Here is a 57108-nt window from a genome sequence, read left to right on the forward strand (position 1 = left end):
CCTTCAACCCGGTCTCGCTCGCCATCGGCGCCGAGGCGTCGTTCGTGGCCAGGACGGTGGACTCCGACCGCAAGCACCTCACGTCGGTGCTGCGCGAGGCCGCCGCGCACCCCGGCACCGCGCTGGTGGAGATCTACCAGAACTGCAATATCTTCAACGACGGCGCCTTCGAGGTCCTCAAGGACAAGCAGCAGGCCGAGGACGCGGTGATCCGCCTGGAGCACGGGCAGCCGATCCGCTTCGGCGCCGAGCGTTCGAAGGGCGTCGTGCGCGACGCGGAGACGGGTGACCTCAAGGTCGTCGCGGTCACGCCGGAGAACGAGGCCGACATCCTGGTCCACGACGCGCACTCCACGTCGCCGACCACGGCCTTCGCGCTCTCCCGGCTCGCCGATCCCGACACGCTGCACCACACCCCGATCGGCGTCCTGCGCAGCGTCGAACGCCCGGTCTACGACACGCTCATGGCCGACCAGCTCGACAGCGCCATCGAACAGAACGGCAAGGGCGACCTCGCCACGCTCCTCGCGGGCAAGGACACCTGGACGGTCGTCGGCTAGTACGGCCGCCGCTTTCCCCCCGGGGCCCGGTTCTGCTCGTCAGGACCGGGCCCCGTCGTATGCCCGGCGCGCCTTCTGCACGTCGTCCATGCGCCGCTCCGTCCACGACGCGAGGGCCCTGACCTGCTCGGCGGCCTCGCGGCCGAGCTCCGTGAGGGAGTAGTCGACGCGGGGCGGGATGACCGGCTTCGCGTCGCGGTGCACCAGGCCGTCGCGCTCCAGGATCTGCAGGGTCTGGGCCAGCATCTTCTCGCTGACGCGGCCGATCTGGCGGCGCAGCTCACTGAACCGGTACGAGCGCTCCTCCAGGGCGATCAGGACGAGGACGCCCCAGCGGCTCGTGACGTGCTCCAGAACGAGACGGTGCGGGCACATCTCCTCGCGCACGGCCCAGTCACTTACATCCATGCCAGTACCTTACTTCAAAGTGGGTACTTACGGAAAGTTAGCGCTGTCTCTAGGGTGGGTGGCAGATCGACCGTAACGAGTCGTAATAAGCCGTAATCGTCATAAGCCTTAATCGTCGCAACTAGTCACAACGGAGATTCCTCCCATGAGCATCGTCGTCACCGGAGCCACCGGAAACCTCGGCCGCCTCGTCGTCCAGGGGCTGCTCGACGCCCGCGTCCCGGCCGCGGAGATCGCGGCCGTCGTACGCGACAAGGAGCGGGCCGCCGACCTCGCCGAGCGCGGCGTGGAGCTGCGGATCGCCGACTACAACGCCCCCGAGACCCTGCGCGGCGCCTTCGCCGCCGGCGACCGCGTTCTGCTCATCTCCGGCAGCGAGGTCGGGCGCCGGGTGCCGCAGCACCGCGCGGTCGTCGACGCGGCGCGCGAGGCGGGCGTCGCGCTCCTCGCGTACACCGGAATCCTCGGCGGCCCCGACGCCGACTTCGACCTGGCGGCCGAGCACAAGGTGACCGAGCAGCTGATCCTCGACTCCGGCCTGCCCCACACCTTCCTGCGCAACGGCTGGTACCACGAGAACTACACCGAGCACCTCGCCCCGGTCCTTGAGCACGGCGCCGTCGTCGGCTCCGCGGGCGAGGGCCGGGTCGCCTCCGCCTCGCGCGCCGACTACGCCGCGGCCGCCGTCGCCGTGCTGACCGGCGAGGGCCACGAGGGCCGGGTCTACGAGCTGAGCGGCGACGTCGCGTGGAGCCTCGCGGAGTACGCCGCCGAGGTCGCGAAGCAGAGCGGCAAGGACATCTCGTACGTGAACGTCCCCGCCGAGCAGCACCTCTCCGTGCTGACCGGCGCGGGCGTGCCGGAGCCGATGGCGGCGCTCCTCGTCGACGTCGATGCGGCTATCGGGCGGGGGCGCCTCGCGGGGACGAGCGGGGAGCTGGCCCGGCTGATCGGGCGGCCCACCTCGGGGATCGGCGAGGCGGTGGCGGCGGCACTGCGGGGCTGAGAGCCTGTGTCATATCCCCGGTCGGATCAGTGGGCGTCGTCTGGTGCGTGCGATCGCAAGGCGCCGGGAAGTCCTCGGTGGGGGTCCCCCCGGGCCCTTCAGGCCTGGGGGAGGAGCTACTAGGGCTTTTCGGCAACGCGGCGATCGTGCGTGCCAGACGACGACCACCCGGCCGGGGATATGACACAGGCTCTGAGTGCCACTGCTCCCCCGGGGCGTCGGGCGGCGAGCGGCGGGCAGCTCAAGAATTCGCGGGCTTCGTGAATTCGCGCACTTCGTGAATTCGGGGGCCTCGTGCGTCATGAGTGTCACTGCGATACAGGCATGACAGGTGCGGGGTTCCGGCGCTACCTTCGGTGCGGCAGCGCGGGCTGCCTCGTAGCTAGGAGGGGCCGTGGACAGCGGAGCAGGCGGGAAGTCCGGGAGTGAGCAGCGCGTCGGGTTGCTGAACGGCTTCGCGGCGTACGGCATGTGGGGGCTCATCCCGCTCTTCTGGCCCCTCCTCAAACCGGCCGGCGCCGCCGAGATCCTCGCCCACCGGATGGTCTGGTCCCTCGTCGTGGTCGGCATCGCGTTGCTCTGCGTACGGCGCTGGGGCTGGGCCCGGGAGCTGCTGCGCCAGCCGCGCAGGCTGGGCCTGGTGGTGGTCGCCGCCTCGGTCATCACCCTCAACTGGGGCGTCTACATCTGGGCCGTGAACTCCGGCCACGTCGTCGAGGCCTCCCTCGGCTACTTCATCAATCCGCTGGTCACCATCGCCCTGGGCGTCCTGCTGCTCGGCGAACGGCTGCGGCCCGTGCAGTGGGCGGCGGTCGGCATCGGCGTCACGGCCGTGCTCGTGCTCGCCTTCGGGTACGGCAGGCCGCCGTGGATCTCGATCTGCCTCGCCTTCACCTTCGCGGCGTACGGCCTGGTGAAGAAGAAGGTCAACCTCGGCGGCCTGGAGTCGCTCGCCGCCGAGACCGCCGTGCAGTTCGTGCCCGCCCTCGGCTACCTGGTGTGGATCGCCACGCAGGGCGACATCGTCTTCGGCACGCGGGGAGCCGGGCATGCGGCGCTGCTCGCAGCCACGGGTGTGGTGACCGCCGCGCCGCTGGTCTGCTTCGGCGCCGCGGCGATCCGCGTGCCGCTCTCCACCCTGGGGCTGCTCCAGTACATGGCGCCGATGTTCCAGTTCGTCCTCGGCATCCTGTACTTCCACGAGGCGATGCCGCCCGAGCGGTGGGCGGGCTTCGCCCTCGTATGGCTGGCGCTCACGCTTCTGACCTGGGACGCGTTGCGTACGGCCCGGCGGAACGCGGTGCGGGTCGCCGCGGCAAGGGAGGCGGCCGCCGCCTCCACCGCCGCCGTTCCGGGCGCGCGGGAGCCCGCGGCCTGACGGCTCACGCGCCCAACTCGCCCCTGGTGAGCCGGGGGTGAGCCGGGGGTGAGCCGGAATCCGTGCGTCCTCATCACCTGACCGATACAACTGGTCACCATGACCACTCTGCACTGGAAGCTCGTCATCGACGCCTCGGACCCGCACGCCCAGGCCGTCTTCTGGGCCGGGACGCTGGGGTACGAGGTCGAGGACAACAGCGCGCTGATCGACCGGCTCCTCGGCGTCGGCGCGGCGCCGGAGGCCGCGACCGTCGAGTTCCGCGGCCGCCGCGCCTGGCGCGACCTCATCGCCGTCCGACACCCCGACGACCCGTACGACGAGCAGAGCGGCACGGGCCTGGGCCGCCGCATCCTCTTCCAGCGCGTGCCCGAGCCGAAGTCGGGCAAGAACCGGCTGCACCTCGACGTGCACACGGCACCGGGCCGCCGCGCCGACGAGGTGGCCCGCCTCGAAGCGCTGGGTGCCGCCGTGGAGCGGCACGTCGCGGAGCCCGGCGGCGAGTGGGTGATCATGAAGGACCCCGAGGGCAACGAGTTCTGCGTCCACTAGGCAGGCGTGGCCGCTATGCGGAACCCCCTGTCCGTTTTGCGGTCTTGACGTCTCATCCGGCTCCCGAGCACCATCAGGCAACTCCGAACTCACGCCCCACACACGTGAGTTCGTACGCCATCCATGGAACACGGAAACCGGAGCTCCCCCCACATGAACCTCTCCGTACCCGGACGTACCGCCGCGGCCGCAGCCATAGCCGTCGCCGGACTCCTCGCCACCCACGCGACATCGACCGCGGCGCCCGCCCCTCAGGCCGCCGCCGCACCCGACATATCCGTCGAAAACGTCAAGGCCCACCTCGCCGACCTGCAGTCCATAGCGGACGCCAACGGCGGCAACCGCGCGCACGGCAGCGCCGGATACAAGGCCTCCATCGACCACATCAAGGGCAAGCTCGACGCCGCCGGATTCACCACCTCCGTACAGAAGTTCACGGCGAGCGGCGAGACCGGCTACAACCTGATCGCCGACTGGCCGGGCGGTGACGACGGCAAGGTCGTCATGGCGGGCGCCCACCTCGACAGCGTCTCCGAGGGCCCCGGCATCAACGACAACGGCTCCGGCTCCGCCGCCGTCCTGGAGACCGCGCTCACCGTGGCCCGCGAGCAGTACAAGCCCACCAAGCACCTGCGGTTCGCCTGGTGGGGCGCCGAGGAGGTCGGCCTGGTCGGCTCCTCGCACTACGTCGACAGCCTGGCCGGCGGCGACCGTTCGAAGATCAGCGGCTATCTGAACTTCGACATGATCAGCTCCCCGAACGCCGGCTACTTCGTCTACGACGACGACCCCACGATCGAGAAGACGTTCAAGGACTACTACGCGGGCCTGAACGTGACGACGGAGCCGGACGACGAGGGCGACGGCCGCTCCGACCACGCGCCGTTCCAGCAGGCGGGCATCCCCGTCGGCGGCATCTTCACCGGCGCCGAGACCACCAAGTCGGCCGCGCAGGCGCAGAAGTGGGGCGGCACGGCGGGCGAGGCGTTCGACAAGTGCTACCACTCGTCCTGCGACGGGGCGTCGAACATCGACGGGACGGCGCTCGACCGCAACAGCGACGCGATCGCGTACGCGGTGTGGGGGCTCTCCTCCTAGTCGGCACCCCCTGCGGCCCCTGAGCGGAGCTCTCCGAGCAGGGGCCCGCGGTAACCCCTGGACGGCATTGCTTGCGCGTGCATATAGTGCGCGTGCAAGTAATCGCCGTTGGCAGGCGACTCGGCAAGCGATTCCAGGGGGATCCCATGATCCGCAAGTTCCTCTTCGTACTCGGCAGCGCCCGTCCCGAGGGCAACACCGAGATCCTGGCCCGCGCGGCCGCCGAGCAGCTCCCGCCGGACGTCGAGCAGCGCTGGCTGGACCTGGCCGGTCTGCCGCTGCCCGACTTCGCCGACCTGCGCCACGACGAGACCCGGCCGCGGGCCCGCACCCGCCCCGCCGACGGCAACGAGGCGCTGCTCCTCGACGCCACCCTGGAGGCCACGGACATCGTCATCGTGTCGCCGCTGTACTGGTACTCGCTGTCGGCCACCGTCAAGCGCTACCTCGACTACTGGGACGCGTGGCTGGAGACCCCGGAGATCTCCTTCAAGGAGACGCTGAAGGGCCGGACCCTGTGGGGTGTGACCGCCCTCGCGCACCGCGAGGAGGAGGTGGCGGACCCGCTGATCGGCACCTTGCGCAACACGGCCGCCTTCTTCCCCATGCGGTTCGGCGGCGTCCTGCTCGGCAACGGCACGAGGCCCGGCCACGTCCTCAAGGACACCGAGGCACTGGCGCGCGCCAAGACGTTCTTCGCGCAGGACCCGCCGCTCGCCCGCTTCCCGTACGACAAGGAGGCGTAGTCACGGGGCGAACCGCACGCCAGGGTGACTCTCACGCCACGGCGACCGTCACGCCATGATGTCCTTCGCCCCGAACCGCGCCCACGCCGCCGAGCCGAACACGGCCGCGTACAGGCCCTGCATCTCCAGGTTCTTGATGATGTCCGACCAGTAGACGGGCTCGCGCATCAGGTCGGCGAAGGACAGCCAGTAGTGCGAGAAGAAGTACGGGTGCAGGCCGTGCAGCTGCGGGATCTGGTCGAGGATCTGGACCGTGATCAGCAGGCCGACGGTCGTCGCCATCGCCGCGATGCCGCTGCTGGTGAGCGTCGACACGAACAGGCCGAGCGCCGCCACGCCGACCAGTGACACGGCGACGACGAGCGCGATCAGCAGGGCCCGCAGCAGCCCTTCGCCGAAGCTCATGCGGGTGCCGGAGATCGTGGTGACCTCGCCGAGCGGGAAGAGCAGCGCGCCGGTCGCGAGCGCGGACGCGGCCACGACCAGGGTCGCGACCAGGCAGAACGTCAGCGTGGTCGCGTACTTGACGAGAAGCAGCCGGGTCCGCCCCGCGGGCGCGACGAGCAGGTAGCGCAGCGTGCCCGCGCTCGCCTCCCCCGCGACGGCGTCACCCGCGATGACGCCGATCGCCATCGGCAGGAAGAACGGCAGCGTCGCGGCGAGCGCGGTGAAGACCAGGAACAGGCCGTTGTTGGTGATCTGCGCGATGAAGGCGGGCCCGCCTTCGCCGCCGCCCCCGCCGATCGTGGAGCCGTCGCTGGTCTCGATCCTGACGGCGACACCGACGAGGATCGGCACGGCGGCGAGCACCCCGAGCAGCGCGAGGGTCCGCCAGCGACGGAAGGTGATCGTGAGCTCGCTGCGGAACAGGCCCAGGGTCCAGATCCGCCGCGGCTCCCGCACGCCCTCGGCCGCCGCCGTCCCGGTCACCTCCACCGCCTCAGCCCGCGACATCGAAGCCCTCCCCCGTCAGCGCCACGAACGCGTCCTCAAGCGAGGCCCGTTCGAGCCCGAAGCCGCGTACGCGGACGTCCGCGGCGACCAGTGCGGCGTTCAGCCCGGCCAGTTCCACGTCCTGGCCCGTCGCGTCCGGGCCCGGCGGTTCGCCCGTCACCCTGTCCTCCGTCACGACGAGATCCGTCACGCCCTGCTCCTTGAGGACGCGGGCGGCGTCGCCCGTGTCCGGTGTCGTCACGACGAGCCTGCCGCGCGCGCCCGCCGCGAGGTCGGCGACCGGGCCCTGGGTGATCAGGCGGCCCCGGGTCATCACGGCGGCGTGCGTGCAGACCTGCTCGATCTCGTCGAGGAGGTGCGAGGAGAGGAAGACCGTCGTGCCCTCCGCCGCCAGCTCCCGCACCAGCGTGCGGATCTCCCGCATGCCCTGCGGGTCCAGGCCGTTCGTCGGCTCGTCCAGGACGAGGAGCCTGCGCGGCTGGAGCAGCGCGGCGGCGAGCCCGAGCCGCTGCTTCATGCCGAGGGAGTACGCCTTCGCCTTCTTGCCCGCGGCCGCGGTGAGCCCGACCCGGTCCAGGGCCGCCTCGGCGCGCGCCCGGCGGGTCCGCGGATCGGCGTTCGGGTCCGCGGAGTCGTACCGCAGCAGGTTGTCGCGGCCCGACAGGAAGCCGTAGAGGGCGGGGCCCTCGATCAGCGCGCCCACGTGCGGCAGGACGGTGCGGGCGGCGCGCGGCATGGTGCGGCCGAGCACCCGGGCGTGGCCGGAGGTCGGCTCGATGAGGCCCATCAGCATGCGGATGGTGGTCGTCTTGCCCGAGCCGTTCGGCCCGAGGAAGCCGAAGACGCTGCCTTCGGGGACGGTGAGGTCGAGCCGGTCGACGGCGAGGTGCTTGCCGTAGCGCTTGGTGAGCGCGTGCGTCTCGATGACGTGCGCGCTCGGGTCGTCCCCCGTCCAAGCGGAAGCCTCTTCCGCCGAAGTGCCGCTGGTGCCCGGCACGCTGCCCTCCCGTCGTTCCACGAGACGGATGGAAGGCACCCTGTCGGCACCTTCCATCCGCCGTACGCCCAGTGACCCCGGGTCTAGTGGCCCCAGGCCATCCGCAGCACCGTCAGTGCGCCTCGTTCGCCGCCTTGACCAGCGCGTCCTTGGTGACCGCGCCCACGTAGACCTTGCCGTCGTCGGTGATGAGGGCGTTGATCAGGCGGGTCGAGAAGACCGTGCCGGAGCCGAACTCGCCGTTGACCTGGTCGCCCAGCGAGTCGAGCAGCTTCTGCGCGTCCGGCGGGACGTCGCCCGAGCCGGCCGTCGGCAGCCCCCGGCCGCCCGGCAGCTTCAGCTCGGCGATGGAGTTCCAGCCCTTGCCGATGATCTTCGGGCCGTTGAGGTCCCCCTCGGCGAACTCCTTGCCGTGCTTGCCGCCCTTCCCGAAGCCGCGGCCCCGCTCGGCGTGCTCGTCGGCCTCGGTCACCTTCGTGCCCTTGGGCGGCGTGAAGTCGAACGTGGACGCGGACGGCTTGCCGAAGTCGACCTTCGTGAAGCCCGCGTCGACGACGGCCGCGCCGCCGGATGCCGGGGTCAGCGTGAACTTGAGCGGCGTGCCGGTCTTCTCGTCCACGGCAACCGTGATCCGGCCGACCGTCGAGCCGGCCTGCTTCGGCTTGATCACCAGGCGGTACGCGTCGCGGCCCGCGACCTGCGCGGTGCCGTCGACCTGCACGGACGTGGTGCCGTCCGCCGCCTTCAGGGCCTGCTCGGCGAATTCCTTGGGGGTGGTGGGCAGCTCCTTGGGTATCTCCCGGCCGCCCTTGGTGCGCTCGTCCCGGGAGGCGCCCGCGTCCTTCGCGTGGTAGGCCTCGTTCGACGCGCTGTCGTACGCCCACACGTCGTCGCCGTTGTGGATCATGCTGTACTCGGCGGCGTCCTCCAGGACGGACACCTTCTGCTTGTCGGGGCCTTCGGCCGCGACGCGCAGCGTGTGCGTGCCGGACGCCAGCTCCATCAGCTTGCTCCTGGGGTCGGCGGCCGAGCCACCGCGGTCGCCGTCCTCGCCGCGGTCCCCACCGCCGGCGCCCGCGCCGAAGCCGCCCGCCATGCCGCCGATCGACGGAAGGCCCAGGTCAGTGCTGATTTTGACGTTGCCGGACAGCTGCTGGGTGTCCGACGCGGCGATCTTCTCGATGAGCTCCTGCGCGGTGACCTTCGGCAGGTCCGGGTCGCCCGACGTGGCGAGCGCCGGTACGAGCCCGATGGTCGCCGCCGCCACCCCCGCCACCGCGATCGGGACCGCGTAACGGGCCGCCTTGCGGCGGGCGGCGCGCGGTTCGCCGGTCTCGCCGGTGTCCTTCTCCGGTTCGTACGGTGCCATTGTCTGCCTTACCTCCGTGGTCGGCGGCGGCCTTCCCTGTACGTGCCCTCGTCCACCCTGTGCCGCCATTCTCACCCGAATTGGTCAGGAGTGGTGGTTCTCTTCCGGGATCCATCCGACCAAATCGGCCGACCAGAAGCGTCAGACCCCGGGCGCAACTCCATGTACTGCCCTGGGATGACATGGAGGGGCCATTTCTCCCCCGACCAGTAGGGGACGGGCACGCCGACCGGCGGGTCCGGCACGGACCCGGGAGCGGGAGGCGTCAGCCCGCCCGGTGCACCACCAGGTCGCAGAGCTCGATCAGGGACGCCTTCGCGTCGCCGTCCGGCAGCGGGCCCAGCGCGGCCCGCGCGCTCTCCGCGTAGCACACGGTGTCCCGGCGGGCGTGCTCCAGCGCGGGGTGCTCGCGCAGCCGGGTCAGCACCTCGGCGTGCCGTGAGTCGTCGGTGAGGTCGGAGTCGAGCAGCTCGCACAGGGCGATGTCCTCGGCGAGGCCGAGCCGCGCGGCCCGCTCGCGAAGGCGCAGCACCGGCAGGGTGGGGATGCCCTCGCGCAGGTCCGTGCCCGGCGTCTTGCCCGACTCGTGCGAGTCGGACGCGATGTCGAGCACGTCGTCGGCGAGCTGGAAGGCGACGCCGAGCCGCTCGCCGTACTGCGTGAGCACGCTCACGACGGATTCGTCGGCGCCCGACATCATCGCGCCGAACCGGCAGGCCACGGCGACCAGCGAGCCGGTCTTGCCGCGGAGCACGTCGAGGTAGTGGTCGACCGGGTCGCGCCCCTCGGAGGGGCCCGCGGTCTCCAAAATCTGGCCGGTGACCAGGCGCTCGAAGGCCTCCGCCTGGATGCGGACGGCCTCCGGGCCGAGGTCGGCCAGGATGTAGGAGGCGCGGGCGAAGAGGAAGTCGCCGGTCAGGACGGCGACGGAGTTCCCCCAGCGCTGGTTGGCGCTCTCGACGCCGCGGCGCACCTCGGCGTCGTCCATCACGTCGTCGTGGTACAGCGTCGCGAGGTGCGTCAGCTCGACGACCACGGCGGACGGCACGATCCCCGGCGCGTACGGGTCGCCGAACTGGGCGGCGAGCATCACGAGCAGCGGGCGGAAACGCTTGCCCCCGGCACGGACGAGGTGCTGGGCGGCCTCGGTGATGAAGGGCACCTCGCTCTTGGTGGCCTCGAGCAGTCCCTCCTCGACAGCCGTCAACCCGACCTGGACATCGGCTTCGAGAGCCTGGTCCCGCACGCTCAGCCCGAAAGGCCCGACGACGGTCACGAGAGGTTCTCCTGTCTGCTGACGATCACATGGCCAACTCGGTCGATCATTGGATCTCGGTCGATGACACGGGTTTGTCGATGTGTCGCTGCCATCACTCAAGTCAGCGTATCCGGTCCACTTTCGATCACGGCGAGCACCTGCCCGCCCGTCGCACGCCGCCGCGCTGGTGAGGGCCTGGTGAGAGCCTGGCGCGGGCCTCTGTCACCGCCTCCGCGGGCCAGGCCGCGCGGCGGACAGGGCGCACCGGTATGTTCGTGATCAGTGTGATCGGCCCATAAGCCCGGGAAGACCGATCTGTGCCACAAGACCATCCCACGCCGGAGGACCGCCCCACGCCGGAAGACCGCCCCGCGCCGGAAGAACCGTAACGACCGGGAGACCCGTCCACTGAGGTTGCACTCATGCAGATCCGCGACTCCTTCCCGTACGAGACGACCCGCGAGGACATCCGCGTACCCCTCGCCGACGGGACCAAGCTCTACGCGCGCGTGTGGCGCCCGGTCACCGACGAGCCCGTACCTGTGCTCCTGGAGTACCTCCCCTACCGCCTCAGCGACTGGACGGCGCCGTGCGACTGGCAGCGCCACCCCTGGTACGCGGGCCACGGCTACGCCTCCGTGCGCGTCGACGTCCGCGGCCACGGCAACAGCGAGGGGCTGCCCACCGACGAGTACTCGGCGCAGGAGCTGGCCGACGGCATCGAGGTGGTCCACTGGCTGGCCGCGCAGGACTGGTCGAACGGCAAGGTCGGCATGTTCGGCATCTCCTGGGGCGGCTTCAACTCCCTCCAGATCGCGGCACTCGGCCCCGAGCCGCTCAAGGCCGTCGTCACGGTCTGCTCGGCCGACGACCGCTACGACAACGACGTGCACTACATGGGCGGCTCCGTCCTCGCGGTCGACATGCACGCGTGGGCGGCGACGATGCTGGCGTTCGTCTCGCGCCCGCCCGACCCGTACTTCGTCGGCGACGCGTGGCGCGAGATGTGGCTGACGCGCCTGGCCGCCGTCGAGCCCCTCATCCACACCTGGCTGGACCACCAGACCCGCGACGACTACTGGCGCCACGGCAGCGCCTGCGAGGACTACTCCGCGATCGGCGCGGCCGTCCTCGCGGTCGGCGGCTGGCACGACCCGTACCGCGACACGGTGCTGCGCCTGGTCGAGCACCTCCCCGACGACCGGGTACGCGGCCTGATCGGCCCCTGGTCGCACCAGTACCCGGACCGCGGCCTGCCGCCGGGCCCGGCGATCGGCTTCCTCCAGGAGACTCTGCGCTGGTGGGACCACCACCTCAAGGGCGTCGACACCGGGGTGATGGCCGAGCCGAAGCTCCGCTCCTGGATCAGCGACTCGCACCCGCCGGCGACGGTCCACCCGGAGCTGAGCGGCGGCTGGGTGGGCGACCCGTCCTGGCCGTCCCCCCACGTCACGCCCGTCGCGTACGCCCTCCAGGGCACCCCCGTCGTCGTCGGCTCGCCCCAGCACACGGGCCTTGACGCGGGCCGCTTCTGCCCCTTCGGCAACGACGCGGACCTGCCGCCGGACCAGCGGGCCGAGGACGCGAAGTCGGCGTGCTTCGAGTTCGAGGTGCCTTCGCGGGTACGGGTACTGGGGCGCCCCAGGGTGACGCTGCGGCTGCGGATGGACGTGCCGTACGGCCAGGCGGTCGCCCGCGTCTGCGACGTCGCACCGGACGGCTCCTCCACCCTGGTCACCCGGGGCGTGCTCAACCTCTCCGCCCGCAACGGCAGGGACCGCGCGGACGCCTGGCCGCTCGGCGCCACCGAGGACGTCACCTTCGAGCTCAACGGCATCGGCCACACCTTCCCGGCGGGCCACCGCATCCGCCTCGCGGTCTCCTCCGCGTACTGGCCGTGGATCTGGCCGCAGGCGGACTCGGTGGGCTTCGCCCTCGACCCGGTGGGCAGCTCGCTCGAACTGCCGGTGCACGAGGGCGACTTGGACCCCTCGGTCACCTTCGAGCCACCGGAGCAGTCGGAGCCGCTGGGCGCGGCCCACCCCGCCACCCTGGACGAGCAGCGGCCCGAGCGCCTGGTCGTACGCGATGTCGCCAAGGGCGAGTGGCGTCTTGAGGTCGACCCGCGCCACGGCGGCACGCGCGTGTACCCCGACGGCCTGGAGTTCACCGAGGACGCGCTGGAGACGTACACGATCCAGGAGGACGACCCGCTGAGCGCCCGCACCCGCTCGGACTGGACGATCCGCCTGCACCGGCCCGAACTCGGCTGGGACGTGACGGTCGAGACGCGCTCGGAGATCACCTGCGACGCCGCGGACTTCATCACCTCGGACGAGGTGGTGTGCCGGGAGGGCGCCGAGGTCGTCTTCCACCGGACCTGGGAGAAGCGGATCCGGCGGACGGCGGGCTAGGGCCTGTCTTTCGGATCTGTCCAGGGTCGCGGGGCCTGGTACGCACATCTGCGGCGTTGTCGTCGGTTGCCAACGCTCCGCGTTGCCGCCCTCCTCCGCCTTGCAGCTGCACGCACCAGACCCCGCTCAAGCCCCACCCAAGGCAAGGTCACCCAAGTCCGGCCTGATCCGAAAGACAGACCCTAGGTCCTGCCCAGGAGGCGTTCGAGGACCACGGCCACGCCGTCGTCCTCGTTCGAGAGGGCCAACTCGTCGGACACCGCCTTGAGTTCGTCGTGCGCGTTGGCCATGGCCACGCCGTGCGCCGCCCACAGGAACATGGGGATGTCATTGGGCATGTCCCCGAAGGCGATCGTGTCCGCGGCCGTCAGGCCGAGCCGTTCGGCGGCCAGCGCGAGCCCGGTCGCCTTGGTCACCCCGCACGGCTGGAGCTCGACCGTGCCGGGCCCCGACATGGTCACCGTCGCGAGCGAGCCCACCGCGTCCCGCGCCACCGCCGCCAACTCGTCGTCCGCCAGCGAAGGATGGCGCAACAGCACCTTGCTGATGGGCTCCTCCCACAGCACGTCACGGGCGGGCACCCGGACCGCGGGGAGGGTGGGGTGCGGCATCTCGTACCCCGGCTCGATGAGCGTGAGACCGTCCACGCCGTCCTGGTCCACCGCCGCGTAGACCTGCCCGACCTCGGCCTCGATCTTGCCGAGCGCGGTCTCGCCGAGCTCGCGCTCCAGCGTCACCGACCACGCCATCCGGTCCGCCCCCGCGTCGTACAGCTGGGCCCCCTGGCCGCAGACGGCGAGGCCGTCGTAGCCGAGCGCGTCGAAGAGGGGCCGCACCCGCGGCGCGGGGCGGCCGGTCACTACGAGGTGCCGGGCACCCTGCTCCCCCACGGCGGCCAGTGCCCGCCTTGACCGGTCCGAGACCGTGTCGTCGCCGCGCAGCAGCGTCCCGTCCAGGTCAGTGGCGATGAGTGCATATGCGAGGGGAGCGGCCATGATCCAGAGAATACGGATCCTGGGCCCGGCCGGAAGCTGCTTGGCAAGGTGCGCATACGGGCGAGTGAGACCGAGGGGACGGGGGCCTCCCCGGTTCACCGGAAAGTGGAAGATTAGATTCCGGCATGCCTCATTCCGACTACGCGCGTCACCGGATGGAAGCGGCCAAGTGCCGGACGCGAGCGGGGCGATGGGATGGCCGCCGGTCCAGCAAGGCCGTTCGGGCATGACGAACCATTTGGGCATGACGAACCTTTTGGACACTGCCGCAACGGAGGCCTCCACACGTAACGTGTGGCACACCCCTATGGAAAGCGAGGCAGGTACGCATGTCCGAGCAGACCCCGCTCGACCCGGCCGCCGGTGACTCCACCGACCTCCCCGGAGGCGGCGCCGCCGACCTCCCCGAAGGCGATCCCTTCGGCCTGCCCGAGGGCGACCCCTTCGGACCGCACAATCTTCCCTACGGCGTGTTCTCCCTGGCCGGCGAGGCGGACGACCGGCGCAGGGTCGGGGTACGGCTCGGCAGCCACGTCCTGGACGCCGGCGCCGCGGCCGCCGCACTCGGCTCCCCCTACGTCTCGCTGCTCGCCCGCCCCACCCTGAACGCGCTGCTCGCCGCGGGCCGCCGGACCTGGTCCGACGTGCGCCGCGCCCTCACGGCATGGGTGACGGTCCCGTCCCACCGGGACGCGGTACGCCCCCTGCTCCACCCCCTCTCCGACGTGCGGCTGCACCTGCCCTTCGAGGTCGCGGACTACGTCGACTTCTACGCGTCCGAGCACCACGCGAGCAATCTGGGCCAGATGTTCCGGCCGGACGCACCGTCCCCGCTGACCCCCAACTGGAAGCACCTGCCCATCGGTTACCACGGCCGGTCCGGCACGGTCGTGGTCTCGGGGACGGACATCGTCCGCCCGGCGGGCCAGCGCAAGGCGCCCGCCGACACGGCTCCCGTCTTCGGTCCCTCCGTCCGGCTCGACATCGAGGCGGAGGTGGGCTTCGTGGTCGGCGCCCCCTCGGCGCACGGGAAGCCCGTGCCCCTGGCCGACTTCCGCGAGCACGTCTTCGGGCTGACGCTCCTCAACGACTGGTCGGCGCGCGACATCCAAGCCTGGGAGTACGTCCCGCTCGGACCGTTCCTCGGCAAGTCCTTCGCCACCTCCGTCTCCGCGTGGATCACCCCGCTCGAAGCGCTGGACTCGGCGCGGATCGCGCCCCCGGAGCGCACCCACCAGCTCCTGCCGTACCTGGACGACTCCGCGGAGTCCGTGGCCGACGAGCCCGGCGGCTACGACCTGCGCATCACGGTCACCCTCAACGGCGAGGTCATCTCCGAACCGCCGTTCTCCACCGTCTACTGGACGGCCGCGCAGCAGCTGGCGCACATGACGGTCAACGGCGCCTCACTGCGCACCGGCGACCTGTACGGCTCGGGCACGGTCAGCGGCCCCGAGCCCGGCCAGTACGGCTCCCTCATCGAGATCACCTGGAACGGCCGCGACCCCCTCGAACTCCCCGACGGCAAGCGGACGTTCCTGGAGGACGGCGACGAGGTCACGCTCTCGGCCTGGGCCCCCGGCCCGCACGGCACCAAGGTGGGGCTCGGCGAGGTGACGGGCCGGATCGCGGCAGCGCGCTGACCCACCGACGAGGGACCTCGGCCGCCCGCTTGTGTCATGCACTTGGTTCAAGCGGGCGGCCGAGGTGAACTCGTACGGAAGCGCTGGACCCCGTGTGACCTCGGCGGGGGCCCTCGAATGAGTCAAGGTGCCGACACTCGTTCACACGTGCGTGCAGACCTTTACGGGTTCCTGCCCGATACGCTGGTCGGACCGGTGAGACTCCACCCCATGGGAGCACTGATGCGTGTCGAACCCGAGGCTTCCGGGCCTACGTGGCCGGTCCCGCCCAAGGGTGGCTGGACCGCCGACGACCTGGACCGGCTTCCGAATCTGCCTCCGCACACGGAGCTGATCGACGGGAGCCTTGTCTTCGTGAGTCCGCAAACAATTTTTCACTCGCGAGCGGTCAGTTTCTTGGAGCGGCACCTGGAGGAGGCCGCCTCCGCCGGCCTCGAAGTCCTGCGCGGATTCACCATCGATATCGACTCGCAGAACAGACCTGAGCCGGACGTCATTGTCGTGCCCGCCGAGGAGATCCTCGACCCCGGCCAGACACGCGTCCCCGCAGAAACCGTCGTGCTGGCCGTCGAGGTCGTCTCCCCCGACTCCGAGGCCCGGGACAGGGAGGCCAAGCCGCTCAAGTACGCCAAGGCAGGCATCCGGCACTACTGGCGCATGGAGAACGACAAGGGCCGCCCGGTGGTCTACGTCTTCGAACTCGAACCCGCGACGCGCATCTACGCGCCGACCGGCATCTTCCACGACGCCCTCAAGGTGAGCGTTCCTTTCACCATCGAACTCGACCTCACCGCCATCACCGCTCGGCGCTCGGCGCGCGAGACCCCGTAGAGCTGTCCTGGCCGGCCCCCACCCCCGGGAGCCGGCCGTGGCACGTCGGACCTACCAGTCCGGCTCCTCATCCCCCCAGTCCGGCTCCACCTCATCGCTGAGCGGCACCTCCGACCCGCCCGGAGCCTCACCCGACGTCCCGTCCCCGGCAGGCGCCCCGCCCAGGAACTCCGCGACGACCCCGACCACGCCCTCGCCGTACGTCGCTCGCTTCTTCTCGCCCACACCGCTGATGCCCGCCAGGTCCGCCACGGACGTGGGCCGCAGCGTCGCGATCTCCCGCAGCGTCGCGTCGTGGAAGATCACGTACGCGGGGACGCCCTGCTCCTTCGCCTGGGCGGCGCGCCAGGCACGCAGCGCCTCGAAGAGCGGCACCGCCTCCTGGGGCAGCTCGGCGACCGCCGCCGCGGACTTCGCCTTGCGCTCGCCCTTGGACGCCCGCGCCGCAGGCGCCCGCTTCGGCTCCTTGCGCAGTCGCACCTCACGCTCCCGGCCGAGGACGGCGCCACTGGCCTCGGTGAGCACCAGCGTGCCGTACTCCCCCTCGACCGCGATCAGGCCCTGCGCGAGCAACTGCCGCACCACGCCCCGCCACTCGCCCTCCGCCAGTTCCTCGCCGATGCCGAAGACGGAGAGCTGGTCGTGGTCGAACTGGATGACCTTCGCGGTCTTCTTGCCCAGCAGGATGTCGATGATCTGGCCCGCGCCGAACTTCTGGCCGCGCTCGCGCTGGAGGCGTACGACCGTGGAGAGGACCTTCTGCGCCGCCACCGTGCCGTCCCACGTCTCGGGCGGGGTGAGGCAGGTGTCGCAGTTCCCGCAGGACTCCGGCGCCGTCGTCTCCTGGCCGAAGTACGTCAGGAGCTGGGCGCGGCGGCACTGCGCGGTCTCGCACAGCGCCAGCATCGAGTCCAGATGCGCGGCGGCCCGGCGCCGGAACGCCTCGTCGCCCTCGCTGCCCTGGATCATCTTGCGCTGCTGGACGACGTCCTGGAGGCCATACGCCATCCAGGCCGTCGAGGGCAGGCCGTCGCGGCCCGCGCGGCCCGTCTCCTGGTAGTACCCCTCGACCGACTTGGGCAGGTCGAGGTGGGCGACGAAGCGGACGTCCGGCTTGTCGATGCCCATGCCGAAGGCGATCGTGGCGCAGACGACGAGGCCCTCCTCGCGCAGGAAGCGGGACTGGTGGGCCGCTCGCACGCCCGCGTCGAGGCCCGCGTGGTACGGGACGGCCTCGATGCCGTTCTTGCAGAGGAATTCGGCGGTCTTCTCCACCGAATTGCGCGAGAGGCAGTAGACGATGCCCGCGTCGCCCGCGTGCTCCTCCTTCAGGAAGGACAGGAGCTGCTTCTTCGGCTCGGCCTTCGGCACGATGCGGTACTGGATGTTGGGCCGGTCGAAGCTGGCCACGAAGTGCTTGGCGTCGGGCATGCCGAGCCGCTGCGTGATCTCCCGGTGCGTGGCGTGCGTGGCCGTGGCCGTCAGGGCGAGCCGCGGCACGTCCGGCCAGCGCTCCCCGAGGAGCGAGAGCGCCAGGTAGTCGGGGCGGAAGTCGTGGCCCCACTGGGCGACGCAGTGCGCCTCGTCGATGGCGAAGACGGAGATCTTGGCTCGCGAGAGGAGGTCCAGGGTGGCGTCCAGGCGCAGCCGCTCAGGAGCGAGATAGAGCACGTCGAGCTCGCCCGCGACGAACTCCGCCTCCATCACGCGCCGCTCGTCGAAGTCCTGCGTGGAGTTGATGAACCCGGCCCGCACGCCGAGCGCCCGCAGCGCGTCCACCTGGTCCTGCATGAGCGCGATGAGCGGGGAGACCACGACGCCCGTGCCCGGCCTGACCAGGGCCGGGATCTGGTAGCAGAGGGACTTGCCGCCGCCGGTCGGCATGAGGACGACGGCGTCCCCGCCGCCCACCACGTGGTCGATGATCGCTTCCTGCTCGCCGCGGAAGGAGTCGTACCCGAAGACGCGGTGGAGCGTGCGCAGGGCGTCGCTCTCCGTCACGCCGCCGGCCGTCGCGCCCGGCACCGATACCGGCGCCGTCACCTCACTCATACTGTCGGTCCCATCCATCGCCCTGTCCCCCGCCGTACGTCCTGCCTCGACCACTGCCTCCACGATAGGGCTCTCCACCGACACCCCGGACAGTTATCCACAGGCCGCCGCCCGGCACCCCTTCTCGGGATGCCGGGCGGCGACGCTTGTTCGAACGGTCGGGCTACCGGACGAAGACACCCGCCTGGCCCGCCAGATCCAGGAAGTACTGCGGGGCCACGCCCAGGACCAGCGTCACCGCGACGCCCACACCGATCGCCGTCATCGTCAGCGGCGAGGGCACGGCGACCGTGGGTCCGTCCGCCTTCGGCTCGCTGAAGAACATGAGGACGATCACGCGGATGTAGAAGAACGCGGCGACCGCCGACGAAAGCACACCGACCACGACCAGCCCGCCCGCGCCGCCCTCCGCCGCCGCCTTGAAGACCGCGAACTTGCCCGCGAACCCGGACGTCAGCGGGATACCGGCGAAGGCGAGCAGGAAGACCGCGAAGACCGCGGCGACCAGCGGGGATCTCCGGCCGAGCCCCGCCCACTTGGACAGGTGCGTCGCCTCGCCGCCCGCGTCCCGCACCAGCGTGACGACGGCGAAGGCGCCGATGGTCACGAAGGAGTAGGCACCCAGGTAGAAGAGGACGGACGAGACGCCGTCCGGGGTCGTCGCGATGACACCGGCGAGGATGAAGCCCGCGTGCGCGATCGACGAGTAGGCGAGGAGCCGCTTGATGTCGGTCTGGGTGATCGCGATGATCGCGCCGCCCAGCATCGTGATGATCGCGACGCCCCACATGACCGGCCGCCAGTCCCAGCGCAGGCCCGGAAGCACCACGTAGAGGAGACGGAGGAGCGCGCCGAACGCGGCCACCTTCGTCGCCGCCGCCATGAAGCCGGTGACCGGTGTCGGCGCGCCCTGGTACACATCCGGGGTCCACATGTGGAAGGGCACCGCGCCGACCTTGAAGAGCAGCCCCATCACCACCATCGCGACGCCGATCAGGAGCAGCGCGTCGTTGCCCATGGTGTCGGCGAGCGCCGGGTCCACGGTCTTGACGTTGCCCTCGACGACGTTCGCGACCGTCGCGTACGACACCGAACCCGCGTACCCGTAGAGGAGCGCGATGCCGAAGAGCGTGAACGCCGAGGCGAAGGCGCCGAGCAGGAAGTACTTGACGGCGGCTTCCTGCGACATCAGGCGCTTGCGGCGGGCGAGTGCGCAGAGCAGGTAGAGCGGGAGCGAGAAGACTTCCAGCGCGATGAAGAGCGTCAGGAGGTCGTTGGCCGCGGGGAAGACGAGCATGCCGCCGATGGCGAACAGCGCCAGCGGGAACACCTCGGTGGTGGTGAACCCGGCCTTGGTGGCGGCCTGTTCGGCCTCACTGCCCGGTACGGCGCCTGCCTGCGCGGCGAACGAGTCGACGCGGTTGCCGTGCGCCACCGGGTCGAGCCTGCGCTCCGCGAAGGTGAAGATCGCGACGATGCCGGTGAGCAGGATCGTGCCCTGGAGGAAGAGCGCGGGGCCATCGACCGCGATCGCGCCCATCGCCGCGACCTGCGCCTTGGTGGTGCCGAAGCCCCGGGCCGCGAGTCCGACGACCGCGGCGAAGGCGGCGGCCAGGGAGACCACGGAGACGAAGAGCTGCACGTAGTAACGGGACTTGCGGGGGACGAAGGCTTCGATGAGCACTCCGAGGACGGCGGCGCCGATGACGATCAGTACCGGCGACAGCTGCCCGTACTCGATGTTGGGCGCGTCGATCTTGTCGATCGGGTCCGCCGCCGCCATTGTCCACAGGCTGTGGACGGCTGATGCGCTCACTTGGCCGCCTCCACATCGGGCTGGGGGTCCTTCTTCTGTACGTCGGACATCGTGTGCTCGACCGCCGGGTTCACCAGGTCGGTGAGCGGCTTCGGGTAGACCCCGAGGCCGATCAGGAGCGCGATCAGCGGGGCCACCACGACCAGTTCACGCACCCGGAGGTCGGGCATGGCCGAGACCTCCGCCTTCACGGGGCCCGTCATGGTCCGCTGGTAGAGGACGAGCGTGTACAGCGCGGCGAGCACGATGCCCACGGTCGCGATGATGCCCACCACCGGGTAGCGCGCGAACGCGCCGACCAGGACGAGGAATTCACTCACGAAGGGCGCGAGCCCGGGGAGCGACAGGGTGGCCAGGCCGCCGATCAGGAAGGTGCCCGCGAGCACCGGGGCGACCTTCTGGACCCCGCCGTAGTCGGCGATGAGCCGCGAGCCGCGCCGCGAGATCAGGAATCCGGCGACCAGCATCAGCGCGGCGGTCGAGATGCCGTGGTTGACCATGTAGAGCGTGGCGCCGGACTGACCCTGCGAGGTCATCGCGAAGATGCCGAGGACGATGAAGCCGAAGTGCGAGATCGACGCGTACGCCACCAGGCGCTTGATGTCGCGTTGGCCGACCGCGAGCAGCGCTCCGTAGATGATGCTGATCAGGGCGAGTACGAGGATGACCGGCGTCGCCCACTTGCTCGCCTCGGGGAAGAGCCCGAGGCAGAACCGCAGCATCGCGAACGTGCCGACCTTGTCCACGACGGCCGTGATCAGCACGGCCACCGGGGCGGTGGACTCCCCCATCGCGTTCGGCAGCCAGGTGTGCAGCGGCCACAGCGGCGCCTTCACCGCGAAGGCGAAGAAGAAGCCGAGGAACAGCCACCGCTCGGTGCTGGTCGCCATGGTCAGCGTGCCGTTGGCGCGGGCCTCGGTGATCTCCTGGAGGGAGAAGCTGCCCGCCACCACATAGAGCCCGATCACGGCGGCCAGCATGATGAGGCCGCCGACGAGGTTGTAGAGGAGGAACTTCACGGCCGCGTAGGAGCGCTGGGCCGAGGCGTTCTCGTCGGTGCCCGCGTGGGCACGGTCTCCGAAGCCGCCGATGAGGAAGTACATCGGGATGAGCATGGCTTCGAAGAAGATGTAGAAGACGAAGACGTCGGTGGCCTCGAAAGAGATGATCACCATCGCCTCGACGGCGAGGATGAGGGCGAAGAAGCCTTGAGTGGGCCGCCAGCGCGAGGACTTCGTTTCGAGGGGATCGGCGTCGTGCCAGCCCGCCAGGATGATGAAGGGCATCAGGAGGGCGGTGAGCGCGACGAGCGCCACGGCGATGCCGTCGACCCCGAGCTCGTACCGCACTCCGAAGTCCGCGATCCAGGCGTGCGACTCGGTCAGTTGGTAGCGGTCCCCGTCCGGGTCGAACCGTACGAGCACGGTCACCGCGAGGCCGAGCGTGGCGAGCGAGACGAGCAGCGCCAGCCACTTGGCGGCGGTCCGCCGGGCGGCCGGGACGGCTGCCGTGGCGATCGCGCCGGCCGCGGGCAGGACCGCCGTCGCTGTCAGGAGGGGAAAGGACATCGGTATCAGACCGCCCTCATCAGCAGGGTCGCGGCGATGAGTACCGCAGCGCCGCCGAACATCGAGACCGCGTAGGAGCGGGCGTAGCCGTTCTGCAGTTTGCGCAGCCGGCCCGAGAGGCCGCCGACCGAGGCCGCCGTGCCGTTGACGACCCCGTCGACCAGGGTGTGGTCGACGTAGACCAGGGACCGCGTGAGGTGCTCGCCGCCGCGGACCAGGACGACGTGGTTGAAGTCGTCCTGGAGGAGGTCGCGGCGGGCGGCCCTGGTGACCAGCGAGCCGCGCGGGGCGGTGACCGGGACGGGCCGGCGGCCGTACTGGACGTAGGCGAGGGCGACGCCGATGACGAGGACCACCATGGTGGCGCCCGTGACCGTGGCAGCGCTCAGTGGCGAGTCACCGTGGTCGTGCTTGGTGACCGGCTCGAGCCAGTGCATGAAGCGGTCGCCGATGCTGAAGAAGCCGCCGGCGAACACCGACCCGAAGGCGAGCACGATCATCGGGATGGTCATGGACTTCGGGGACTCGTGCGGGTGCGGTTCCTCGTGCGCGCCGCGGTGCTCCGCCGCGGGCTCGACGTCCGGCTGGTCCGGGGAGGCCGTCGGCCGGTTGCGCCAACGCTCCTCGCCGAAGAAGGTCATGATCATCACGCGTGTCATGTAGTACGCGGTGATGGCCGCGCCCAGGAGCGCCACCGAGCCGAGGATCCAGCCCTCCGTGCCGCCCTTGGCGAACGCCGCCTCGATGATCTTGTCCTTGGAGAAGAAGCCGGACAGGCCGGGGAAGCCGATGATCGCGAGGTAGCCGAGGCCGAAGGTGACGAAGGTGACCGGCATGTACTTCCTGAGGCCGCCGTACTTCCTCATGTCGACCTCGTCGTTCATGCCGTGCATGACCGAACCGGCGCCGAGGAAGAGCCCGGCCTTGAAGAAGCCGTGCGTCACGAGGTGCATGATCGCGAAGACGTAGCCGATGGGGCCGAGGCCGGCGGCCAGGATCATGTACCCGATCTGGGACATCGTCGAGCCCGCCAGGGCCTTCTTGATGTCGTCCTTCGCGCAACCGACGATCGCACCGAAGAGGAGCGTGACGGCGCCCACGACGGTGACGGCGAGCTGCGCGTCCGGGGCGGCGTTGAAGATCGCGCCGGAGCGGACGATCAGGTACACGCCCGCGGTCACCATGGTCGCCGCGTGGATCAGGGCCGAGACCGGGGTCGGGCCCTCCATCGCGTCACCGAGCCAGGACTGCAGCGGCACCTGCGCGGACTTGCCGCACGCGGCGAGCAGCAGCATCAGGCCGATGGCGGTGAGCTTGCCCTCCGACGTCTCACCGGTGGCCCCCAGGACGGGACCGAAGGCGAAGGTCCCGAAGGTGGTGAACATCAGCATGATGGCGATCGAGAGGCCCATGTCGCCGACCCGGTTGACCAGGAAGGCCTTCTTCGCGGCGGTGGCCGCGCTGGGCTTGTGCTGCCAGAAGCCGATCAGGAGGTACGAGGCGAGACCGACGCCCTCCCACCCGACGTACAGGAGCAGGTAGTTGTCGGCGAGGACGAGAAGGAGCATCGCCGCGAGGAACAGGTTCAGATAGCCGAAGAAGCGGCGGCGCCGCTCGTCGTGCTCCATGTACCCGACCGAGTAGATGTGGATCAGGGTGCCCACACCGGAGATCAGCAGCACGAACGTCATCGACAGCTGGTCGAGCTGGAAGGCGACGTCCGCCTGGAACCCCTCGACGGGGACCCAGCTGAACAGGTGCTGCGACAGCGAGCGCTCCTCGGCGCCCTTGCCCAGCATGTCGGTGAAGAGCACGACGGCGATGACGAAGGAGGCGGCCGCGAGCAGCGTGCCGAGCCAGTGGCCCACGCGGTCCAGTGCCCGCCCGCCGCACAGCAGTACGGCCGCTCCGAGCAGAGGCGCCGCGACGAGCAGCGCAATAAGGTTCTCCATATTCACGGTTCCTGCGACCCCTTACAGCTTCATCAGGCTGGCGTCGTCGACCGAGGCCGAGTGGCGGGAACGGAACAGCGACACGATGATCGCGAGTCCGACCACGACCTCCGCGGCGGCGACGACCATCGTGAAGAACGCGATGATCTGGCCGTCGAGATTGCCGTGCATCCGGGAGAAGGCGACGAACGCGAGGTTGCAGGCGTTGAGCATGAGCTCGATGCACATGAACACCACGATCGCGTTGCGCCTGATGAGCACGCCGGTCGCACCGATCGTGAACAACAGCGCCGCGAGGTACAGGTAGTTGACGGGGTTCACTTCGACGCCTCCTCGGTCCGCCCGGCATCGGTCCGGCGCAGGTCGGTCCGCTCCAGGCGGTCGGCGGAGCGCTGCTCCAGCGCCCGCAGGTCGTCCAGCGCCTCGGTCGACACGTCACGGATCTGGCCGCGCTCGCGGAGCGTCTGGTTGACCGTGAGCTCGGACGGGGTGCCGTCGGGGAGCAGGCCCGCGATGTCCACGGCGTTGTGCCGGGCGTACACACCGGGGGCGGGCAGCGGCGGCAGGTGCTTGCCCTCGCGCACGCGCTCCTCGGACCGCTCGCGCTGGGTCTTGGCACGCTCCGTGCGCTCGCGGTGGGTGAGCACCATCGCGCCGATGGTGGCCGTGATGAGCAGGGCGCCGGTGATCTCGAAGGCGAAGACGTACTTCGTGAAGATCAGCCGGGCGAGCCCCTCCACGTTGCCGCTGGAGTTCGCCTTGCCGAGGCCGTTGAACTCGTTCATCGACGCGTTCCCGATGCCCGCGAAGAGCAGCACCGCGAAGCCGAGCCCGCAGAGCAGGGCCAGCCAGCGCTGTCCCTTGATGGTCTCCGTCAGGGAGTCGGCGGCGGTGACGCCGACGAGCATGACCACGAAGAGGAAGAGCATCATGATCGCGCCGGTGTAGACGACGATCTGGACGATGCCCAGGAAGTACGCGCCGTTGGCCAGGTAGAACACCGCGAGGATGATCATGGTCCCGGCCAGGCAGAGCGCGCTGTGCACGGCCTTCTTCATGAGGATGGTGCACAGGGCGCCGATCACCGCGACCGTGCCGAGCACCCAGAACTGGAAGGCCTCGCCGGTGGAGGTCGAGTAGGCGGCGAGCTGCGTCATCGGCCGATCACCTGCTCCGACGCCGGCTCACCGTCACCGAAGTCCGAGGCGGCCTCCTGAGGCGTCTCGCCCTTGGAGTAGGCGACCTGGGGCACCGTCCCGGGCGCCGCCTCCGTCACCAGGCCACGGTAGTAGTCCTGCTCGTCCGTGCCGGGGAAGATCGAGTGCGGGCTGTCGACCATGCCCTCCTCAAGACCGGCGAGCAGCTGCTCCTTGGTGTAGATGAGGTTCTCGCGGCTGGTGTCGGCCAGCTCGAACTCGTTCGTCATCGTCAGCGCGCGCGTGGGGCACGCCTCGATGCACAGTCCGCACAGGATGCAGCGGGCGTAGTTGATCTGGTAGACGCGGCCGTACCGCTCGCCGGGCGAGTAGCGCTCCTCGTCGGTGTTGTCCGCGCCCTCCACGTAGATGGCGTCCGCGGGACAGGCCCAGGCGCAGAGCTCACAGCCGACGCACTTCTCCAGGCCGTCCGGATGGCGGTTCAGCTGGTGCCTGCCGTGGAAGCGCGGAGCAGTGGTCTTCTGCTGCTCCGGATACTGCTCGGTCAGCCGCTTCTTGAACATGGCCTTGAAGGTCACGCCGAAGCCCGCGACGGGGTTCTGGAACCCCTGCTTCGATTGGTTCGATTCGGGTGACTCCTGTGACTCCTGGTTCGACTCAGCCATCGGACGCCTCCTTTCCATCACTTCGGGTTCCGTCACTTTGAGTATCCGGTCCACCACTGACAATCAGCTCCCGCTCGTGGCGCGAGCGCCGTCGCGGGACGGGTGGCAGGCTCTGTCCGGGCAGTGGCGGCACGGGGAATCCGCCCGCCATCGGGTCGAAGGCGACCGGCTTCTCCTCGTCGGCGGCGCTCTCCTTCTCGCGCTTGTCGCGGAAGACGTCCACGACCACGGAGAGCAACAGCAGCGCGATGATCCCGCCGCCGCCGTAGAGCGCGATGGAGGTGAACTCGTAGTCCTCGTTCCGCATCGCCCTGATCGTGGCGACGAGCATCAGCCAGACGACCGAGACCGGGATCAGGACCTTCCAGCCGAGCTTCATCAGCTGGTCGTAGCGGACGCGGGGCAGCGAGCCGCGCAGCCAGATGAAGAAGAAAAGCAGCAGCTGCACCTTGATCACGAACCAGAGCATCGGCCACCAGCCGTGGTTCGCGCCCTCCCAGAAGGTGCTGACCGGGTACGGGGCCCGCCAGCCGCCCAGGAAGAGCGTGGTCGAGACCGCCGAGACGGTGACCATGTTGACGTACTCGGCGAGCATGAACATCGCGAACTTGATGGAGGAGTACTCGGTGTTGAAGCCACCGACGAGGTCGCCCTCGGACTCCGGCATGTCGAACGGCGCGCGGTTGGTCTCGCCGACCATCGTCACGATGTAGATGATGAACGAGACGGGCAGCAGCAGGATGTACCAGCGGTCCGCCTGCGCCTCCACGATCGCCGAGGTCGACATCGACCCGGAGTAGAGGAAGACCGAGGCGAAGGCCGCGCCCATCGCGATCTCGTAGGAGATCATCTGCGCGCAGGAGCGCAGACCGCCGAGGAGCGGATACGTCGATCCGGAACTCCAGCCCGCGAGGACGATGCCGTAGATGCCGACGGAGGCGACCGCGAGGATGTAGAGCATCGCGATCGGCAGGTCGGTGAGCTGCATCGTGGTGCGGTGGCCGAAGATCGAGACTTCGTTGCCCGCGGGCCCGAAGGGGATCACCGCGATCGCCATGAAGGCCGGGATCGCGGCGACGACGGGGGCAAGGATGTAGACCACCTTGTCCGCACGCTTGACGATCACGTCTTCCTTGAGCATCAGCTTGACGCCGTCCGCGAGGGACTGCAGCAGACCCCAGGGGCCGTTCCTGTTGGGGCCGATACGCAGCTGCATCCAGGCGACGACCTTGCGCTCCCACACGATGGCGAAGAGGACCGTCACCATCAGGAACGCGAAGCAGAACACCGCCTTGAAGGCGACGAGCCACCAGGGGTCGCGGCCGAACATGGACAGGTCTTCCGCCGCAAGCGGCACCAGCGTGTGCGTCACGACGTCACCTCCGGGGCCTCGATGGGCTCCGGCAGGACCGCCGGGCCGATGCGGACGAGATCGCCGGGGCGCGCGCCGGTGTCCGAAAGGACGCCTCCCCCGGCCGAGTTCAGCGGCAGCCAGACCACCCGGTCGGGCATCCGCGTGACCAGGAGCGGGAGTTCGGTCGCCCCGGCCGGTCCGGTGACGGCGAGCAGGTCGCCGTCCTTCACGCCCGCCTCGGCCGCGGTGGCCGCGGACACGCGCGCGTGGGCGGCGTGCCGGGTGCCGGCCAGCGCCTCGTCACCGTCCTGCAGGCGCCCCTGGTCGAGCAGCATCCGGTGCCCGGCCAGGACGGCCTCTCCGGCGGCGGGCCGGGGCGGCTGGGCGCCGGTCTCAAGGGGTTCCGTCGCGTGGGGCCCGTCCCAGCCGCCGAGCCGGTCCAGCTCGCGGCGGAGCGTCACCAGGTCGGGCAGGCCGAGGTGGATGTCCCCGGCATCGGCCAGCATGTGCAGGACCCGCGCGTCGGTCGGCGCCAGCCTGCGCGTCATCTGGTCCGGCTTGAGCGCGGCGTCGAACATCCGCGCCCTGCCCTCCCAGTTGAGGAACGTGCCCGGCTTCTCCGCCACCGCGGCCACCGGAAGGACCACGTCGGCCCGCTCCGTCACCTCGCTGGGCCGCAGTTCGAGCGAGACCAGGAAGCCGACCTCGTCGAGCGCCGCACGCGCGCGCGTGGGATCGGGCAGGTCGGCGACCTCGACGCCCGCCACCAGGAGGGCGCCCAGCTCGCCGGTCGCGGCGGCCTCGATGATCTGGCCGGTGTCGCGGCCGAAGCGGTGCGGGAGTTCGGCGACGCCCCAGGCGAGCGCGACCTCGTCCCGCGCGCGCGGGTCGGTGGCCGGACGCCCGCCGGGCAGCAGCGAAGGCAGCGCGCCCGCCTCGATGGCGCCACGCTCGCCCGCCCTGCGCGGAATCCACACCAGCCGGGCGCCGGTCGCGGTGGCGGCGCGCACGGCGGCGGTGAGGCCGCCCGGCACGGCCGCGAGCCGCTCACCGACGACGATGACGGCGCCCTCGGCACGCAGCGCCTCGGACGCCTCGGGCCCGGCGCCCTCCAGGCCGACCCCCGCGGCGAGCGCGTCCAGCCACTCGGTCTCGGTGCCCGGCGCCGCGGGCAGCAGCGTGCCACCCGCCTTCTCCAGGCCCCGGGTCGCGAACGTCGCGAGGGAGAAGGTGCGCTGGCCGTGCTTGCGCCAGGCCTTGCGCAGCCTCAGGAAGACGCCGGGCGCCTCCTCCTCGGACTCGAACCCGGCGAGCAGCACGGCGGGGGCCTTCTCCAGGAGGGCGTACGTGACGCCGCTCCCGTCGAGATCCCGGCCCCGCCCGGCCACCCGGGCGGCGAGGAAGTCGGCCTCCTCGCTGCTGTGCACGCGCACGCGGAAGTCGATGTCGTTCGTGTCGAGCGCCACGCGCGCGTACTTGCTGTACGCGTAGGCGTCCTCCACGGTGAGCCGGCCGCCGGTGAGTACCCCGGCCCGGCCACGCGCGGCGGCGAGACCACGGGCCGCGACCTCCAGGGCCTCGGGCCAGCTGGCGGGCTGGAGCTCACCCGTCGAGGCGTCGCGCACCAGGGGGGTGGTCAGCCGGTCGGGGCGCTGCGCGTACCGGAAGCCGAAGCGGCCCTTGTCGCACATCCACTCCTCGTTGACCTCGGGGTCGTCCGCCGCGAGCCGCCGCATGACCTTGCCGCGCCGGTGGTCGGTGCGCGTGGCGCAGCCGCCGGAGCAGTGCTCGCACACCGAGGGCGACGACACCAGGTCGAAGGGGCGGGAGCGGAAGCGGTACGCCGCCGAGGTCAGCGCGCCGACCGGGCAGATCTGGATGGTGTTCCCGGAGAAGTACGACTCGAAGGGGTCGCCCTCACCGGTGCCGACCTGCTGGAGCGCGCCCCGCTCGATGAGTTCGATCATCGGGTCGCCTGCGATCTGGTTGCTGAACCGGGTGCAGCGCGCGCAGAGCACGCACCGTTCACGGTCGAGCAGCACCTGTGTGGAGATCGGGACCGGCTTCTCGTACGTCCGCTTCTTGCCCTCGAAGCGGGTGTCCACGTCGCCGACCTGCATCGCCTGGTTCTGCAGCGGGCACTCGCCGCCCTTGTCGCAGACGGGGCAGTCCAGCGGGTGGTTGATGAGCAGCAGCTCCATCACGCCACGCTGCGACTTCTCCGCGACGGGCGAGGTCAGCTGCGACTTCACGACCATGCCGTCGGTGCAGGTGATGGTGCAGGACGCCATCGGCTTGCGCTGGCCCTCCACCTCGACGATGCACTGGCGGCAGGCGCCCGCCGGGTCGAGCAGCGGGTGGTCGCAGAACCGCGGGATCTCGATGCCGAGCAGCTCGGCCGCCCGGATCACCAGCGTCCCCTTGGGGACGCTGATCTCGATGCCGTCGATGGTCAGCGAGACGAGATCCTCGGGCGGAACCGCCGCCTCCCCGCCCCCGGAGGGAGCGTTGTTGGTGGTCACTGTCATGCGTTCACCTGCGCGCTTTCAGCGGGCCTCTCGGCCCAGAGAGTCGACTTGGCCGGGTCGAAGGGGCAGCCCTTGCCGGTGATGTGCTGCTCGTACTCCTCGCGGAAGTACTTGAGCGAGGAGAAGATCGGCGAGGCCGCGCCGTCGCCCAGGGCGCAGAAGGACTTGCCGTTGATGTTGTCGGCGATGTCGTTCAGCTTCTCCAGGTCGGCCATGACGCCCTTGCCGGCCTCGATGTCGCGGAGCAACTGGACCAGCCAGTACGTTCCTTCACGGCAGGGCGTGCACTTGCCGCAGGACTCGTGGGCGTAGAACTCGGTCCAGCGGGTCACCGCCCGTACGACGCACGTCGTCTCGTCGAAGCACTGCAGCGCCTTCGTGCCGAGCATCGATCCGGCGGCGCCGACGCCCTCGTAGTCGAGGGGGACGTCGAGGTGCTCGTCGGTGAACATCGGGGTCGAGGAGCCGCCCGGGGTCCAGAACTTGAGCCGGTGCCCGGCCCGCATGCCGCCGCTCATGTCGAGCAGCTGGCGCAGCGTGATGCCGAGCGGCGCCTCGTACTGACCGGGGTTGGTGACGTGGCCGCTCAGCGAGTAGAGGGTGAAGCCGGGCGACTTCTCGCTGCCCATCGACTTGAACCACTCTTTTCCACGCTGGAGGATCGCGGGAACGGATGCGATGGACTCGACGTTGTTCACCACAGTGGGGCACGCGTAGAGACCCGCGACGGCAGGGAAGGGGGGACGCAGTCGCGGCTGGCCACGGCGGCCTTCGAGCGAGTCGAGCAGCGCGGTCTCCTCACCGCAGATGTACGCGCCCGCGCCCGCGTGCACGGTGAGTTCGAGATCGAGCCCGCTGCCCAGCACGTTCTTCCCGAGGTAGCCCGCCGCGTAGGCCTCCCGGACGGCCTCGTGCAACCGCCGCAGTACGGGGACGACTTCACCCCGCAGGTAGATGAAGGCATGCGACGAACGGATCGCGTAGCACGCGATCACGATCCCCTCGATGAGGGAATGCGGGTTCGCGAAGAGGAGCGGGATGTCCTTGCAGGTCCCCGGCTCCGATTCGTCGGCGTTGACAACCAGATAGTGCGGCTTGCCGTCGCCCTGCGGAATGAACTGCCACTTCATTCCGGTGGGGAATCCCGCGCCGCCCCGGCCCCGGAGCCCCGAGTCCTTCACGTACGCAATGAGGTCGTCCGGGTCCATGGCGAGCGCCTTGCGCAGGCCCTCGTACCCTTCGTGGCGCCGGTAGGTCTCCAGCGTCCAGGCCTTCTCCTCGTCCCAGAAGGCGGAGAGGACCGGCGAAAGGAGCTTCTCCGGGCTGGTCTCGTTGTCGATCTCGGCTGCCAAGGTCATCACTCCCCCTCCTCGGCGGTCGGTCCTGCCGGGTGGGCCGGGTCGGACGCCGAGGTCTGCTGCGGTGCGTCGTGCGAGCTGAGGTGTTCGGGGGGCGTCTCGTCCTGCGGGCCGCCCGTGCGCGGGTGGACCACGCGCGGCTGGGGCATCTCGCCCTTGGCCAGGCGCAGACCGATCAGTGAGGCGGGCCCGGCGGCGCCGGTCGCCTCGACGGCGCCGGGCCGCTCGTCCGGGAAGCCCGCCAGGATCCGGGCGGTCTCCTTGTACGTGCAGATCGGCGCCCCGCGCGTGGGTGCGACCGGGGCGCCCGAGCGCAGGTCGTCGACGAGCTGCTTGGCCGACTCGGGGGTCTGGTTGTCGAAGAACTCCCAGTTGACCATCACCACTGGGGCGAAGTCGCAGGCGGCGTTGCACTCGATGTGCTCAAGGGTGATCTTGCCGTCCTCGGTCGTCTCGTCGTTGCCGACGCCGAGGTGCTGCTTGAGCTCGTCGAAGATCGCGTCGCCGCCCATGACGGCGCAGAGCGTGTTGGTGCAGACGCCGACCTGGTAGTCACCGGAGGGCTTGCGCCGGTACATGGTGTAGAAGGTCGCCACGGCCGTGACCTCGGCCGTGGTCAGCCCCAGCATGTCGGCACAGAACTGCATGCCCGTGCGCGTGACGTGGCCTTCCTCGGACTGCACGAGGTGCAGCAGGGGGAGGAGCGCCGAGCGGGAGTCGGGGTAGCGGGCGATGACGTCCTTGGCGTCCACCTCCAGCCTGGCCCGCACGTCGGCCGGGTAGGCGGGGGCGGGAAGTTGGGGCATGCCCAGGCTGACGCCCGCGCCCTGCTCGGAAGGGATGCTGGTCACCGGTCGACGCCTCCCATCACGGGGTCGATGGACGCGACGGCGACGATGACGTCGGCGACCTGGCCGCCTTCGCACATGGCCGCCATGGCCTGCAGGTTGGTGAAGGACGGGTCGCGGAAGTGGACCCGGTAGGGGCGGGTGCCGCCGTCGGAGACGACGTGCACGCCGAGTTCGCCCTTGGGCGACTCGACCGCCGTGTACGTCTGTCCGGGCGGGACCCGGAACCCCTCGGTCACCAGCTTGAAGTGGTGGATGAGGGACTCCATGGAGGTGCCCATGATCTTCTTGATGTGGTCGAGCGAGTTGCCGAGGCCGTCCGGGCCGAGGGCCAGTTGGGCGGGCCAGGCGATCTTCTTGTCCTCGACCATGACCGGGCCCGGGGCGAGCCGGTCCACGCACTGCTCGATGATGCGCAGCGACTGCCGCATCTCCTCGAGGCGGATCAGGAAGCGCCCGTAGGAGTCGCAGGTGTCGGCGGTCGGGATGTCGAAGTCGTAGTTCTCGTAGCCGCAGTAGGGCTGGGTCTTGCGCAGGTCGTGCGGGAGGCCGGCGGAGCGCAGGACCGGTCCGGTGGCGCCGAGCGCCATGCAGCCGGCGAGGTCGAGGTAGCCGACGTCCTCCATGCGGGCCTTGAAGATGGGGTTCCCGGTGGCGAGCTTGTCGTACTCGGGGATGTTCTTCTTCATTTTCTTCACGAACTCGCGCAGCTGGTCGACCGTGCCGGGCGGCAGGTCCTGGGCGAGTCCGCCGGGCCGGATGTACGCGTGGTTCATGCGCAGGCCGGTGATCAGCTCGAAGAGGTCGAGAACGAGTTCACGATCCCGGAATCCGTAGATCATGATCGTCGTCGCGCCGAGCTCCATGCCGCCGGTGGCGATGCACACCAGGTGCGAGGAGAGGCGGTTGAGCTCCATGAGGAGCACCCGGATGACCGAGGCGCGGTCGGGGATCCGGTCCTCGATGCCGAGGAGCTTCTCGACCCCGAGGCAGTACGCCGTCTCGTTGAAGAACGGCGTCAGGTAGTCCATCCGGGTGACGAACGTCGTGCCCTGCGTCCACGTGCGGTATTCGAGGTTCTTCTCGATGCCGGTGTGCAGATAGCCGATGCCGCAGCGGGCCTCGGTGACCGTCTCGCCGTCGATCTCCAGGATGAGGCGGAGCACGCCGTGCGTGGACGGGTGCTGCGGGCCCATGTTGACGATGATGCGCTCGTCGTCGGACTTGGCGGCGGACCGGACGACCTCGTCCCAGTCGCCGCCGGTGACCGTGTATACGGTGCCCTCGGTCGTCTCGCGGGGGGAAGCCTGGGAGGTTCCCTGAGTGGCAGACATCAGCTGTACGACCTCCGCTGGTCCGGAGCCGGGATCTGGGCGCCCTTGTATTCGACGGGGATGCCGCCGAGGGGGTAGTCCTTGCGCTGCGGGAATCCCTGCCAGTCGTCCGGCATCATGATCCGCGTGAGCGCCGGGTGACCGTCGAAGATCAGGCCGAAGAAGTCGTACGCCTCGCGCTCGTGCCAGTCGTTGGTCGGATAGACCGTGACGAGCGAGGGCACGTGCGGATCGGTTTCGGGGGCGGTGACCTCGAGCCGGATCAGCCGGTTGTGGGTGATCGAGCGCAGGTGGTAGACGGCGTGCAGCTCGCGGCCCTTGTCGCCGGGGAGGTGCACTCCGCTGACGCCCGTGCACAGTTCGAAGCGCAGGGCGGGGTCGTCGCGCAGGGTCCGGGCGACGCGCACCAGGTGCTCGCGCGCGATGTGGAAGGTGATCTCGCCGCGGTCGACGACCGTCTTCTCGATCGCGTTCTCCGGGACGAGGCCCTGCTCTTCGAGGGCTCCCTCCAGTTCGTCCGCGGTCTCGTCGAACCAGCCGCCGTAGGGGCGCGAGGTCGCGCCGGGCAGGGTGACGGTCCGTACGAGTCCGCCGTAGCCGGACGTGTCACCGCCGTCGCCTGCGCCGAACATGCCCCTGCGTACGCCGATGACCTCGCCGCTCTCGTCGCGCGGGGCCGGTACGCCGGTGCCGTTCCGGTGCTCGTCGTGCGCGTCGCTCACCGCAGCAGCCCCTTCATCTCAATGGTGGGGAGCGCCTTGAGGGCCGCCTCCTCCGCCTCACGGGCCGCTTCTTCCGCGTTCACGCCGAGCTTGGTGTCCTGGATCTTCTGGTGGAGCTTGAGGATCGCGTCCAGCAGCATCTCGGGGCGTGGCGGGCAGCCGGGCAAATAGATGTCAACCGGGACCACATGGTCCACACCCTGCACAATCGCGTAATTGTTGAACATACCGCCCGACGATGCGCAAACCCCCATGGAAATCACCCACTTGGGATTCGGCATCTGGTCGTAGACCTGCCGCAGCACCGGCGCCATCTTCTGGCTCACCCGGCCCGCCACGATCATCAGATCGGCCTGGCGCGGCGAGCCGCGGAAGACCTCCATGCCGAAGCGCGCCATGTCGTACCGCCCGGCGCCGGTCGTCATCATCTCGATGGCGCAGCACGCGAGGCCGAACGTGGCGGGGAAGACGGACGACTTCCGCATCCAGCCCGCGGCCTGCTCGACGGTGGTCAGCAGAAATCCGCTCGGCAGTTTCTCTTCGAGTCCCATGCTCTTTGACCCCTCAGACCCTTAGTCCCATTCCAGGCCGCCGCGACGCCATACGTACGCGTAGGCGACAAAGACGGTGAGCACGAAGAGCAGCATCTCCACGAGCCCGAACATCCCGAGCGCGTCGAAGGTGACGGCCCAGGGATAGAGGAAGACGATCTCGATGTCGAAGACAATGAAGAGCATCGCCGTCAGGTAGTACTTGATGGGGAATCGCCCGCCACCGGCCGGCGTCGGGGTCGGCTCGATGCCGCACTCATAGGCCTCTAGCCTCGCGCGGTTGTACCGCTTTGGACCGATAAGCGTGGCCATGACCACGGAGAAGATCGCAAAGCCTGCCCCGAGGGCTCCCAGCACGAGGATGGGCGCATAGGCGTTCACGCTCCTCGCTCCTCTCAGTCGGCACTGACTGTTGGCGGTTACGTCGGACCGGGCCCTGAATCCCACCCAAGATCGCTTACATGTGAAGCAGGTCACAAGCCCAACTGCCCCGCATCTTATGCCTGCCGGTCTGTGATCTGCGACACGGGGTACGACAACGGCTTTGTGATCTCCACCACCTGACGAAGGATCATGAAGTCGGATGAGCGGTGATCTTCGTACGTGAAGCGCCCGAGTGATCACTAGAGGTGACATCTCAGCGCGTCACCGCTGGTCGGAGAGGTGTCGCTCTATCAAGAGGTGGCCGCTGCACGCAAATTGGCGCTGGACGCGCTGGCTTGATAGTGGCGGCGCGTTCACACTTTGGCGGCAGAGAGGCGGACGGGTGTGGACGGGCACCGGGCGATCGCGGACGCGTGCACCGATTCACGAGCACCCGTCGGCCGCCGAGGATGCCTCGGCGAGACCTCAGGGAGATCTCAGGGAGATCCCAAAGAGCACCCTCATGTGACCTGCGCCACAGAGGCAACTTCCGTGAATAAGCCGGGCTTGGCCAACGGACTCAACGGGTGGTAGACCGTGGGCAATTCGGACGTATCGCAGAAAACCCATGATCACAGGCGTGATCACCGCTGTCCGCATTGCCCGTTACGGCGTCAATAAGGAGCGACACGCCCGGGATTCAAAGCCGAGAATCGCAACTGTGGCGCAGCACACGTTTCTTGAAGGGAACCGTGAGTCCCTGCTAGCAGTTGTTCTCATGTCCCACACCGCTCACATACCCAGCCACCGGAAGCCCCGTCGCAGCGCCTCGAAGATTGCCCTGCGCGCCGGAGTTGCCGGTGGCGTCCTCAGCACCCTGGCAGTGGCCGCGGCGGCCGGTACGGCGAACGCGGCCGAGCCGGTGTCCGAGACCATCGAGATGCCCACGCTCACGACTGATCTGTCCGCTCAGATCGCGCAGTCGGCGGACGCCACCCAGCAGGCCGCCGCTACGTACGAGTCGCGCGCCGAGCAGGACGCGGCCGCCACCAAGGCCGCCAAGCAGGCCAGGGAAGACCAGGCCAAGGCCGAGAAGAAGGCCGAGGCCGAGCGCAAGGCCGCGGCCGCGGCGAAGAAGAAGGCCGCTCAGGAGCGCGCGTCGCGTTCCGCCGAGCGCACCACGCTCTCCACGCAGTCCACGTCCGACTCCTCGGGCCCCTCCGCCTCGGACACGGTCGACGCCCCGGCCAGTGGCAGCGTCGGCACGGTCATCAGCTTCCTCAAGGCGCAGCTCGGCGACGCCTACGTGATGGGCGCGTCGGGCCCGAACGCCTGGGACTGCTCCAGCCTCGTGCAGGCCGCGTTCAAGCAGGCGGGCGTGGACCTCCCGCGCGTCTCGCAGGACCAGTCGACGATGGGCACCGAGGTCGGCACCTCGAACCTGCAGGTCGGCGACATCCTGTACTGGGGCGGCAAGGGCTCCGCGTACCACGTCGGTGTGTACATCGGTAACGGCCAGTACCTGGACGCCGCCAACCCCGGCAAGGGTGTTGTCATCCAGGATCTGTCGGGTTACCCGGCCTCGGGCGCCGTACGCGTCCTCTGACGGCCTCTTAGCGCCCCCGTAGAGCCACGAACAAGGGCCGGAACCCCCCGGGAGGGGTTCCGGCCCTTGGCGTGCCCTGAGGCGGCTTCTCAGGCGTTCTTCGGGGACAGCTCCGCCATCGCGGACCAACCGCTGCCCTCGATCTCGGTGTTCACGATCTGCGGCACCGTGGCGATGAGCTCGCCCATCGTCTCCAGTCCGGCCTTGAAGTGGTCGGAGTTGACGTGCGCGGCGCCCGCGTCCCCGTCGGCGAAGGCCTCGAGGAGCACGAACTGATTCGGGTCGTCGACGGAGCGGGACCACTCGAAGAAGATGTTGCCCGGCTCCGCGCGCGTGGCGGAGGTGAATGCGGCGGTCCGCTCGAGCCAGCTTTCGCTGTGCTCGGGGCGGACGGTGAACTTGACGGCAATAAATATCATGCGTCCATTTTGCACCGTACTGTGCGAACCGCCCACTGGGCTTACGCCTTCGGTGCCACCTTGCTCAGGCCGTTGATGATGCGGTCCATCGCGTCGCCGCCCATCGGGTCCGTCAGGTTCGCCAGCATCTTCAGGGTGAACCGCATCAGGATCGGGTGGGTCAGGCCGCGCTGGGTCGCGATCTTCATGACCTTCGGGTTGCCGATGAGCTTCACGAAGGCACGGCCCAGCGTGTAGTAGCCGCCGTACGTCTCCTTGAGCGTCTTCGGGTAGTTCAGCAGCGCCAGTTCGCGCTGGGCGGGGGTGGCACGCGCGTGTGCCTGCACGATGACGTCCGCCGCGATCTGGCCGGACTCCATGGCGTACGCGATGCCCTCGCCGTTGAAGGGGTTCACCAGGCCGCCCGCGTCGCCGACGAGCATCAGGCCCTTGGTGTAGTGCGGCTGGCGGTTGAACGCCATCGGCAGGGCGGCGCCGCGGATCGGCATCGTCATGTTCTCCGGGGTGTACCCCCAGTCCTCCGGCATCGAGGCGCACCACGCCTTGAGGACCTCGCGCCAGTCCAGCTCCCGGAACGACTTGGAGGAGTTCAGGATGCCGAGGCCGACATTGGACGTGCCGTCGCCCATGCCGAAGATCCAGCCGTAGCCGGGAAGGAGCCGGTCCTCGCCGGGCCCGCGGCGGTCCCACAGTTCCAGCCAGGACTCCAGGTAGTCGTCGTCGTGGCGGGGCGAGGTGAAGTACGTGCGCACGGCGACGCCCATCGGGCGGTCCTCGCGGCGGTGCAGGCCCATGGCGAGCGAGATCCGCGAGGAGTTGCCGTCGGCCGCGACGACGAGCGGGGCGTGGAAGGTGACGGGGGTCTTCTCCTCGCCCATCTTCGCGTGCACACCGGTGATGCGGCCGGTGCGGTCGTCGATGACCGGCTCGCCGACGTTGCAGCGCTCGTACAGGCGTGCGCCCGCCTTCTGCGCCTGCCGGGCGAGCTGCTCGTCGAAATCGTCCCGCTTCCTTACGAGGCCGTAGTCCGGGTAAGAGGCGAGTTCCGGCCAGTCCAGCTGGAGCCGCACCCCGCCACCGATGATGCGCAGGCCCTTGTTCCGCAGCCAGCCCGCCTCTTCGGAGATGTCGATTCCCATGGAGACCAGCTGCTTGGTGGCGCGGGGCGTGAGCCCGTCACCGCAGACCTTCTCCCGCGGAAACGCGGTCTTCTCAAGGAGGAGTACGTCGAGTCCGGCCTTCGCCAGGTAGTACGCCGTCGTCGAACCGGCGGGTCCGGCTCCGACGACGATTACGTCCGCTGTGTGTTCGGAGAGGGGCTCGGTCACGGCGGGTTCTCCCCAAGGCTCGAAATCTGTGTGCCGACCGGCACGGTATATGGGCAGTCTATGAGGCGGTACCGATCAGCCAGCCGAAGGGCCACACGTGACCGACCAGACAGACACCCTGCCCGCGCCACCCCTCCCTGACGTGCAGCTGCGCGTCCCGACCCACGAGGACGCCTTCGTCTGGCACCGGCTCTTCGACGACCCGGAGGTCATGGAGTTCTTCGGCGGCTCGTCCGCCGAGCTCTCCACGTACGAGGAGCTGACCGCCCGGCAGCGCAGACACGACGCCGAACTGGGCTACTGCCTGTGGACCCTGCTCGACGCGTCCGGTGAGCCGATCGGCTTCACCGGCGCCCAGCCCTGGCCCCGGAACTGGGGCCCGACCGGTGAGATCGAGATCGGCTGGCGGCTCGCCCGTTCGGCCTGGGGCCAGGGGTACGCGACGGCGGCGGCCCTGGCCACGGTCGAGCGGCTGCGCGCGGTGGGCGTACCGAGCGTGGTGGCGATGGTCGTCGCCGACAACGCCCGCTCCATCGCGGTGACGCGGCGGCTCGGCATGGAGCTCGCCGAGACGTTCACCACTCCCCCGCGGATCCCGGGCGACGACGGGTCGCGGCGCGTGGCGCACTGCTTCCGTCTCGTGCTGTAGCGAGCCAGTGATGTAGCCGGCCAGTGCTGTAGCGAGGCGGTGGCCGGCGTGACGGTTGCCGCCGGGGCGCTGGGCCGACGTGGGCCCAGCGCCCCGGTGACCCGTCAGTCCGTGTGTCCGTCAGTCCGTCAGCCGCCAGGTGTCCAGCGCGATCCTGTGCGTCTTCGCGCCCTCGCCCGCGGGCCAGAAGTCCTCGCGCCAGGACAGCTGGATCGCGTACTCCGTACCGTCCTGGGCGATGTAGCTCTGGTCGATCGCGTGGATCGTGCGGTTCGCCTCGTCGGTGTACGTGTACTCCCAGATCGCGCCGTCCTGCCCCTGGAAGGTGTTGGTCTCGAGCCGGATGCGCTCGTAGTCCGACTTGTCGGGGGCCGCTCTGGTGTGCTTCTCGATGTTCGTGAAGTTCTCGTACGAGGTGTAGCGCGCGTCCGTCACGACGCCGACGAGGAACTCCTCACGTCCGGTCGGCCCCGCGTAGGTGATCTGGCCGGGACGCTCGGGGTTCACCGGCTGACGGGTCCAGCCCTCGGGCACCGCGAAGGAGAAGCCCTCCTGGTCGGTCACCCGCTCGGACCCGGCGGGGACCTCCGTCTCACCGGTCGTGCCGGGATCCGTGCTGTCGCTCGCCCCCGGGGTCGGCGAGGCCACCGCGGTGGGAGCACCGCTCGGGCCGCTGCTCGGGGCACCGCTCGGCGCCTCGGACCGGCTGACCGAGGGCCTGTCGTCCTTGCCCGCGCCGTCCGTCTTGTCATCACTGTTGTCCTGCCAGAGCAGGATCCCGGCCGTCGCCCCACCGCCGATGACGAAGGCTACGGAGAGGGTGGCGATCCAGATCCCGGCCCGGCCACGGGGCTTGTCCCCGGGGGGCTGCTGCCCGAGCTGGAAGGCGTGGGCGCCCTGGGTTTGGGGTTGGGGTTGGGGTTGGGGGTGCGGGTGGGCGTACGGGGGCGTGGGGGTCCCTGTCGGGGGCGTGCCGGGAGGGCCGGGCGCCGGTGGGGCGGAGACGCCGAGCGCCGTCTGGGTGGGGAGGTACGCGGCGGGGACGGCGTCACCGGGTGCGGCGGGTTCCTCGGGCGCTTCGGCGGGCGATTCGGCGGAGGCTCCGGCGGGGGCGTCGGCGGTCGGAGATACCGCGGGAGGCGCGGGAGTCGTGCCGACGGGTTCGCCGGTGGAGGGGCCGGCAGGCGTGCCCGGCATCGGCATCGGCATCGGCGGCGTACCGGGCGGCGCGTACGCCGGCGTGACGGCCACCGCACTCCCCTGGCCCACCATCTGCAGCAGGTACGGCCCGAGCAGCGCGGCCGGGAAGATCCACAGCAGCCCGAACAGCAGCGTCTCGGGGATGCTGATCCCCAGCTCCACGCTGCCGTGCCCACTGCCTCCGGAGCCGCCGAGGCCCGAACCCCCGCCCGCCGCCTGGCCGGAGAGATCGACCTGGAGGCCGCTGAAACCGGCGAGCAGCAGCACGAGTCCGAAGAAGACGGCGGCTGCCAGCAGCGCCTCGCCGCGGCCCGCGCAGCGCCGCGCGGCGAACACGCCGAGGGCCAGCGCGCAGACCAGGCCGAGGGCCAACGCGCCCACGACCGCCCAGTCGTTGGTGACGTCGCCCAGTTCGGAAAGGCCGAAGGACTTGGTCTCGTGCCCACTCCCGTACATCGAGCTGCTGCCGCTCACCGAAGCCTCCGCGCCGGCGCCCCAGCCGATGCCGAGCGCCGTGACCGCGAGGTTCGGCAGGACGAGCAGTGCGACCAGGAGCGGTGAGACGTTCGAGTTGTCGAGGTCGGTGAGGTCGCCCAGGTCGTCGATCTGGGTGAGGCTGATGAAGGCGACGACGGAGCAGAGCGCGATGACGACGGCGAGGGCGCGCAGCGCGGCGCCGGTGGCGCGCAGGACGGAGTGCGCGCCGGGACGCGCCGCCAGCCAGTGGGCGAGGCCGGGGCGGAGCAACACCGCGCAGGACACGGCCAGTCCGAGCAGCAGCGCGCCCAGCGCGGCGAGAACCGGGGACGAGGACAGCTCGATCCCCTCCAGCTCCGGCTGCGCGAAGAGGGCGAGCGCGAGGACGCCCGCCGTCACCAACAGCGCGACGCGGGCCGCGGCTTCGAGCCCCGCGGTGCCTCCGCCCTGGGCGAGCGCGCCCCGCCGCACCATGCGGTTGCGCAGCACGCGTACGCCGATGAAGAGGGCCAGGATCCACAGCGCGGTCACGGTGAGCGGGACGAGGTGCAGGGATGCCGCGCCTTCGGCGGCGGACCCCGAGGTGCTCGAAGCGTCCGAGCCGCCCAGGCCGAGGCCGTCGGTTCCGCCAAGGCCGCCGGTTCCGCCCAGGCCGTCGCTGCCGCCCAGGCCCTCCGTTCCGTCGAAGCCCGGCCGCTCCTCGCGGCCCGACAACTCGAAGCCGCCGCCGACCGATTGGAGCAGCATCGCGAGGGAGACCCGCATACGGTCCATGAAGCCGACGGCCGCGTCGTCACCCTGCCCGTACCTCGGGACGGCCAGCGCGGCGGCGCCGGTCAGCAGCAGCACGAGCGGCCACAGCGCGGCCTGCACGGACCCGGCCCAATCCCCGCGGAACGTACGCCCGATGAAGGCTGCCACCGGTGAGGGGGCCGCGGGGGCGGGGGCGTGCGGGGGCGCGAGGGTGGGCGCGGGCGTGTGGGTGGGCGGCGGGGGCGGTGAAGCGGGCGCCGCGGTGGGGGTGGGCGGAGTCTTCGGCGGGACCGGGTCCGACGGTTCCGAGGGTTTCGCGGACTCCGAGGGTTTCGTGGGCTCCGAGGGCTCCGAGGCGTCCGGCAGACGCTCCTTGCCGCACTTCATACAGAAGCGGGCCTCTTCAGGAGCGGGAGCCCCGCAGTGTGGGCAGTACGACGCCATCGAATCGCTCCGTCAGTCCAGAAGTTCACCAGCAACAGGACCGACCCATAAGAACCACATAAGGTTGCGGCCGGGTCGTTACAACGGACACATCTTGCCCGGTGGCCGGTTCCCCCTGACGGGGGTTCCTCGTTCTCGACTGAAGCGTTACGTGCGCTCAGGCCTGCTTGAAGCCTCGGTGCAGCGCCACGACGCCGCCCGTGAGGTTGCGCCAGGCCACCTTCGACCAGCCGGAGTCCGTCAGCCGTGCGGCGAGCGCGGGCTGGTCGGGCCAGCTGCGGATCGACTCGGCGAGATAGACGTACGCGTCCGGGTTCGAGGAGACGGCGCGGGCGACCGGGGGCAGCGCGCGCATCAGGTACTCCTCGTAGACCGTGCGGAACGGGCCCCATGTCGCGTGCGAGAACTCGCAGATCACGACCCGGCCGCCGGGCTTCGTCACGCGGTACAGCTCGCGCAGCGCGGTGTCCGTGTCCTGGATGTTGCGCAGCCCGAAGGAGATGGTGACCGCGTCGAAGGTGTCGTCCTTGAACGGCAGTTTCGTCCCGTCGCCCGCCGTGAACGGCATCCAGGGGTGGCGCTGCTTGCCGACGCGCAGCATGCCGAGGGAAAAGTCGCAGGGCACGACGTAGGCGCCGGCCTGGGCGAACGGCTGGGAGGAGGTCGCCGTGCCTGCGGCGAGGTCCAGGACCTTCTGCGCGGGGCGGGCGTCGACTGCCTTCGCGACCTCCTTGCGCCAGAGGCGGGCCTGGCCGAGGGAGAGCACGTCGTTGGTGAGGTCGTAGCGTTCTGCGACGTCGTCGAACATCGTGGCGACTTCGTGCGGCTGCTTGTCCAGGGTGGCTCGGGTCACCCTGCCATTGTGGCAGGCCGGTCTTCCCTCTTGGCGTCGGCCTCCTCCGCCTGCGGCGCGCTCTCTCGCCTGCGGCGGGCCGTCCTGGGGTGTGCGAGGACCTTGGGCGTCCGCGGGTCCGACCTGGTTGCTCGCGCAGTTCCCCACGCCCCTTGAGCGGTCGGCCCCGCACCCCTTAGGGGGCGTCCTCACGCCCCCCCCTAGCGGGCCCTGTACACCAAACGGCCCGCGATCACCGTTGCCACGCAGGTGTTCGGGCCTCGTCGCACCAGCTCGGCGCGGTCCTCGACGTCGAAGATCGCGAAGCGGGCGGGGGCTCCCGGCGTCAGGGGCGGGAGGAGGATCAACGGGGTCGGGGTGAGGGAGGGTGGGCCCGGGAGGCGGGGTGGGCGGGCGCCTACCGCCAGGGGGGCGCGGCGGACCGCGTCCAGGACCGGGCGGGCGCGGAGTTCACCGGCCACCGCCACCGTGCCGTGGGCCAGCAGGCGCTGGACGCCACGTCGTGCGCTCGCGCCGAGGCGGGACGGGTCCGTGCGGAAGAGGGCCGCCGCCCGGTCGCCGGTGATGGGGGCCGTGCCCAGGCGGTCCGCCTCGCGGGGATCCGGGTGATAGGTGGCCTCCAGGAGCTCGGGACCGTAGGGGTTGAGCAGGCCCGGCGTGAGGATGCCGGGCCAGCGCCGGACGCGGGCCGAGGGGTGGGCCTCGGCCAGCTCCTCGTACGGGCCGACGGCGGCGACGCTCGCCCCGTCGACCAGGAGAGCCGCCTCGGGCGAGCGTTCGGCGACGTGAAGTGTCAGCAAGGCGCGCTCAGTTCGTGGCGAGGAGCTTCAGCTCCGGGTGGGCCGTGCCGCCCTCGATCGCCGTGGACGAGATGTGCGAGGCCACGCGGTCGTCGACCGGGTCGTTCGCCGGGTCGTCGTGCACGACGAGGTGCTCGTACGTGGTGGCGCGCTGCGCCGGGACGCGGTCCGCCGTGCGGATCATCTCGATCATCTCGCGGAGGTTCGAGCGGTGCTTGGCACCGGCCGACGAGACGACGTTCTCCTCCAGCATCACCGAGCCGAGGTCGTCCGCGCCGTAGTGCAGCGTGAGCTGGCCCGCCTCCTTGCCGGTGGTCAGCCAGGAGCCCTGGATGTGGGCGACGTTGTCGAGGAAGATCCGCGCGATGGCGATCATGCGGATGTACTCGAAGATCGTCGCCTGGGTGCGGCCCTTGAGGTGGTTGTTCTCGGGCTGGTACGTGTACGGGATGAAGGCCCGGAAGCCTCCCGTCCGGTCCTGCACGTCGCGGATCATGCGCAGGTGCTCGATGCGCTCGGCGTTGGTCTCGCCGGTGCCCATGAGCATCGTGGAGGTGGACTCGACGCCGAGGTTGTGGGCCGTCTCCATGATCTCCAGCCAGCGCTCCCCCGACTCCTTGAGCGGGGCGATGGCCTTGCGGGGGCGCTCGGGGAGCAGCTCCGCGCCGGCGCCCGCGAAGGAGTCGAGACCCGCCGCGTTGATGCGCTGGATCGCCTCCTCCACCGACACCTTCGAGATGCGGGCCATGTGCTCGACCTCGGAGGCGCCGAGGGAGTGGATGACCAGCTGCGGGAAGTCCTTCTTGATCGCGGAGAAGTGCTTCTCGTAGTACTCGACGCCGTAGTCCGGGTGGTGGCCGCCCTGGAACATGATCTGGGTGCCGCCCAGCTCGACGGTCTCCGCGCAGCGGCGCAGGATGTCGTCGAGGTCGCGGCTCCAGCCCTTCTTGGTGTCCTTCGGGGCGGCGTAGAAGGCGCAGAACTTGCACGCCGTCACGCAGACGTTCGTGTAGTTGATGTTGCGCTCGATGATGTACGTCGCGATGTGCTCCGTACCCGCGTACCGCCGGCGGCGGATGGCGTCGGCGGCGGCGCCGAGCGCGTGCAGCGGGGCGTCGCGGTAGAGGTCGAGCGCCTCTTCGGGGGTGATCCGCCCACCTGCGGCGGCACGGTCGAGGACGGACTGAAGGTCGGCCTTCTCGGTCACCGGGGCGTCCCTTTCGTAAGGGTTGTGGACGGGCTGCAAGCCAGCGTACGCCAGCGTCATCGGCCGCCCGACGTGGGCTCGAGCAGCACGTCCGGCGTGGGCTGAAGCCGCACGTCCGGCGTGGGCTCAAGCCGCGTAGCCGCCGATGAGCAGCCCCACGAACGCCCCCGAGATCAGGAACGGGCCGAACGGAATCGCCGTCTTCCGTCCGGCACGGCGGGCGATGACGAGACCCGCGCCGTACAGCGCGGCCAGCAGGAACCCGGCGAAGGTCCCGAGCAGCAGCACGCCCCACCCGTACCAGCCGAGCACGGCCCCCAGGGCGAGCGCCAGCTTCACGTCACCGAAGCCCATGCCGTTGGGGTTGATCAGGAAGAGCACGAAGTACGCGCCCGCCAGCGCGAGCGCCCCGTAGAGCGCCCCTGACCAGGAGCCGCCCTGCTCCGGCAGGAGCGTGACGGCCCCGAGCAGGCCGAGCGCGGCCCCCGCGAGCGGCAGTGTGAGCACGTCCGGCAGCCGGTGCACGGTGAAGTCGACGACGGCGAGCAGCACGCCGAAGGGCGCGAGCAGGAGCCAGGCGCCCAGTTCGGGCCGGGTGCCGGTGGTCGCGGCGAGGGCGGCGCAGACGACGGCGGTGGTGAGCGCGACACCCGCTGTCCCGGGGCCGTACCACTCGCCCCGCGGGCCCCGCGCGAGCCCGACCCACGAGGTGAGGGGCTGCCCGGCGGGGCTCTCGCCGCGCCACTCCTCCTCGGGCGGCACGGACAGCCGGTAGGCCGCGCGCGGCACGAAGAGCCCGGCGAGGGCGCCCCAGAGGGCGCCGCCGATGACGAGGGTCAGCTCCAAGGAACTCCGTCTCCCTGGTTGTGGTCGGGGGTGTGCCGGTGGAATCTACGGGACCAGCGGGATCCGCGGGACCAATGGGACCGGTGGGACGGCGGCTCGTACGGGTCGTACGGGTCGGGTCGTACGGGTCGGGTCGTACGGGTCGGGTCGTACGGGTCGGGTCGTACGGGTCGGGTCGTACGGGTCGGGTCGTACGGGTCGGGCGTCACCGCCCCACCCGACCCGCACCCGACATCACCCCGCCGCCGTCAGCCCCGTCCGCCACGTCGGCAGCAGCTCGTCCAGCAGCGCCTCGGTCCTGGGCGGCAGACCCCGCGCCCCGCTCCGCGCGACGAGGTCCGCGGCGACCTGCTGGAGCCGCGCCGGGTCCTCCGTCGCGTGCGTGGCGCGGAGCAGCTCGTTCCAGAGCCGCTCGTCGCCCGGCGCGGAGCCGAGCGCCGCGTTCAGCGCCTCGATGGCCTTCTCCGCCCGCCCCTTCTCCAGGTGGAACTCGGAGAGCGCGAGGCCGATGTCGGCGACGAGCAGCGGCAGCTGGGCGTCGATGATCTCGTGCGTGAGCCAGCCGTACCGCCCCCGGGTCCGGTCGGCGAGCAGCGGGCCGCGCACCAGGACCAGCGCGTCGGTGAGCATCCGCCCGCGCACCGCGCGGTTGCCCGCGCCGCGCCCCTGCGTGGCCTCGTGGTAGAGCGAGCGCAGCACGTCCAGGTCGGACACGACGGACTTGGCGAGCGTGAGCCGCCCGGTCCGGTCGACGCGGAGCCGGGGCGAGCCGTCGGGGTCGGTGCCGAGCCACTCGCGCAGCCGGTCGATGAGCGCGTCGCGCACGTCGTCGGTGACGCCGCGCGGCCAGAGCGCGGAGGCGAGCACCCGGGGGTGCACCCCCTCGCGGTGCAGGAGCAGCAGGGCCAGCGCCTCGTGCAGCAGCGCGCTGCGCTCACCGTCCGGGGTTTCGAGGCCGATGATCTCGTACGTACCGACGAGGCGGGCGTAGACCGCGGGCCTGCCCTGCTCGGTGACGTCGACGAGGAACGGCGGAGCGGCGCCCGCGGGGCCGTCGTCGGGGCCCGTGGGGCTGCCGGAGCCCTCCGGGTCGGCCTCCGTGAACAGCTGGACGACGGCCCGCTGCTGGGCCTCGGGCAGCGACTGCGCGGCCAGTTCGAGTCCGAGCAGCGGCGCGAGCAGCTTGCCGTCCCGGGTGATCTCCATCTCCCAGGCGGCGCCGGGCAGGTCGCCCGACTCCGTGCCGACCAGGTATCCGATGCCCAACCGCCCGGCATCGGCCGCGAGTTCCGCGAGCTTGACGGCGTCATCCGCGCTTGGTTCGGCGGCGAGCAGCACGAGGTGCGGGGCCCAACGGGTGTGCTGGGCGGGCCCGGTGCGGCCGGTGAGCACGGAGTCGTGCCCGGCGGCGCCGAGCGCGCCGCGACGCTGCCGCGTCTCGGCCTCCATGGTCTCGATGAGCGCCTCGACGTCCTCCAGGTGCCGCAGCCGGTTGGGCGCGAGCGGGGTGAGGTCCTGGCCGAAGCCGACGAGGGTGATGGTCATCCGGTCCGACCAGCCGTTGGTGGCGAGTTCGGCGGCGACCGAGGCGAAGACGGCGGCGCGGTCGGCCGCGCTGCCGCTCAGCGAGACGATGCCCGGCACGGCCTCCAGGTTGAGGAGCAGCCGCGAGTCGTCCAGGGTGCCCAGGCTGACGAGGCCGGGGTAGGGCGCGGCGGTGTCCACGTCCCCGTACCGCTCGGCGTCGGCGCGCGACAGCATCCAGAACGTCTGGTCCTGCCCCAACTGCCAGGGAGCGGGCGGTCGTCCGGCGGGCTGGGCCAGCTGCAGGTGCAGGTCGCCGTTGCTCAGCCAGGCCGCGTACACGGTCGGCAGGGCGCGGTTCTCCTCGGCGAGCGACGCGGCGAGCCCGCGCAGCGACAGATCGAGCAGGCGTACGCCCTCGGGGTCGGCGCCCACGAGGAGCGCGTCCTGCACGTCGGCGGCGGCCCCGGACGGCGTCGGCGGCTGCATGCCGCCGCGTCCGCCGACGGCGCCCATGGCCGACTGCCACAGGGCGTGCCGGCGCCGGCGGCCGAGCGCGCCGAGCAGCCCGGCGGCGAGGAGGGGCGCGCCGAGGAGCGCCTCGGGGAGCCCGAAGTCGAAGCCGTCGGATTCGCCGCCGGTGGCGGCGGGGGTTTCGGCGGCGGGGGCGTCCGGGGTGGTGGGGGCCTGGGCGTCCGGGGCCTGCGGCATGGCGGGCTTCTCGGGGGCGCCGGGGCGCTGTTCGGGCAGGACGATGTGCGCGGTGTCGTGGTCGACGGAGCTGCCACCGCCGTGGGCGCCGCTCCCCTGCTCGCCCCCGGCCTGCCCCTGCCCGGTCTTGGAGTAGTCGGAGATCTGCTCCTTGACGTCCTCGGAGACCTTGGGCGCCTCGTCGGGCATCTCGACGAGCTCGCCGCCGTGCGCGTCCGCGGGCATCTCCATGATCCAGCCGGGCCGGATCAGGCTGGCCTCGGAGAGCTTCGAACCGTCGGGCTGCTCACGGTCCTTGTTGAGCTGGTAGATCTCCTTGTACCGGCGGCCGTCGCCCAGGTGGCGTTCCGCGACCTCCCACAGGGAGTCGTGGTGGCGCCCCTCGGGGGGCTGGATCCGGTAGTACTTCGTGTCCCCGGCTTTGGCGCTGCTGCCACCACCGGCGTGCGCGGCGGCCTGGTCGGCCTGCACGGCCAGCGCGTCGGCGGCCATCGCGGCCTGCTGCTGCTCCTGCCCGAAGAGGCCGGGCGTCTGCTGGGCGGACGCCGCGGACGCGGGCTTCTGGTTCCCCTCCAACGACTGCCCGAACTGCGAGAGCCCCGGCGCGAAGCTGGCTGCGGTCGCGCCGACGAGCAGCACGGCGGCGACGAGCTGACGCGCGAGCATCTGGCTGCCGCCGGCCCCCGGCACCCGGCCCGGAATCCCGACGCCGGAGAGCGCGGCCTTTATCTCGACGAGCACACAGGCGGTGAACTGCGCCCAGGCGAACCAGACGACGACGGTCAGCACATTGATGAACGTGCTGACGGTGATCTCCTGCTGCAGCCAGCTCAGCGAGGGCGCGCCACCCGGCAACGGCCAGCCCACGAAGACGACGAGGGCTCCGGGCACACCGACGAGGAGCACGGCCAGCGCGACGAAGGCGAAGAAGGCCTTGACGAAGTCCCCGAGACTGCGCCGGCGCCGCGGCAACGGCTGCGGCGTACGGTTCCGCGGGGCCTGCGGGTTCGGCGGGCTCGTCGAGCGTGAAGTGGTGCGCGCCATGGCGGGTGTCCTGGTGTCCTGTGGGAAGGAGTGGATGGGAAGAGGGAGCCGGGTGAGCCTATCGGTGTGATGGTACGGAAGGGGCCGCTGGTCAAACAGAGCCGGACACCGGTGGTTCTCACGCACGGGGATGATTTCATGGCAGCCGAACTTGATCCCGGCGTGTGGCACTGAGAACGCTGGGCTGCGACCGCGTGGGCAGCAGGAGTTGCCGAGGGGGGCACGAAAACACCATGGGCGCCAAAGGCAAGAGCGACCTCTCCATCCCACTCACCGACCTGGAGGACTACGGCAGTCGACTGCGTTCCATCAAGGACCGCATGAACCGCACGAAGAAGACCTTCGAGTCCTACGAGGACGACCTGGGCGACAGCCGCGTCTACGACGCGCTGGACGACTTCGAGTCCAACTGGGAGGACGGCCGCGAGGACATCGGCCAGCAGCTTGACCAGCTCGCGGCCCTCTCGGACGCGGTCGTACGCGAGTTCAAGAAGCTGGAGGACGACCTCACCAAGAAGGTGAACGACGCGGTGAAGGTCAACGAGAAGGGCGGGGGCAAGGACGGCGGGAAGGGGGGCAAGTAGTCGGGGGCGCGGGCAGGGTGGCGGACGGGCACGGGCCCCCTCACCCCACCTCGTTCTCCGCCGTGGCCCTCCCCCTCACCGTCACGTCGCCGCCGTAGAACAGCCCCGTGAACACCGGGCTGTACGTCATCTGGACCTCGACCTCGACGCGCTGCGGGTTCGCGGTCACGCAGTGCGTGTTGGTGATGTCGGCGCCCTTGAGCCCGGCTTCCGCGACGAAGTCCTTGACCCGGGCGCCGCAGTTCTCGAAGTTGATGGGCGCGCCCTTCGCGCCGTCGTAGATGTCCTCGAGTTCCAGGTCCTGCGCGGCGTAGCGCGCGGCCTGCTCCGCGATGTCCGCGGCGCGCTCCCGCTTGGAGATGGAGAGCCCGCCGTCGATGACGAACGCCGAGAGCGCGAGGAAGACGAGGGCGAAGATGATGACCGCACCGGCGCCCGAGCCCCGGTCGTCGAGGCGCGCGCGGCGGGACGCGAGCCAATCACGTACGAGCCCGTCGCGTACGAGCCCGTCGCGCACGGAAGCGCGCCGCGTCACGCCGACCTCCGGTACGGGTCCAGGGGCGAGCTGAAGGACGCCTCGAGGGTCGTCTTGATGTCAAGGCCGAGCATGGCCAGGCCCCGCACCTCGCAGCTGACCTCGACCGTGAAGAACGGGTCGACCTTCTCGTCGAAGCCGTCGCTCTTCTGGACCACCGAGACCGGGCCCGAGCAGACGTCGGCCAGGTCCGCCCGCGCGGCCTTGCGCGCCTCGGACATCGCCGTGCCGTGCTCCTTCTGGATCGAACCCGCTCGCGCCGCGTCCCGCGCCGCCCCGTCGATGGCGCCGCGGCCGTCGACGAGCTGGCCGAAGGCCACGAGGACGAGGATGAAGAGGATCATCACCGGGGCGAGGATCACCACTTCGACGGTGGACAGTCCCCGGTCGTCGTGCCCGCGGAGACGAAGACGGAGACGGGAGAGGGACGCGCGGCGGGACATGGCCGCCGCACGGGGCGTTCGCGCCCGTCTGCCGGTGTCGGCCCCGGGCTCCCCGCCCCCGGCCCCGCCCCCTACGTACCGACGCATCAGCCGTTCTCCTCCACGAACCGTTCCACCGGCCCCGACGACCGTGCGTGCACGGTCAGGTCGAGGCCCGGGAACACCGCGGGGACCCGCGCCTCGATCTCCACGCCGACCGTGTTCTGCTCCGGCTGGATCGTCTTCACGTCCGGGCCGAGCACCAGCTTCGGGCCGAGCTGGCGGATGTACGCGTCGGCCACGTCACGCGCCTCGCCCCGCCAGCCGCCCGCGTTCTCGTCGGCGGTGGCCCGCGCCTTGCGGGCGCCCGCCTGGGCAGCGGCCTGGGCGACATGGTCCGCGAAGAAGTACAGCGCGAACTGCACCGTCGCGAAGATCATGAAGAAGAGCACCGGGGTGAGCAGCACGAACTCGATCGCGGTCATGCCGGACTCGCCGCGGGTGGAGGCGGCCTCCACCCTGCGGCGTACGAACCCACGCAGTCCGCGCAGTCCCCTCACCCCGTCACCTTTCACGATGTCGTCAAAAGCCAGTCGCCGACAGCCAGTCGCCAGCAGCCGGTCGCCAGTAGCCGGTCACCGACAGCCGGTCGTCCTCGTCAGCCGCACCCAAGCCGGCTCAGCAGGTGCCGCTCGCCTCCGCGCCCTCGATGCAGTCGCTGACCTTCTCCGCGCCGCCCTTCAGCGCGGCGTTGATCACCGCTGCCACGACCCCCACGATCGCCACGACGACCGCCGAGATGATGACCCACTCCACCGCGGACGCGCCACGGTCGAGCTCGCCGGAGCGGGCGCGCTCGACGCGGCCCTTCAGGAAGGTCACGAGGAAGTCGACAGCCGGGTGGCTGAAGTTCCGTCCGTTCATGATGAGTTGTCCTCTCGGTTTGGTGGGGGGATGGGTACCGGGCCCCGTTGTCGCCGGCACCGTCGTCGTGGGGTCGCTAGACCTGGAACACGCGCATCGCCGCCGGGAAGATGAGGAAGACCAGGAAGCCCGCGCACAGCAGCAACTGCGCGACCAGCATCGACTGGGACTTCTCGCCCGCACTGCCCTCGATCTCGGACAGTTCGCGGTGCCGCATCGTCTCCGCGCGGGAGGCCAGCGACTCGCGCACCTTCGCGCCGTCGTCCGCCACCAGCGCCAGGGACGCCGACAGGTCCTTCAGCTCTTCCACGCCCAGTTCCTCGCCGAGCGAGCCGAGTGCCTGCCACTGGCTGACGCCGGTGATGCGGGCGTCGGCCAGCGCGCTTCGGATGCGTTGCGTCGCCCATCCGTCGGAGACCTCCGCCGCCGCCATGAGCGCCTCGGGCAGGCCTCGGCCGCCCGCGAGGCTCATCGACACCAGGTCCAGATAGGCGCCGATGACACGGCGCAGGTCGCGCCGCTTCTCCGCCGCGTCCCTGCGTACTTCCAGGTCGGGCAGGAAGAAGAAGAGCGCGCCGAACATCAGCGCGAGCCAGACCGGGATGATCGGGCTCCTGCCGAAGCCGAGCTGGTAGATGATGACGAAGAGGAACGGGCCGAAGAACAGGCCGGCCGCGGCCAGCAGCACCTTCGTCGCGAGGAACTTCTCCCAGCTGCGGTCGAGCACCGCCAGGTCGGCCCTGAGCGAGCGCTGCTCCCACCCCTGCTGGAGGTAGAACTCGGAGACCCGCACGCCCACCCGGGACCGCAGCGACCCGATGCGCCCCGGCTTCTCCGTGTCCGACGTCGCCCGGTGCGACTCGTACGCCGCGCCGCGCGCCCGCATCGCGTCGATGCGCGCGACCGTCGCGACGGCGCTGCGCTTGGACGGCATCAGGGCGCGTACGAGGGCGAAGATGCCGAGGCCGAGGACCGCGCCGATCAGTACCGGCATGGTCAGGTTCATCGACGTACCCCCTCGGACGGGTTGGTGTAGCCGGGCAGGCCCTGCTGGGCCGAGCCCGGCCGCCCGAATTGCGGTGCCTGCGCCGGGTCCCCGGCCGCCGGCGCGCCGCCGGGACCACGGGGACGTACGAACTGCACGCCCGGCTCGTCCCTGACCAGGAAGCGGTCCGGCGTCTCCACCGTCGACAGTTTCCGCAGCCACCAGAAGCCGAGCGCGAACAGGGCGCAGACCATGGCGAGGACGAGCTGGCCGACGGGCGTGCCGTACGGCTCGACGAACTCACGGTTGAAGACGGACAGGCCGAGGACGAAGGCCACGGAGACCGCCACCACGATCTGCACCGAGCGGCGGGTGGATGCGCGCTGTGCCATGACGCGCTGGCGCATGTCGACCTCCTCGCGCGCGGACTTGGCGAGCGCGCCGAGGACCTGGCGCAGGCCGGGGCCGCGCAGCTTGGCGTTGAGGATGAGTGCCGCGACGATGATGTCCGCCGAGGCGTCGTCGATCTCGTCGGCGAGGATCTGCAGGGCCTCGGGGAGCGGGGTGCGGGCGCGCAGGCGGTCCACCAGGGCGTCGAGGTGGGGGCGGAGCACCGGGGCGGCCGCGCGGGCCGAGGCCGGGATCGCCTGTTCGAGGCCGACCGCGCCCGCGATGGTGTCGCGCAGCGATTCCGTCCAGGCGGCGAGGGCCTCGACGCGCTTCATCTGCGCCCGTTCCTCAGCGGCGCCGCCGAAGAGCTTGTCCCAGAAGAAGACGAGGATGCCGGAGGCGAGGCCCGCGACCGCCCAGCGGGTGAGGAGCAGGACGACGAGGCCGACGCCGATGGCCGCCGAGCCGCGCCGGCCGACGAAGCGGATCAGTTCGCTCGCGCGCTCGCTCGCCTTGTGCTTCTCGTGCGCGGGCTTGGCGGGCAGGCCGCGGATCGCCACCGCGAGCAGCGCGAGACCGCCGCCCGCGGCGACACCGCAGCCCAGTGCGTACAGAACGGGCAGCGAGAAGACGCCGCCCATGGAGTCGAGGCCGCCCGCGGCGAGCGCGCCGGCGTCCGGTGCGCCGACGCCCGTACCGGTACCGGTACCAAGTGTGTTCATGTCGTGCTCACCCCCATTGCCCGGCGGGGCGGTAGCCGAACGCGGCCAGGTCGTCCATGCAGGCGATCGGCGCGTGCGCGACGACACGGCCGTCCGGCGCCTCCGCGAAGACCTCGCTGGACAGGACGCGGCCGTCGACGCCGTTGACCTCGCGGACCGAGGTCACCATGCGCTGGAGCTTGCCGCCGGACTGGTAGTTGTTGCGCCGCTGGATGAAGACGACGAAGTTGACCGCGCCCGCCACCAGCATCTGGCTCGCCTCGATGGGCAGGCGTTCGCTGGCCTGGAGGGCGTAGGTGGAAATGCGGTTGAAGACCTCGCTGGAGCTGTTGGCGTGGATCGTGGAGAGCGAGCCGTCGTTGCCCTGCGACATCGCGTTCAGCATCGTCACGATCTCGTCGCCGAGCACCTCACCGACGATGACGCGCGAGGGGTTCATGCGCAGCGAGCGGCGCACCAGCTCCGCCATCGAGATCTCGCCCTGGCCCTCGGAGTTGGGCAGCCGCTCCTCGAACGCGACGACGTTCGGGTGCAGGTCGGCGAACTGGTCGAGGCCGAGCTCCAGGGCACGCTCGACGGTCACCAGACGCTCGTGCGGCGGAATCTCGTTGGCGAGGGCGCGAAGGAGCGTGGTCTTTCCCGCGTTGGTCGCGCCCGCGATCATGATGTTCTTGCGGGCGCGGACGGCGCAGGCGAGGAAGTGCCCGATCTCGGGGGTCAGGGTCCCGTTCCCCACCAGGTCCGACATGAAGACCTTGCCCATGCGGGCGCGGCGGATGGAGAGCGCGGGGCGGCGCGTGACGTCCATGACCGCCGACAGACGTGAACCGTCGGGCAGCCGCAGGTCGAGCTGCGGGTTGGCGGAGTCGAAGGGACGCGAGGACAGGCCCGAGTACGCGCCGAGCACCTGGATGAGCTCGACGAGTTCCTCGTCCGTCTCGGCGACCGGGTCGGCCTTGGCCTCGCGGCCGTCGGCGTATCCGACGAAGACCTGATCGCAGCCGTTGATGTCGATGTTCTCGACCTCGGGGTCGTCGAGCAGCGGCTGCAGCCGTCCGACGCCGAAGAGCGCGGCGTGCACGGCGGCCGCGTACTGCTCCTCGGTCTCCGCGTCGAGGGGGGTGCGCCCGGCGTTGATCTCCGCGCGCGCGTACTCCTCCAGGATCTGCGCGATGACGGCGCGGGCGTAGTGCCGCTCGTCCTCGCCCGACATCGGGGTGACGCCGGAGACCTGGTCGAGGCGGCGCTGCTCGGCGATGCGGTCACCGGCGTCCTGCCGGAACCGCTTCACCAGCTGGTGATCGACGGGCGTGCTCATCGGCCCGCCCCGGGATGCTGCGCGACGGGGTTGGTCCAGGCGGCGCCGTACTGCTGGTACAGGTCGACGGTGACCTTGCGCGCGGAGCGGATGAGCAGCGACTTGTCGAGCCGTCCGCGCTTGCGCCCGGCCAGCTGGTCGGCGCCGGCCGGGTCGTCGGCGAGGGTGCCGACGACGCGGGCACCGGTCTGCGCGGCCATCAGCATGTCGTTGACCTGGTGGACGAGTTTCGCGGACGTCGCCGGGTCCGCGATCAGGAGTACGCCGATGAGGGGCTGGGCCAGCGAGGCGGCGCCGCGCGCACCGCCGTGCAGTTTGGCCGCGAGGGCCGCGGCGCGGTCCCGGACGCGGGCGATGGCCTCGGGCTCGGTGCGCGAGACGAGCAGCACGAGCGCCGCGTGCCCGAACAGCTCGACGGCCGGGGTGTCGCCGCTGATCCGGCCGCAGTCCGCTATGACGTCGGCGGGCGCGTTGGGTGAGTCGGCGAGCTGGGCGAAGGCGCGGCCGAGCGTCGGCCAGATCCCGGCGAGCCCGGCGGCCTGCTCGGCGATGCCGAGCCCGACGAGGACTTCGAGCCCGCCGCTCAACGGCTGGGTGTGGTCCCAGAGTTGGTCGGGCACGAGCCCGCGGCGCGCGGTGGCCGCGATGGAGAGCATGCCGGTGTTGGGGTTGAGCGGGCCGCCGTGCGCGGCGGCGCTGCGGTAGACCAGGTCGCCGCCCGCGGGGTCGGTCTCCGCGACCAGCACGCGGCGCGGCCAGACGGCGGCGAGCGCGACGGCGGCGGTGGTGACGCCGGGGGAGCCCTTGTCGGCGGCGAGAGCGATGAGCGCCATGTCTCTTGTACTCGCCTCTAGTTGTTGTTGTCGGAGACGCGGGCGACAACGACCTTGCCCTCGGAAGCGGCGCTGGCCAGGGCGGCGACCTCCTCCTGCGGGACGAGGAGCGTGATGCTCTGGTTGCCGGTGCTGATGGTCGAGTCGCTCTTGTCCGCGATGGTGTTCACCTTGGCGGCGGCGACCAGCGGGTCGCCGGAGGCGGAGCCGCTGCTGCCGCCCGACCCCCTGCGGGTGGAGGTGCCGGAGACGACGGGGTAGGCGGCGACGGTGTCGCCGACCTTCAGGTCGGAGGGGTACTGGCCCTCCTTGAGGGAGAGTCCGACGGAGGCCTTGCCCGCGGGCAGGCCGGTCTTCTTGGCGAACATCTCTCCGACGGCGACGGCGCCCGCGGGGATGGCGCTCTTGGCCTTCAGCTTCTCGAGGGCGCCGCGCTGCTCCCACTTCACGTAGTTGATCCCACTGCCCTCGGCGACCATCACGTGGTCGATGTTCTTCCCCTCGGCGGGCGACTCGCCCGCCGCGATGGGCGCGGTCACCCGCACGACCTCGATGCGGTCACCGGCGCGCAGCACGAGCACGGTGGCGCCGAGCGCGCCGACGAGGATGAGGAGCACGGCAAGTGCGGCAAGTGCCGGTTTGCGCTCGCGAGGCGGCGCGGGAAGGCGCTCACCGACCGTCGGCTGAACCGGCGCGGCGGAGCGGTTGCTGCCCGCCCCCGTACGCTCCTGGATCTTCACGCAACTGCTCCCCGCACACCCAAGAAGATTCGGTCAATTTTGTTCATTCGTGACACTCGCGACTCTCTTGCCCGTCCCGGGCGAGGTATTGAGCCCCCGCCCCATTCAGTCCCGGACCCAGTGTCAAGTCATCGCACCGTATCAGCAGCACATAAGCCCCTCAAGGCGCGTTAAAGATCGCGAAGCTCACACGCCCCATCGTTATCCACGCGCAATCCACGCCCCCCGGTTCCGATGCCGTTCCTGGCCCTCGGGGGATGAGGATCGTGTGCGTACGCGAACGGAGCGCCGGGTGCCCTGCACCATGATCCGTCAGCCTCCAGAAGGACGCGGCGGGGGGACTGACCGGTTCCCGTCCGCCGAGCCTCACGCCCCCACCGAACACGCCCCACCCCTCCCCACAACCCACGCAACTCGGGCCGCATGGCTGGCGGAATGAACCTCCCCCGCCCCATCCCCCTCTCCCTTTTCAGCGCGAGGGGAACCGTGCGAGTTTGTTGAACGGCTGACCAAGTGTCGTACCGGTCGGCCCTGTTGACGCATTCTGGTCCGGACCTTTCGCGCGTACAGAGCAGTAATGCAGAGCAAGCACTGCGGAACGGCGCAGTGCGAATCCACTGCGCCGTTCAGCAATTCCTGTCGTACGAAAGAGAAGCAACCCCCCATGAGTGTCAAGAGAACCCCCACACGCACGCGCAAGGCTTCCGCGGCCGCGGGCCTCGCCGCGACGACCGCCGCCCTCGCCATGATCGCCACCTCCGCCCCCGCCGCGCACGCGATCATCGGCGGCACCGAGGTCCCGAACGACGCGTACCCCTTCATGACGGCGGTCCTGTCGAAGGGCCCGGGCAGCGTGCGGGACCGTCAGTTCTGCGGCGCGAGCCTGGTCACGCCGGACACGGTCGTGACGGCGGCGCACTGCCTGGTCGACGACGCGGGCAAGCCGGTCAGGCCGAAGAGCCTCCAAGTAGCGGTGGGCCGTACCGTCCTCTCCGCCAAGCAGGGCCAGATACGCGACATCGCCAAGGGCGGCGTGGTCGTGCACCCGCGCTACCTCAAGGGCCAGGAGGCGTACGACGTGGCCTTCCTCCAGCTGGCGAAGCCGGTCCGCGGCATCTCCGCGGTGCAGCTGCCCACCCAGGGCACCGACGCGCTGATCCGCCCGGGCCAGAAGGCGACGGTCGCGGGCTGGGGCAACACGGACACAGACCTGACCCACAGCCCCGACCGGCTCCGCCAGGTGAAGGTCCCGATCCTCTCCCACGCGGAATGCCGCACGAGCTACAAGGAGTACGACGCGAAGGTCAACTTCTGCGC

Annotated in this window: 51 protein-coding genes (2 of these 51 running past the window's edge); 13 read left to right on the forward strand and 38 right to left on the reverse strand. The window is 70.6% G+C overall.

Annotated elements, in window-relative coordinates:
• Positions 1-560 carry the 3' portion of a 2-oxoacid:ferredoxin oxidoreductase subunit beta gene (locus AC07DI_RS18345; RefSeq protein ID WP_478905212.1) on the forward strand. It extends 544 nt beyond the left edge of the window, so 560 of the gene's 1104 nt are visible here — the last part of the coding sequence; its start codon lies off the left edge, out of view; the stop codon is at positions 558-560.
• 39 nt (positions 561-599) lie between these two features.
• Here AC07DI_RS18345 and AC07DI_RS18350 read toward each other — a convergent pair whose 3' ends face one another.
• Positions 600-968, reverse strand: a complete 369-nt coding sequence (locus tag AC07DI_RS18350; RefSeq protein ID WP_478905213.1) for a winged helix-turn-helix transcriptional regulator — start codon at positions 966-968, stop codon at positions 600-602.
• 145 nt (positions 969-1113) lie between these two features.
• Between AC07DI_RS18350 and AC07DI_RS18355 the strand changes: the two genes are divergently transcribed.
• From AC07DI_RS18355 to AC07DI_RS18375, 5 genes are all read left to right on the forward strand, one after another.
• Positions 1114-1974: an SDR family oxidoreductase gene (locus AC07DI_RS18355; RefSeq protein WP_478905214.1), complete on the forward strand. Its 861-nt coding sequence runs from the start codon at positions 1114-1116 to the stop codon at positions 1972-1974.
• A gap of 469 nt (positions 1975-2443) precedes the next feature.
• Positions 2444-3352: an EamA family transporter RarD gene (rarD, locus tag AC07DI_RS18360; RefSeq protein ID WP_478905305.1), complete on the forward strand. Its 909-nt coding sequence runs from the start codon at positions 2444-2446 to the stop codon at positions 3350-3352.
• Between the two features lie 99 nt (positions 3353-3451).
• Complete coding sequence (locus AC07DI_RS18365; protein WP_384250564.1) at positions 3452-3904, forward strand: VOC family protein; 453 nt, start codon at positions 3452-3454, stop codon at positions 3902-3904.
• Positions 3905-4057: 153 nt separating this feature from the next.
• Positions 4058-5002 (forward strand): M28 family metallopeptidase, encoded by a 945-nt coding sequence (locus tag AC07DI_RS18370; protein WP_478905215.1) that lies wholly within the window; start codon positions 4058-4060, stop codon positions 5000-5002.
• Between the two features lie 146 nt (positions 5003-5148).
• Positions 5149-5748 (forward strand): flavodoxin family protein, encoded by a 600-nt coding sequence (locus AC07DI_RS18375; protein WP_478905216.1) that lies wholly within the window; start codon positions 5149-5151, stop codon positions 5746-5748.
• 48 nt (positions 5749-5796) lie between these two features.
• Here the strand turns inward: AC07DI_RS18375 and AC07DI_RS18380 are convergent, their stop codons facing one another.
• From AC07DI_RS18380 to AC07DI_RS18395, 4 genes are all read right to left on the reverse strand, one after another.
• A complete protein-coding gene (locus tag AC07DI_RS18380) occupies positions 5797-6702 on the reverse strand; it encodes an ABC transporter permease (protein ID WP_478905217.1) in 906 nt (301 codons plus the stop codon).
• Positions 6689-7699, reverse strand: coding sequence for an ABC transporter ATP-binding protein (locus AC07DI_RS18385; RefSeq protein WP_478905306.1), 1011 nt, complete (start codon positions 7697-7699; stop codon positions 6689-6691). Before AC07DI_RS18385 ends, AC07DI_RS18380 begins: the two co-directional genes overlap by 14 nt.
• Positions 7700-7811: 112 nt before the next feature.
• Positions 7812-9068, reverse strand: coding sequence for a LolA family protein (locus AC07DI_RS18390; protein ID WP_478905218.1), 1257 nt, complete (start codon positions 9066-9068; stop codon positions 7812-7814).
• Positions 9069-9333: 265 nt separating this feature from the next.
• Positions 9334-10344, reverse strand: a complete 1011-nt coding sequence (locus AC07DI_RS18395; RefSeq protein WP_478905219.1) for a polyprenyl synthetase family protein — start codon at positions 10342-10344, stop codon at positions 9334-9336.
• Positions 10345-10748: 404 nt separating this feature from the next.
• Between AC07DI_RS18395 and AC07DI_RS18400 the strand changes: the two genes are divergently transcribed.
• The gene (locus AC07DI_RS18400) at positions 10749-12740 is read left to right on the forward strand and encodes a CocE/NonD family hydrolase (RefSeq protein ID WP_478905220.1); all 1992 of its coding nucleotides are present in this window, start codon (positions 10749-10751) and stop codon (positions 12738-12740) included.
• A 182-nt stretch (positions 12741-12922) separates the two neighbouring features.
• Here the strand turns inward: AC07DI_RS18400 and AC07DI_RS18405 are convergent, their stop codons facing one another.
• Positions 12923-13735 carry an HAD family hydrolase gene (locus AC07DI_RS18405; RefSeq protein ID WP_384250582.1) on the reverse strand — a complete coding sequence of 271 codons (813 nt, stop codon included), beginning with the start codon at positions 13733-13735 and terminating at the stop codon, positions 12923-12925.
• Between the two features lie 329 nt (positions 13736-14064).
• Between AC07DI_RS18405 and fahA the strand changes: the two genes are divergently transcribed.
• On the forward strand, positions 14065-15378 hold the full coding sequence (gene fahA / locus AC07DI_RS18410; RefSeq protein WP_478905221.1) for a fumarylacetoacetase: 1314 nt from the start codon (positions 14065-14067) through the stop codon (positions 15376-15378).
• Between the two features lie 222 nt (positions 15379-15600).
• On the forward strand, positions 15601-16209 hold the full coding sequence (locus AC07DI_RS18415) for a Uma2 family endonuclease (protein ID WP_478905307.1): 609 nt from the start codon (positions 15601-15603) through the stop codon (positions 16207-16209).
• Positions 16210-16260: 51 nt separating this feature from the next.
• Here AC07DI_RS18415 and recQ read toward each other — a convergent pair whose 3' ends face one another.
• The 15 genes from recQ to AC07DI_RS18490 all read right to left on the reverse strand — a co-directional run bounded on the left by recQ (position 16261) and on the right by AC07DI_RS18490 (position 34495).
• The gene (recQ, locus tag AC07DI_RS18420) at positions 16261-18261 is read right to left on the reverse strand and encodes a DNA helicase RecQ (RefSeq protein ID WP_478905222.1); all 2001 of its coding nucleotides are present in this window, start codon (positions 18259-18261) and stop codon (positions 16261-16263) included.
• Between the two features lie 163 nt (positions 18262-18424).
• Entirely contained in the window at positions 18425-20077 is a 1653-nt protein-coding gene (gene nuoN, locus AC07DI_RS18425; RefSeq protein ID WP_478905223.1) for an NADH-quinone oxidoreductase subunit NuoN, read from the reverse strand.
• Positions 20074-21645 carry an NADH-quinone oxidoreductase subunit M gene (locus AC07DI_RS18430; protein WP_478905224.1) on the reverse strand — a complete coding sequence of 524 codons (1572 nt, stop codon included), beginning with the start codon at positions 21643-21645 and terminating at the stop codon, positions 20074-20076. Before AC07DI_RS18430 ends, nuoN begins: the two co-directional genes overlap by 4 nt.
• Before the next feature lie 5 nt (positions 21646-21650).
• Complete coding sequence (gene nuoL, locus AC07DI_RS18435) at positions 21651-23597, reverse strand: NADH-quinone oxidoreductase subunit L (RefSeq protein ID WP_384250597.1); 1947 nt, start codon at positions 23595-23597, stop codon at positions 21651-21653.
• A 21-nt stretch (positions 23598-23618) separates the two neighbouring features.
• Positions 23619-23918 carry an NADH-quinone oxidoreductase subunit NuoK gene (nuoK, locus tag AC07DI_RS18440; protein WP_003974374.1) on the reverse strand — a complete coding sequence of 100 codons (300 nt, stop codon included), beginning with the start codon at positions 23916-23918 and terminating at the stop codon, positions 23619-23621.
• Positions 23915-24754: an NADH-quinone oxidoreductase subunit J gene (locus AC07DI_RS18445; protein ID WP_384250601.1), complete on the reverse strand. Its 840-nt coding sequence runs from the start codon at positions 24752-24754 to the stop codon at positions 23915-23917. Before AC07DI_RS18445 ends, nuoK begins: the two co-directional genes overlap by 4 nt.
• A complete protein-coding gene (nuoI, locus tag AC07DI_RS18450; protein ID WP_384250603.1) occupies positions 24751-25419 on the reverse strand; it encodes an NADH-quinone oxidoreductase subunit NuoI in 669 nt (222 codons plus the stop codon). Before nuoI ends, AC07DI_RS18445 begins: the two co-directional genes overlap by 4 nt.
• The gene (gene nuoH, locus AC07DI_RS18455) at positions 25412-26749 is read right to left on the reverse strand and encodes an NADH-quinone oxidoreductase subunit NuoH (protein ID WP_478905308.1); all 1338 of its coding nucleotides are present in this window, start codon (positions 26747-26749) and stop codon (positions 25412-25414) included. The genes nuoI and nuoH overlap by 8 nt, the downstream gene beginning before the upstream one ends.
• Positions 26750-26787: 38 nt before the next feature.
• Complete coding sequence (locus AC07DI_RS18460) at positions 26788-29301, reverse strand: NADH-quinone oxidoreductase subunit G (RefSeq protein WP_478905225.1); 2514 nt, start codon at positions 29299-29301, stop codon at positions 26788-26790.
• Positions 29298-30659 carry an NADH-quinone oxidoreductase subunit NuoF gene (gene nuoF / locus AC07DI_RS18465; protein ID WP_478905226.1) on the reverse strand — a complete coding sequence of 454 codons (1362 nt, stop codon included), beginning with the start codon at positions 30657-30659 and terminating at the stop codon, positions 29298-29300. Before nuoF ends, AC07DI_RS18460 begins: the two co-directional genes overlap by 4 nt.
• Positions 30659-31465: an NADH-quinone oxidoreductase subunit NuoE gene (gene nuoE, locus AC07DI_RS18470; protein WP_478905309.1), complete on the reverse strand. Its 807-nt coding sequence runs from the start codon at positions 31463-31465 to the stop codon at positions 30659-30661. The genes nuoF and nuoE overlap by 1 nt, the downstream gene beginning before the upstream one ends.
• Positions 31466-31506: 41 nt before the next feature.
• The gene (locus tag AC07DI_RS18475) at positions 31507-32841 is read right to left on the reverse strand and encodes an NADH-quinone oxidoreductase subunit D (RefSeq protein WP_384250610.1); all 1335 of its coding nucleotides are present in this window, start codon (positions 32839-32841) and stop codon (positions 31507-31509) included.
• The gene (locus tag AC07DI_RS18480) at positions 32841-33563 is read right to left on the reverse strand and encodes an NADH-quinone oxidoreductase subunit C (protein ID WP_478905227.1); all 723 of its coding nucleotides are present in this window, start codon (positions 33561-33563) and stop codon (positions 32841-32843) included. Before AC07DI_RS18480 ends, AC07DI_RS18475 begins: the two co-directional genes overlap by 1 nt.
• Positions 33560-34114 (reverse strand): NuoB/complex I 20 kDa subunit family protein, encoded by a 555-nt coding sequence (locus AC07DI_RS18485; RefSeq protein WP_365362561.1) that lies wholly within the window; start codon positions 34112-34114, stop codon positions 33560-33562. The genes AC07DI_RS18480 and AC07DI_RS18485 overlap by 4 nt, the downstream gene beginning before the upstream one ends.
• Positions 34115-34135: 21 nt before the next feature.
• Positions 34136-34495: an NADH-quinone oxidoreductase subunit A gene (locus AC07DI_RS18490; protein ID WP_384250615.1), complete on the reverse strand. Its 360-nt coding sequence runs from the start codon at positions 34493-34495 to the stop codon at positions 34136-34138.
• A gap of 760 nt (positions 34496-35255) precedes the next feature.
• Between AC07DI_RS18490 and AC07DI_RS18495 the strand changes: the two genes are divergently transcribed.
• Entirely contained in the window at positions 35256-36083 is an 828-nt protein-coding gene (locus AC07DI_RS18495; RefSeq protein WP_384250617.1) for a C40 family peptidase, read from the forward strand.
• 89 nt (positions 36084-36172) lie between these two features.
• On the opposite strand, the gene AC07DI_RS18500 is transcribed toward AC07DI_RS18495, so the two are convergent.
• Together AC07DI_RS18500 and AC07DI_RS18505 are read right to left on the reverse strand one after the other, a co-directional pair.
• Positions 36173-36502, reverse strand: coding sequence for a putative quinol monooxygenase (locus AC07DI_RS18500; RefSeq protein WP_384250620.1), 330 nt, complete (start codon positions 36500-36502; stop codon positions 36173-36175).
• Between the two features lie 41 nt (positions 36503-36543).
• Positions 36544-37830, reverse strand: a complete 1287-nt coding sequence (locus AC07DI_RS18505; protein WP_384250622.1) for a geranylgeranyl reductase family protein — start codon at positions 37828-37830, stop codon at positions 36544-36546.
• Positions 37831-37927: 97 nt separating this feature from the next.
• On the opposite strand from AC07DI_RS18505, the gene AC07DI_RS18510 reads away from it, so the two are divergent.
• Positions 37928-38479 carry a GNAT family N-acetyltransferase gene (locus AC07DI_RS18510; protein WP_478905228.1) on the forward strand — a complete coding sequence of 184 codons (552 nt, stop codon included), beginning with the start codon at positions 37928-37930 and terminating at the stop codon, positions 38477-38479.
• Positions 38480-38599: 120 nt separating this feature from the next.
• On the opposite strand, the gene AC07DI_RS18515 is transcribed toward AC07DI_RS18510, so the two are convergent.
• From AC07DI_RS18515 to AC07DI_RS18540, 6 genes are all read right to left on the reverse strand, one after another.
• A complete protein-coding gene (locus tag AC07DI_RS18515; RefSeq protein WP_478905229.1) occupies positions 38600-41353 on the reverse strand; it encodes a zinc ribbon domain-containing protein in 2754 nt (917 codons plus the stop codon).
• A gap of 157 nt (positions 41354-41510) precedes the next feature.
• A complete protein-coding gene (locus tag AC07DI_RS18520) occupies positions 41511-42206 on the reverse strand; it encodes a demethylmenaquinone methyltransferase (RefSeq protein ID WP_478905230.1) in 696 nt (231 codons plus the stop codon).
• Positions 42207-42406: 200 nt separating this feature from the next.
• Complete coding sequence (locus tag AC07DI_RS18525; protein WP_478905231.1) at positions 42407-43006, reverse strand: imidazolonepropionase-like domain-containing protein; 600 nt, start codon at positions 43004-43006, stop codon at positions 42407-42409.
• Between the two features lie 7 nt (positions 43007-43013).
• The gene (gene mqnC, locus AC07DI_RS18530) at positions 43014-44213 is read right to left on the reverse strand and encodes a cyclic dehypoxanthinyl futalosine synthase (RefSeq protein ID WP_384250630.1); all 1200 of its coding nucleotides are present in this window, start codon (positions 44211-44213) and stop codon (positions 43014-43016) included.
• Positions 44214-44339: 126 nt separating this feature from the next.
• Entirely contained in the window at positions 44340-45059 is a 720-nt protein-coding gene (locus AC07DI_RS18535; RefSeq protein ID WP_478905232.1) for a prepilin peptidase, read from the reverse strand.
• Positions 45060-45293: 234 nt separating this feature from the next.
• The gene (locus AC07DI_RS18540; RefSeq protein ID WP_478905233.1) at positions 45294-48338 is read right to left on the reverse strand and encodes a BTAD domain-containing putative transcriptional regulator; all 3045 of its coding nucleotides are present in this window, start codon (positions 48336-48338) and stop codon (positions 45294-45296) included.
• Positions 48339-48571: 233 nt separating this feature from the next.
• Between AC07DI_RS18540 and AC07DI_RS18545 the strand changes: the two genes are divergently transcribed.
• Positions 48572-48922, forward strand: coding sequence for a hypothetical protein (locus AC07DI_RS18545; protein WP_384250638.1), 351 nt, complete (start codon positions 48572-48574; stop codon positions 48920-48922).
• Between the two features lie 40 nt (positions 48923-48962).
• Here AC07DI_RS18545 and AC07DI_RS18550 read toward each other — a convergent pair whose 3' ends face one another.
• From AC07DI_RS18550 to AC07DI_RS18590, 9 genes are all read right to left on the reverse strand, one after another.
• A complete protein-coding gene (locus tag AC07DI_RS18550) occupies positions 48963-49457 on the reverse strand; it encodes a TadE/TadG family type IV pilus assembly protein (protein WP_478905234.1) in 495 nt (164 codons plus the stop codon).
• Entirely contained in the window at positions 49454-49900 is a 447-nt protein-coding gene (locus AC07DI_RS18555; protein WP_384250777.1) for a TadE/TadG family type IV pilus assembly protein, read from the reverse strand. The genes AC07DI_RS18550 and AC07DI_RS18555 overlap by 4 nt, the downstream gene beginning before the upstream one ends.
• Before the next feature lie 86 nt (positions 49901-49986).
• Positions 49987-50364, reverse strand: coding sequence for a TadE family protein (locus AC07DI_RS18560; RefSeq protein ID WP_384250780.1), 378 nt, complete (start codon positions 50362-50364; stop codon positions 49987-49989).
• Positions 50365-50557: 193 nt separating this feature from the next.
• On the reverse strand, positions 50558-50803 hold the full coding sequence (locus AC07DI_RS18565) for a hypothetical protein (RefSeq protein WP_384250641.1): 246 nt from the start codon (positions 50801-50803) through the stop codon (positions 50558-50560).
• A 76-nt stretch (positions 50804-50879) separates the two neighbouring features.
• A complete protein-coding gene (locus AC07DI_RS18570; protein ID WP_478905235.1) occupies positions 50880-51809 on the reverse strand; it encodes a type II secretion system F family protein in 930 nt (309 codons plus the stop codon).
• On the reverse strand, positions 51806-52819 hold the full coding sequence (locus AC07DI_RS18575; RefSeq protein WP_478905310.1) for a type II secretion system F family protein: 1014 nt from the start codon (positions 52817-52819) through the stop codon (positions 51806-51808). The genes AC07DI_RS18570 and AC07DI_RS18575 overlap by 4 nt, the downstream gene beginning before the upstream one ends.
• 88 nt (positions 52820-52907) lie before the next feature.
• Positions 52908-54218, reverse strand: coding sequence for a TadA family conjugal transfer-associated ATPase (locus AC07DI_RS18580; protein ID WP_384250646.1), 1311 nt, complete (start codon positions 54216-54218; stop codon positions 52908-52910).
• Positions 54215-55051, reverse strand: a complete 837-nt coding sequence (locus AC07DI_RS18585; RefSeq protein ID WP_384250648.1) for a hypothetical protein — start codon at positions 55049-55051, stop codon at positions 54215-54217. Before AC07DI_RS18585 ends, AC07DI_RS18580 begins: the two co-directional genes overlap by 4 nt.
• 17 nt (positions 55052-55068) lie before the next feature.
• Positions 55069-55791: a hypothetical protein gene (locus AC07DI_RS18590; RefSeq protein WP_478905236.1), complete on the reverse strand. Its 723-nt coding sequence runs from the start codon at positions 55789-55791 to the stop codon at positions 55069-55071.
• A gap of 664 nt (positions 55792-56455) precedes the next feature.
• On the opposite strand from AC07DI_RS18590, the gene AC07DI_RS18595 reads away from it, so the two are divergent.
• Positions 56456-57108, forward strand: the 5' portion of a protein-coding gene (locus AC07DI_RS18595) for a S1 family peptidase (RefSeq protein ID WP_478905237.1). The gene runs 229 nt beyond the window's last position; the window shows 653 of its 882 coding nt (coding positions 1-653); it begins with the start codon at positions 56456-56458; the stop codon falls past the right edge of the window.

The organism is Streptomyces sp. NPDC044106 (assembly GCF_056433985.1).

Coding starts and splice junctions, on each gene's coding strand:
- AC07DI_RS18350 (WP_478905213.1), bottom strand. CDS start 968: ATGGATGTAAGTGACTGGGCCGTGCGCGAGGAGATGTGCCCGCACCGT.
- AC07DI_RS18355 (WP_478905214.1), top strand. CDS start 1,114: ATGAGCATCGTCGTCACCGGAGCCACCGGAAACCTCGGCCGCCTCGTC.
- rarD (WP_478905305.1), top strand. CDS start 2,444: ATGTGGGGGCTCATCCCGCTCTTCTGGCCCCTCCTCAAACCGGCCGGC.
- AC07DI_RS18365 (WP_384250564.1), top strand. CDS start 3,452: ATGACCACTCTGCACTGGAAGCTCGTCATCGACGCCTCGGACCCGCAC.
- AC07DI_RS18370 (WP_478905215.1), top strand. CDS start 4,058: ATGAACCTCTCCGTACCCGGACGTACCGCCGCGGCCGCAGCCATAGCC.
- AC07DI_RS18375 (WP_478905216.1), top strand. CDS start 5,149: ATGATCCGCAAGTTCCTCTTCGTACTCGGCAGCGCCCGTCCCGAGGGC.
- AC07DI_RS18380 (WP_478905217.1), bottom strand. CDS start 6,702: ATGTCGCGGGCTGAGGCGGTGGAGGTGACCGGGACGGCGGCGGCCGAG.
- AC07DI_RS18390 (WP_478905218.1), bottom strand. CDS start 9,068: ATGGCACCGTACGAACCGGAGAAGGACACCGGCGAGACCGGCGAACCG.
- AC07DI_RS18400 (WP_478905220.1), top strand. CDS start 10,749: ATGCAGATCCGCGACTCCTTCCCGTACGAGACGACCCGCGAGGACATC.
- AC07DI_RS18405 (WP_384250582.1), bottom strand. CDS start 13,735: ATGGCCGCTCCCCTCGCATATGCACTCATCGCCACTGACCTGGACGGG.
- fahA (WP_478905221.1), top strand. CDS start 14,065: ATGTCCGAGCAGACCCCGCTCGACCCGGCCGCCGGTGACTCCACCGAC.
- AC07DI_RS18415 (WP_478905307.1), top strand. CDS start 15,601: ATGCGTGTCGAACCCGAGGCTTCCGGGCCTACGTGGCCGGTCCCGCCC.
- recQ (WP_478905222.1), bottom strand. CDS start 18,261: ATGAGTGAGGTGACGGCGCCGGTATCGGTGCCGGGCGCGACGGCCGGC.
- AC07DI_RS18430 (WP_478905224.1), bottom strand. CDS start 21,645: ATGTCCTTTCCCCTCCTGACAGCGACGGCGGTCCTGCCCGCGGCCGGC.
- nuoL (WP_384250597.1), bottom strand. CDS start 23,597: ATGGAGAACCTTATTGCGCTGCTCGTCGCGGCGCCTCTGCTCGGAGCG.
- AC07DI_RS18445 (WP_384250601.1), bottom strand. CDS start 24,754: ATGACGCAGCTCGCCGCCTACTCGACCTCCACCGGCGAGGCCTTCCAG.
- nuoI (WP_384250603.1), bottom strand. CDS start 25,419: ATGGCTGAGTCGAACCAGGAGTCACAGGAGTCACCCGAATCGAACCAA.
- nuoH (WP_478905308.1), bottom strand. CDS start 26,749: ATGTTCGGCCGCGACCCCTGGTGGCTCGTCGCCTTCAAGGCGGTGTTC.
- AC07DI_RS18460 (WP_478905225.1), bottom strand. CDS start 29,301: ATGACAGTGACCACCAACAACGCTCCCTCCGGGGGCGGGGAGGCGGCG.
- nuoF (WP_478905226.1), bottom strand. CDS start 30,659: ATGACCTTGGCAGCCGAGATCGACAACGAGACCAGCCCGGAGAAGCTC.
- nuoE (WP_478905309.1), bottom strand. CDS start 31,465: ATGCCCCAACTTCCCGCCCCCGCCTACCCGGCCGACGTGCGGGCCAGG.
- AC07DI_RS18475 (WP_384250610.1), bottom strand. CDS start 32,841: ATGTCTGCCACTCAGGGAACCTCCCAGGCTTCCCCCCGCGAGACGACC.
- AC07DI_RS18485 (WP_365362561.1), bottom strand. CDS start 34,114: ATGGGACTCGAAGAGAAACTGCCGAGCGGATTTCTGCTGACCACCGTC.
- AC07DI_RS18495 (WP_384250617.1), top strand. CDS start 35,256: ATGTCCCACACCGCTCACATACCCAGCCACCGGAAGCCCCGTCGCAGC.
- AC07DI_RS18500 (WP_384250620.1), bottom strand. CDS start 36,502: ATGATATTTATTGCCGTCAAGTTCACCGTCCGCCCCGAGCACAGCGAA.
- AC07DI_RS18515 (WP_478905229.1), bottom strand. CDS start 41,353: ATGGCGTCGTACTGCCCACACTGCGGGGCTCCCGCTCCTGAAGAGGCC.
- AC07DI_RS18540 (WP_478905233.1), bottom strand. CDS start 48,338: ATGGCGCGCACCACTTCACGCTCGACGAGCCCGCCGAACCCGCAGGCC.
- AC07DI_RS18545 (WP_384250638.1), top strand. CDS start 48,572: ATGGGCGCCAAAGGCAAGAGCGACCTCTCCATCCCACTCACCGACCTG.
- AC07DI_RS18555 (WP_384250777.1), bottom strand. CDS start 49,900: ATGTCCCGCCGCGCGTCCCTCTCCCGTCTCCGTCTTCGTCTCCGCGGG.
- AC07DI_RS18560 (WP_384250780.1), bottom strand. CDS start 50,364: ATGACCGCGATCGAGTTCGTGCTGCTCACCCCGGTGCTCTTCTTCATG.
- AC07DI_RS18565 (WP_384250641.1), bottom strand. CDS start 50,803: ATGAACGGACGGAACTTCAGCCACCCGGCTGTCGACTTCCTCGTGACC.
- AC07DI_RS18570 (WP_478905235.1), bottom strand. CDS start 51,809: ATGAACCTGACCATGCCGGTACTGATCGGCGCGGTCCTCGGCCTCGGC.
- AC07DI_RS18575 (WP_478905310.1), bottom strand. CDS start 52,819: ATGGGCGGCGTCTTCTCGCTGCCCGTTCTGTACGCACTGGGCTGCGGT.
- AC07DI_RS18580 (WP_384250646.1), bottom strand. CDS start 54,218: ATGAGCACGCCCGTCGATCACCAGCTGGTGAAGCGGTTCCGGCAGGAC.
- AC07DI_RS18585 (WP_384250648.1), bottom strand. CDS start 55,051: ATGGCGCTCATCGCTCTCGCCGCCGACAAGGGCTCCCCCGGCGTCACC.